This window comes from Acidovorax sp. SUPP3434, from assembly GCF_030159015.1.
In the GTDB taxonomy this organism is placed as follows: domain Bacteria; phylum Pseudomonadota; class Gammaproteobacteria; order Burkholderiales; family Burkholderiaceae_C; genus Paracidovorax.
Map to the genome: position 1 here is coordinate 1 of NZ_BQXL01000002.1, position 57,671 is coordinate 57,671.

The following is a 57,671-nucleotide window of genomic DNA, read 5'->3' on the forward strand; positions in this document are numbered from 1 at the left end:
GTGAAACGACTTTGCGCCGATGATAGTGCGGGTTCCCGTGTGAAAGTAGGTCATCGTCAGGCTCTTACAGCCCAAATCGCCCCGACATCCAACGATGTCGGGGCGATTTGCTTTGGAGAATGAAAATCTCTCCTCCAAATCTTCGCTAAACGTAGCCTGCTTGGGTGAATCAGTCTCCAGTCAGGTACGCCCCTTGGCCTCCGGCCCAAGCCTGACAACGCATTGCAGGCTTCAATGCGGCGCTATTCGTCGGCCCCAAGCATTCAACGGACCACGCGACCACGCTGCCATTCCGATCAGCTAGGCCCCGATCCAAGCCAGTTCAATCTGCTCCAAGCCCAGCGATACGCTACGATTGACGTTACGTCAACGTCAGCGAACCCCCTCCCCACCACCGCAGCCGCTGACAGGGATGGATCTCCACTCCACGAGTCTCCCCTACCTCCTATGGCCGCCACCACCTACACCATCAGCGACCTCGCCAAAGAGTTCGACCTCACCACCCGCGCTATGCGCTTCTATGAAGACATGGGCCTTCTCCAACCCCAACGCACCGGACCCGGCGCCCGTACTCGCATCTACACCGCTCGCGATCGCACTCGGTTGCGGCTCACCTTGCGGGCAAAACGCCTGGGACTTTCGCTGACCGAGGCGAAGGAAATCATCGATCTCTACGACAGTCCCAGGGACACGGGCGTGCAGCTCCGTAAATTCCTGGACGTGCTGGCGGGCCACCGCAAGCAACTGGAAGCCCAGATGGCCGATCTTCAGGCGAATCTGGACGAGGTACGGGAGCATGAAAAGGAAGCGCGGGCATTGCTCATCAAGGCAGAAAAGAAGAAATAAGCCATAATTGACGTTTACGTAAACGTAAATCATCCAAACCATGCCGATCACGCTGTCTGACCTTGCCCATCCCGACCATGTGCAACGCGTTTCCCAGAGTTTTGCGCTACAGGGCGCGATGCACACTTTGGGCGCGCATCTGGGGCGCATTGCCCCTGGCGAGGTGGACATCGAACTGGATTGGGCCCCGTCTCTGACGCAGCAGCATGGGTTTTTGCATGCGGGAATGGTGTCCGCCGCGCTGGATTCCGCCTGCGGATACGCGGCCTTCACCTTGATGCCCGACGAAGCCGCGGTGTTGACGATCGAATTCAAGATCAACCTGCTGGCGCCGGCGCGCGGGCCCCGTTTTCGCATGGAAGGCCGTGTCATCAAGCCGGGCCGGACCATCACGGTGTGCGAGGGCCGCGCCTACGGCATTGACGACAACCAGGAAAAACTCATCGCTACCATGGGCTGCACGCTCATGTCCGTCATCGGGCGCGATGGCATTGCCGGCTGAATTTCTTCTTCATTGATTCCCAAAATAGGAGACTCCATGACACTCGCCAGCCTTCCCGGCCTGAATTTCCAACTGGGCGAAGACATCGACGCGTTGCGCGATGCCGTGCGCGATTTCGCGCAAGCCGAGATCGCACCGCGTGCGGCGGAGATCGATCGCACCGACCAATTTCCCATGGACCTCTGGCGCAAGATGGGCGAGTTGGGCGTGCTCGGCATCACCGTGCCGGAGGCGTACGGCGGTGCGCACATGGGGTATCTCGCGCACATGGTGGCGATGGAGGAAATTTCCCGGGCCAGCGCATCGGTGGGCCTGTCCTATGGCGCCCACAGCAACCTGTGCGTGAACCAGATCAACCGCAACGGCTCCGAAGAGCAAAAGCGCAAATACCTGCCCGGCCTGATCAGTGGTGAGCACGTGGGCGCGCTGGCCATGAGCGAGCCGGGTGCCGGCTCCGATGTGATCAGCATGAAGCTCAAAGCCGAAGACAAAGGTGGTTACTACCTGCTCAACGGTACCAAGATGTGGATCACCAACGGCCCGGATGCCGACACGCTCGTGGTCTACGCCAAGACGGAGCCCGAACTGGGCGCGCGCGGCGTCACGGCTTTTCTGATCGAAAAGGGAATGAAGGGCTTCAGCATTGCGCAAAAGCTCGACAAGCTCGGCATGCGGGGAAGCCACACGGGCGAGTTGGTGTTCGAAAACGTCGAAGTGCCAGCGAGCCAGGTCCTGGGCACCGTCAACGGTGGTGCCAAGGTTCTCATGAGCGGGCTTGATTACGAACGCGCGGTGCTGACCGGCGGGCCGCTGGGGATCATGCAGTCGGTCATGGACAACGTGGTTCCCTACATCCACGACCGCAAGCAGTTCGGCCAGAGCATCGGCGAGTTCCAACTGATCCAGGGCAAGGTGGCCGACATGTACACCGTGCTGCAGGCCGGCCGCTCGTTTGCCTACACGGTGGCGAAGAACCTCGACATGCTGGGTACCGACCATGTGCGCCAAGTGCGCAAGGACTGCGCGTCCGTCATTCTGTGGTGCGCCGAAAAAGCCACCTGGATGGCCGGCGAGGGCGTTCAGATTTTCGGCGGAAACGGTTACATCAACGAATACCCCTTGGGCCGCCTCTGGAGAGATGCAAAACTCTACGAGATCGGCGCCGGCACCAGCGAAATTCGCCGTATGCTAATCGGCCGCGAATTGTTCGCGGAAACATGCTGATTTGTTGAACAATCTTCGAAAGAACTGACATGGCCGTTCCCGACATCGAACAACTTTTTGTCCACAACCGTTCGTGGGCAGCGCAGATGGAGCGGGAACGTCCCGGGTTTTTCACTGGCCTCATGGCGCAGCAGAAGCCCAAGTACATGTGGGTCGGCTGTTCCGACAGCCGTGTGCCGGCCAATCAGATCACCGGATTGGAGCCCGGCGAGGTGTTCGTGCACCGCAACGTGGCCAACGTGGTGGTGCCTACCGACCTGAACTGTCTCTCCACCATCCAGTACGCGGTCGACCAGCTGCGCGTCGAACACCTGATGGTGGTCGGCCATTACGGATGCGGCGGCGTACTGGCCGCGCTGCAGGATGTGCGCGTGGGCCTGGCGGACAACTGGATCCGCCACGTGAAGGATGTGCGCGACCGCCACCGCGAGCTCATCGCCGCGACGCCGCAGGCGTGGCGCCACGACGTGCTGTGCGAACTCAACGCCATCGAGCAGGTGATGAACGTCGCGCAGACCACCGTGATGCTCGACGCCTGGGCGAGCGGCCAGAACGTCACTCTGCACGCTTGGTGCTACGGCCTCAAAGACGGGTTGATCAAGAACCTGAACCTAGAGGTCTCCGGCACTGAAGGCGTCGACGCGCTCTACCAGGCAGCCGTTGCCGGCATTGCAGGCACTCGCCGCGAGTAAGCTTGCTCTCCTTCGCAGGACGCGGCCCATGTTTCCCCAGCGACTGGACTCCCCCCACGCCTACGCGATCGCCAAGGCGATGATGGATGGCTTCAACCGCCACTATCAGCTGTTCCGCACGGAGTCCGCGCGCGCCAAGCACCGTTTCGAGACGGCCGACTGGCATGGGCAGCAGCGGGCCCAGCGCGAGCGGATCGAGTTCTACGATCTGCGCGTGAAGGAATGCGTGCGGCGGCTGGACAAGGAGTTCAACGCGGGCGAGCAGCCCATGGACGTGTGGCACCAGGTCAAGCTGCACTACATCGGCCTGCTCGTGGACCACCACCAGCCCGAGCTGGCCGAGACGTTTTTCAACTCGGTCACGACGAAGATCCTGCACCGCACGCATTTCCACAACGACTTCATCTTCGTGCGGCCGGCCGTGAGCACGGAGTACATCGAAAACGAGGAGCCGGCCGCCCGGCCGACGTACCGCGCCTATTACCCGTCGCTGGACACACTGCACGAGACGTTGGTCCGCATCGTGGACAACTTCCAGCTGCAGCGGGAGTTCGAAGACCTGGACCGCGATATCCGCCATGTGCTGGCCGCCCTCCAGCAGCGCCTGGGGCCGCACACCAAGCTGCGCGCCAATTTCCAGGTGCAGGTGCTTTCGGGCCTGTTCTATCGCAACAAGGGCGCCTACCTGGTGGGCAAGGTGGTCAACGGCTTCAACGAACTGGCGTTCGCCCTGCCCATCCTGCACGGCAGCGCGGGCCGCCTGGTGATCGATGCAGCCCTGTTCGGCGAGGACGACCTGCAGATGCTGTTCAGCTTCGCGCGGGCGTATTTCATGGTGGACATGGAAATCCCGAGCGCCTATGTGCAGTTCCTGCGCAGCCTGATGCCGCGCAAGCCCCGGGCCGAGCTGTACAACGCGCTGGGCTTGGCCAAGCAGGGCAAGACGCTGTTCTACCGCGATTTCCTGCACCACCTGCGCTATTCCAGCGACCGCTTTCGCATCGCGCCGGGCATCAAGGGCATGGTGATGCTGGTATTCGACCTGCCGAGCTTTCCGTTCGTGTTCAAGCTCATCAAGGACTACTACCCGCCGCCGAAGGACACGACGCGCGAGCAGATCAAGTCCAAATACCTGCTGGTCAAGCAGCACGACCGCGTGGGCCGCATGGCCGATACGCTGGAGTACAGCGAGGTGGCCTTTCCACGCGAGCGATTCGAAGACGGGCTGATCGCCGAGATCGAGAAATTCGCCCCGAGCCAGCTGGAGATCAGCGACCGCGACGGCGACGGCCAGACCGAAGTCATCATCAAGCACCTGTACATCGAGCGGCGGATGATTCCGCTCAACATCTACCTGCAGGAGGCCTTCGATGCCGGCCTGCACGATGCGCGCGCGCGTCAGCAGATGGAGCGCAGCGTGGTCGAGTACGGCAACGCGATCAAGGACCTGGTGGCCGCCAACATCTTTCCCGGCGACATGCTGTGGAAGAATTTCGGCGTCACGCGCAACGGCAAGGTCGTGTTCTACGACTACGACGAGATCGAATACCTCACCGATTGCCAGTTCCGCCGCGTGCCCGCGGCGCGCAACGAAGAGGACGAGATGAGCGGCGAGGTCTGGTACGCCGTAGGGCCGCGCGACGTGTTCCCGGAAACCTTCGCTCCCTTTCTGCTCGGCAACGACGCGGTGCGCGATGTGTTCATGCGCCACCACGCCGATCTGCTGGACGCGGACTTCTGGCAGTCGCACAAGGAGCGCATCCAGGCGGGCCATGTGTACGACGTCTTTCCCTATGACAGCGAACGGCGGTTCTCGTCCAGGACTGCGCCGCCTTCCTGAGCGCCGCCGCCGCCGCACCCTGGCCGTTTCCCTTCGGCTTTTCCACCCCTTCCCCTCTTTTTGCAGCAGGAGCAACAGCATGAGCAGTGATTCCATCGTCATCGTCGGTGCCGCGCGCACCCCCATGGGCGCCTTCCAGGGCGATTTCTCCAGCCTGGCGGCGCACGACCTGGGCGGCGTGGCCATCCGCGCCGCCGTCGAGCGTGCGGGCATCGCCCCGGAGTCGGTCGAGGAGGTGCTGTTCGGCAATTGCCTGATGGCCGGCCAGGGCCAGGCGCCCGCGCGCCAGGCAGGCTTCAAGGGCGGGCTGCCGCAGAGCGCCGGCGCCGTGACGCTGAGCAAGATGTGCGGCTCGGGCATGAAGGCCGCGATGTTCGCGCACGACCTGCTGCTGGCCGGCACGCACGATGTGATCGTCGCCGGCGGCATGGAGAGCATGACCAACGCGCCCTACCTGCTGCAAAAGGGCCGCGGCGGCTACCGCCTGGGCCATGACCGCATCTTCGACCACATGATGCTCGACGGCCTGGAGGACGCCTACGAGCCCGGCCGCTCCATGGGCACCTTCGGCGAGGATTGCGCCGCCAAGTACCAGTTCACGCGCGAGCAGCAGGATGCCTTCGCCGTGGCCAGCGTGCAGCGCGCCAAGGCGGCCAGCGATTCCGGTGCGTTCGCCGATGAGATCGCGCCGGTCACGGTCAAGACCCGTGCGGGCGAGACCGTGGTGTCGGTGGACGAAGGCCCGGGCAAGGTCAAGCTGGACAAGATTCCCCAGCTCAAGCCCGCGTTCAAGAAGGACGGCACCATCACCGCCGCCTCCAGCTCCAGCATCAACGACGGCGCGGCCGCGCTGGTAATGATGCGCGAGTCCACTGCCCTCAAGCTCGGCCGCCAGCCCATCGCCCGCATCGTGGCCCATGCCATGCACGCGCAGGCCCCGGAATGGTTCACCACCGCCCCGGTCGGCGCCACCCAGAAAGCCCTGAACAAGGCCGGCTGGAGCGTGCTGGACGTGGACCTGTGGGAAGTCAATGAGGCCTTTGCCGTCGTGCCCATGGCGCTCATGAAAGAGCTGAACGTGTCGCACGACATCGTCAACGTGAACGGCGGCGCCTGCGCCCTGGGCCACCCCATCGGTGCCAGCGGCGCCCGCATCATGGTCACGCTGATCCATGCGCTGAAGGCGCGCGGCAAGAAGCGCGGCCTGGCCACGCTGTGCATCGGCGGGGGCGAAGGCACGGCCGTCGCGCTGGAGCTGATCTGATCGAGGCCCGTGGTGTATTGCTATTAAATGTATAGCATCACGCCCTAGAATTGATTGCGGTGGAAGCCGATTGGATACAAGGATTCAGGCAGTGACCCAGACCGTTCTCGTCATCGGCGCATCGCGCGGCATCGGGCTCGAATTCGTGCGGCAATACCGCGAGGCCGGCTGGCGCGTGATCGCCACCGTGCGCGACGACGCCGGCCGCGAGCGCGTGCAGTCCCTGGGGGCCGAGCCGATGCGCGTGGATGTGGCCGACCCGGCCAGCGTCAGCGGCCTGGCCTGGCTTTTGGACGGCGAAAAGCTCGACGTGGCGCTTTACGTGGCGGGCGTGATCCGACGGCCCTCGGCGCTCACCCCACCCACGCGCGAGGATTTCGATGCGGTCATGCGCACCAACGTGCTCGGCGCCATGCAGGCACTGCCGCAGGTCGCGCCCCATGTGGCAATGGCGGGCGGCACCCTGGCATTCCTGTCGTCCACCATGTCGCTGATCGGCAGCGTGCCGGGCAGCGATTCGTGGCTGTACCGCACGAGCAAGGCCGCGCTCAACATGGCGGTGGCCGCGGCGCAGCACGACTATCCGGGGGCCACGCTCATCACGCTCGACCCGGGCTGGGTGCAGACCGACATGGGCGGCGAGGGCGCGGCGCTCACGCCCGAGGCGAGCGTGCGCGGCATGCGCGCGGTGCTGGCGGGCGTCACCCCGGCCGACCGGGGCCGGCTGTTGCACCACGACGGCCGCCGGGCCGCGCACTGGTGAGCGCCGCAGCGCTGGACGCCCCGCGCGGGGCGGCGGTGATCGCGCCGACCGCGCATGGCGCGAACCATTTCAACCTGCTGCGCCTGGCGGCGGCGATCGCCGTGCTGCTGTCGCATGGCGAGTTCCTCTACCGCCTGAGCATGCCCGTGCCCTTCGCCGGACACAGCCTGGGCTCGCTGGCGGTGTACTGCTTTTTCTTCATCAGCGGCTACCTCGTGTGCCAGAGCTGGGAGCGCGAGCCGGACATCGGCGTGTTCTGGGCCAAGCGCGTGGCGCGGATCTTTCCCGGGCTGGTGGTGGCGACCGCGTTCGCTGTGTTCGTGCTGGGCTGGGCCATGACGCAGCTGCCCACGGCGCAGTACTGGTCCGATGCCCGCACGTGGGTCCATTTCCTCAACAACGCCGTGGGGCTGGCCGTCATGCAGGTGCTGCCGGGCGTGTTCGAGAACAACCCGTTCGCCCGGTCGGTGAACGGCTCGCTGTGGACGATCCGCTACGAGCTGCTGATGTACCTGCTGCTGTCGATGGTGGGCGTGGCGGGGTGGACGCGGCGGCGCTGGGTGTATCCCGTGGCTGCGCTGCTCATGGCGGTGTCCTGGCAGTGGGCGCGGGTGGCCGGCTGGGACGCCTGGGTCGATGCCGGGCCGCGGTGGCTCACGGCGCTCTTCCACCTGTTCCACTGGGCCGAGGTGTCCGGGTTCGGCGTGGCGTTCCTGCTCGGCTGCACCTTCGCGGCCTACCGCGTGCGCAGCGGCCCGTGGCTGCTGGTGGTGGCCGCGCTGGGCGGCGCCCTGGCGTGGTTTACGCCGCAGGCGTGGAGCGTGCAGATCGGCGTGTGGGCCCTGGTGGCGGCCGGCATCTTCTGGGCCGCGCACGTGGGCGGCGGCCGCTCGGGCGGCTGGCTGCGCGAGGACCTGTCCTATGGCGTCTACATCTACGCCTTTCCGATCCAGCAAGCCGTGACGGAAATCAGCCTCAGGCGCGGCTGGAGCCTGGCGGTGTGCATCACGGTGTCGCTCGCGCTGACGCTGGCCATGGCGGCGTTCTCGTGGTTCTGCATCGAAAAGCCCGGAGTGCGCTATGGGCGGCGCGTGGTGGAGCAGTGGTCGCGCCGCCGCAGCCTGCGCATGCACGGCACGCCGGTGTAGCCGGCGCTGGCCGGCACCGCGAGTTGATGCGCCGGGTGCGGCAAATGAATTTTCAGGCCCTCTTCAGAGCCATTCCTTTCGACGACGGAGACAAAAAGCATGCTGTTGAACCAAGACCAGGAAATGATCCGCGACGCGGTGCGCGATTTCGCCCAGCGCGAGCTGTGGCCGCACGCCGCCCGATGGGACCGCGAACACCACTTCCCCCGCGAGGCCCACCAGGGCCTGGCCGCATTGGGCGCCTACGGCATCTGCGTGCCCGAGGAAGACGGCGGCGCGGGGCTCGACTACCTGACGCTCGCGCTGGTGCTGGAGGAGATCGCGGCCGGCGACGGCGGCACCAGCACGGCCATCAGCGTGACCAACTGCCCGGTGAACGCCATCCTCATGCGCTACGGCAACGCCGCGCAGAAGAAGGCCTGGCTCGCGCCGCTGGCGCAGGGCCGGATGCTGGGCGCGTTCTGCCTGACCGAGCCGCACGTGGGCTCGGACGCATCGGCCCTGCGCACGACGGCGGTGAAGGACGGCGACGGCTACGTCATCAACGGCGTCAAGCAGTTCATCACCAGCGGCAAGAACGGTCACGTGGCCATCGTCATCGCGGTCACCGACAAGGGCGCGGGCAAGAAGGGCATGAGCGCCTTCCTGGTGCCCACCGACTCGCCGGGCTACACCGTCGCGCGGCTGGAGGACAAGCTCGGCCAGCACAGCAGCGACACGGCGCAGATCCAGTTCGACCAGTGCCGCGTGCCGGCCGAAAACCTCATCGGTGCGGAGGGCGAGGGCTACAAGATCGCGCTCGGCGCGCTGGAGGGCGGGCGCATCGGCATCGCCGCGCAGAGCGTGGGCATGGCACGCAGCGCCTTCGAGGCCGCACTGGCGTATTCGAAGGAGCGCGAGAGCTTCGGCACGCCCATCTTCAACCACCAGGCGGTGGGCTTTCGGCTGGCCGATTGCGCCACGCAGATCGAGGCGGCGCGCCAGCTCATCTGGCACGCGGCGGCGCTGCGCGATGCCGGCCGGCCGTGCCTGAAAGAGGCCGCCATGGCCAAGCTCTTCGCCAGCGAGATGGCCGAGCAGGTGTGCAGCGCGGCGATCCAGACGCTGGGCGGCTACGGCGTGGTGAACGACTTCCCCGTGGAGCGCATCTACCGTGACGTGCGCGTGTGCCAGATCTACGAAGGCACGAGCGACGTGCAGAAGATCATCATCCAGCGCGCGCTGGCCTGAGTTTGATGGCGCGTTGGTGGTGCGTTGGTGCGGCCATCCTCGCATGGGCTGACCGCGCCATCAGGCGCGGCGGTTGATGGATTTCCGGTGCTGTGAGGGGGCGAGTGGTCCGGGCGTGCTATTCCTTCAAAGTCTAGAAAGGCGGCCGGCATTTTTCGCTGGGTTACCCAGTGCTTCGCCATGATGGGTTGGCGCGCGCGCAGATATCGGATGCTCTGAGAAGCCGGCAGGTCTTGGCGGCAGAAAGAGAGCCATGTTGCCGGAGAACTCATTTCGGATAGATCGAAACCCCGGCCTGGGATCGCAGCGCATTCACACCGACGTGGAGCCATCCCGGTCAGCATCGCCCTCTCCGTCAGTGCTTAATGCACCAGCCGGACTGCGCAGCGCTGCCAGGCGCCCACCGGGCACCCAAGAGCATGGCTCTCCCGTGCGCAGCCCGTTGCCACAGTCGCTGTTAGGCAAGGCGCAGGCAAGCACCAAGGCGTCTGTCGCAGCATCGGCGTTGCCTCTGCCTGCGGTGGTACGCCATACGCCCTTCGTCCCGCCACACGCCGGCATCCGTGGCGCGTCCGATCCCCTGCAGCGCGCGGCAAGCGCCCAGCGATCCGCGCGTGTGCCCCGAACGACACTGGGGCAATTGTTGGCTCAGGAGCGCCGGGAGGAGGCCGAGCAGGCGCGATTGGCGCTGTTCAATGCAGGTGGAGCACTGAAGCGGTTGAAGGACCGCGCGGCCAGAATGCATCCGTCCACGATGGACCAGCGATGGCACGCCATCTTGAATGGAAAGCCCAAACCCATGGAGGGGAAACGCAAAGAGGCGTTCGAAGATCTGATCTGGGCGGACGTCGTGGCGCTTGGCGAGGCTGGCGATATCGAAAACTCACGCGCGATCGACGAGATGATCAACGCGTTGAAAAATGGCACCGCTGGCCCTTCCATCCTGGAGCGAGACCGGCAGATGCTGTTGGAAGTGCTTGAAGGATGGGCCGTCAACTGCCGATACGATGAACTGAACCTGAAAATCACTCCCTATACGCGGCTGACCTTTACCGACGACCAGGTTCTTGAAAAGCCCGAGAAGCTGGGGTCGGGAACGTTCAACACGGTGTTTTCGGTCAAGCTGACGGGCCCGGATGGCGTTCCGATCGACGCCATTTTCAAGCCGCTCAGCACGGTGGAGCGTGGATGGGTGGCCATGGAAACCGGTATTCCCCCTGACGATCCACAGATCGCAATGCGCAACGTGGCCACGGTGGCCTATGTGAGAAAGCTCGGCATGCGCGTGGTGGCCGATACACGCGTCGCGTTGATCGATACCGGACAAGGCCGTCAACTGGGTATGGTGATGGAGCGGGCCCGCGGCAAGTCGGCCGCCGACACTGATCCAAAACTTTTCAGGCAAGCGAACGTATGCGCGGAAGTGACCAAGCTGCAGTTACTGGATCACCTCACAGGGCAAGGCGATCGCCATGCCGGCAACTATTTCATCAACATCGAACCGGACGGGCGTGCCAAGGTGATGGGGATCGATAACGATCAATGCTTCGGACACAAGATGACGGACCCGGCCGGAATCGAAAGAATCCGGAATGACCCCTCGCGTAAAGGGTTCCGCGGGACGGGGCTGCCTCCGGTGGTGGATACCGAAATGGAGCGATCGATTGGCACGTTCACTGAAACCGACATCCGTTCGATGCTGGGAGACAAGTTGAGTGCGGCCGAGATCGACGCGGCGGTCCAGCGGCACGAAGGCGTCAAGCAGCATATTGCGCAACTGCGTTCCACCAACCGTGTGATCGATCCGGCCGAGCGGGGCGATGCGGGCGTGCAGCAACTCCTGACCAGCCAAAACAGCTACGTGGGGCGCGAGCGTGACCATGCGCTGTCGATCACCACCTGGTGAGGCATTGATCGCCAATGCATGGCGATCGAATTGCCAGTGGCTCATTGCCAATCGCTCTTCATTTTTTCGCCTTTCGGCCGTGGGCTTCGCAGTGGCGTGCAGGCCAGCGTTGTTGTCCGGCATAGTCGCGCGTGCCGAACCATTCTGGCGGCAGAAAGAAAGCCATGTTGTCGGATATCGCTTCCCGGCTTGCCCGAGGCCTTATACACAATAAGCCTCGCATCTCCGCCGAGGTACCGAAGCCTCCTGAGATGCCTTCGCCCCTCGCTTCGGAAAGTCCTGCGGGACTCCGGCATGCGCCCAAACGGCCTCAAGGATCGTTGGAGCAACTCTCACCCCTTCGCAGCCCGTTGCCCTCCCTGAACAGGCAGCCCAGCATTCGACTGCAAAGTGAGATTCAAGAGTTGTATTCTGGCGCCAATCCATCGCAAGGGCCGGATGCGGCTCCGCCATCGCAGAAGGTTGGCCGTCCGAGACTGGGCGAACTTTTGAAGCAGGAGCTTCGGCAGGAAAAAATCGAGCAAGCCGAAAAGGCCGAGCAAGACCGTCAGCAACGGCGTGCCGCGCTGGAGCAACTGGTGCATTCGGCGCTGCCCGACGGGGGACAGGCCATGAAACGGCTCAAGGAGCGCGCAGTCAGAAAGCACCCGAAGACGGCGGCTCAGATATGGCATTCGGTCCAGACCGGAATGCCCAAAACCATGAAGGACCAGCGCAGGTCGGCTTTCGAAACGTTGGTGCGCGCTGATCTGCAGGCGCTGGCATCCACTGGCCAGATCGCACCCAGGGCTGCGGTCGACCAATTGACCGAGGCGCTCGGCGAAGGCATCTTCGGCCAAGGCATCCTCAAAAGGGATCGAGCGCTTTTGCTGGAAATATTGGGTGACCTGTCCTTGGAAGGTCTCTACCGGCGGTGGAATTTGGCAATGACAGATGACACCAAGCCCGCTTTTACCGACGCAGACCTTCTGCAAGTGCCTAAACCGTTCGGCGCTGGAAAATCCAGCCACGTCTATGAGGTCAAGCTCAAGGAGACCGACGGCGCGGTGCTGAATGCCCTCTTCAAGCCGATTCCGAAGGCGGATTGGTCTTATGCCGGTTGGGCGACCGGCATTCCGAGATATGACCCGCAGACCGTGATGCGCAATCTCGCCACCGTCGATTACGCCAGGAAGCTCGGGTTTCATGTGATCCCGGATACCCGCGTGGCACTGATCGACGTCGATAAAAAACCGTTTGATCCCTCCGTGGGCCTGCTCATGGAGCTGGCCCCTGGCGAACCGGCCGAGCGCACGCCTGCGAGCGTTTTGGCCCGGGCAGATGTTCGCGCGGAAGTGACCAAGCTCCAGCTGCTCGACCACCTGACGGGGGAGGGGGACCGCCATGGTTTCAATTACTTCATCCATATCGACGCGGACGATCGGCCCACGGTCATGGGCATCGACAACGACCAGTGCTTTGGCGAGAAGTTGACCGATCCCGCCGGTGCCCGATACGCCGATGACTCGCAGCACAGGCTCTTGGAGGGAGTCGGGCTGCCTCCCGTGGTGGATACCGACATGGAGCGCGCTATTGATGCGATGACGGAGGACGACATCCATTCCATGCTCGGCAACAAATTGAACGCCGCGGAAATTGCCGCCGCGCTTCAGCGGTACCGAGGCTTGAAAGCGCACATCGTTCAGTTGCGGGAGCAGAACTTGGTCATCGATCCGAAAGATTGGGAGACGCCGCAGGTGCAGGCGCTCATGACTCCGCAGAACAGCTACCTGGCACGCGATCTTCAACGAGTGGCAGGCGCTTGAGCCACGGGGCTCTGCGGCGGAAAGTCATGACATTTCGCGTGCCGACCCCGTGCTTCGCTGCAATGGGTTCGTCCGGTGTCCTTGGCCGACACACTCATTTGCACCGTTCCCTTTGACGGCAGAGAGAGAGTCGTTTTGCTGGATCACCTGTTTCGGACCGCTCGCAGTTCCGTGCCCAATGCGCCGCGCGTCGAGTCTGGCGGCGTGCCTCCCGCGCGTACACCGCAGACTCCGGTGGCGCTGAAGGGGCCTGAAGGTCTCATGGGCGCGCCAAAGCGATTGCAGGGCGCTGCTGGTGAGCAGTCTTCCCCCGTGCGCAGTCCGTTGCCACCGTCCGCACTGAACCGCCAACCGGTCATCGACCGCTCGCAGACAGAGATCCAGCCCCATGTCTCCGACGGCCATACCTCGCCGACGCACGAGACCTCGCCTTCTCAGCCGGTACGACGCCAGACGCTGCGCCAACTGCTGGACGAGGCCCTGCGAGAAGAAAAGGCCGAGAAGGCGGAGCAGGCCCGGCAAGCCAAACAGGCTCGCCGCGCTGCGCTGGCGCAATGGGTGCACTCGGCATTGCCGGATGGCGGTCAGGCCATGAAACGATTGAAGGCGCGCGCGGCCAGGGAGCACCCGGCCACTTTGGCCGACAGGTTGCTTTTGATCCGCCATGGAACCCCCAAACCGATGGAAGGCCCCCGGAAAACGGCGTTCGAGGCGCTGGTGCGTGACGACCTGTGGGCGATGGCCATGGCTGGTGGGGTCGATCCTTTGGTGGCGGTCGACAAGATGGCCGAGGCTTTGGATGAGGGGATACTCGGCCAAGGTATTTTGAAGAGCGATCTTGAATTGCTGACGCAAGTGCTGGACGACTTGGCCATCGACCGGTTGTACACGCGGCTGAACCTGAAAATGACGGACGACACCATGCCCGCGTTCACCAACGCGCAGGTGCTGGAGGCGCCTGTGGAGTTGGAGGCGGGGAAAATCAACAAGGTTTACGCAGTCAAGCTTGAGAACACCGATGGCTCTGAACTGGATGCCGTTTTCAAGCCGCTGAACCCCGAAGTGCCCAGCGTGGAGGAGTGGAGTGCGGCTGCCAGACTGGCGGGCATATCGAGAGAAGATCCGCAGACGGCGATGCGCAACCTCGCAACCGTCGCCTACGCGAAGATGATCGGTTTTCACGTGGTCACCGACACGCGCGTGGCGTTGATCGCCATCGGAGATGACCCGTTCAACCCTGCCTTGGGGCTGATCATGGAACGCGCCCTTGGTCAGCCGGCTGAAGAGGTCGATGCTGAAGTGTTCAAGGAGGGCTCCGTGTGCGCTGAAGTGACGAAGCTCCAGTTGCTTGACCATCTGACCGGGGAGGCGGATCGCTACGACGAAAACTATTTTGTCGAGCTCGGCTCTGATGGCCGGGCCAGGGTCATGGGCATCGATAACGACACCAGCTTCGGCGCAGCACTGACTGATCCAGCCGGCGCCAAAGCGCCGCCGACCAACCCGAAAGGCGTCGTGATCGATCCGTCGCGCCTGGGGCTCCGCGGTACGGCGCTTCCCCCTGTGGTGGACACGGACAGGGAAAGCGCAGTCCTTGCCCTCACGGAAGAAGGCATTGTCTCGATCCTGGAAGACAAGCTGAACGATGCCGAGGTCGATGCCGCCATCCAGCGGTACCGAGGCGTCAGGCAGCACATTGCCGAGTTGCGCGAAGCGGGGCTCGTCATCGCGCCGAACGAATGGAGCCGTTCCGACATCCAGGAACTCCTCACCCCGGAAAACAGCTACCTGGGCCGCGATCGCGAACTTGCCTGGGTTGCCAGCCAACCATAGACATTGAACGACCCACATGAATCTCTCTGCCAACGAAGCCGAACGCGATACCGGCGCGTCCTCAGCCCTGACCCTCTTCGCTGATGAAGGACTGCCGTTTCCTCCCGTACCGACAGCGCTGGCGAGCGCATTGCAGGTCCAGGGGAGGGCATGGTTCGCCACGCGTCCCGTGGCCTCGTCTCCTTACGATTTCCATCACTTCCTGGATGAAGTCGAAACGCAACCCGACGTGGCGGATTACGCCGTGGTGGGTTTCGACGGGCATGGCACCAACAGCTGGGCGGTGCATTTCTACCTGGTCGGCCAGGGGTTGGCGCTTTTCATCAAGCTTCCCTGGGGTGGAGCCTACCTGGAGCCCGAGCCCGCCCGCGCGCATATCACTGAAATGTTCGACTGGGCCGCTGCCTTGCTATCGCACCTGCAACGTGCCGAATCGGCCGGCAAGATACCGTCGGGCATGCGGCTGCACGTGGCGGCGAGTCGTTTTGATCACGCGGGTTGGCGCTGGGTGGCCGCAGGGCAGAACGCGGCCGAGACGCCGTGGAACCCGGCCGGCGGCATGAGAGCGGCCGTGCTTCAGGAGCTTGAGGCGGTGATCGCTGGCCGGGCATTGGCTGGTGGGTCGAATCCGCAGGGGCCGATGACTTAGTCGCTGTGCGCCGCCTTCCTTCGGCTGCCGGGCTGCCGTTTCGCCACAGGCTGGATCGCGAGTGCCGTTGGCCGACACACTGCCCGATGCCGTGCGTTTTGAACGGCGGAGGGATTTGCCTTGCCAGACAGTCCGTTTCGGGTCACCCGAAGCCAAAACCCCGGCCCGTCGCGCATCGAGCCCGGCACCTTGCCAGCCAGGCCGGTTGCCTCTTCGTCCCGCGCACTGGAGGGGCCCTTGGGACCGGGCCTGGCACCTCGGCGGCATCAGGCCGCGGCAGGGCCGCTTTCGCCTGTGCGCAATTCGGCACCCCGGCCACTGACGGGCCCTTCGCCAGCAAGCACCAGACGATCGCCACCCGGCCTGCACACGCCAGACAGAGCCGGCCGAATGCGGTTGCTCGAATCGGCCCTGCCAAGCGGTGGTGGAACCCTGAAGCTTTTGAAGGAACGCGCGGCCAGGCAGCACCCGGCCACGCTGGCCGAGCGATTGAATGCACAACTCAAAGGCGCACCCGAAGCCTTGGATGTGCACAGCGATGCGGCATTCGCTGCATTGGTGCGCGCGGACGTGATGGCGATTGCCAAGGCCGGCGCGATGGAGCCCTCGTTGGCCGCCGACGCGCTGGGCGCCGCCATAGAGGAGGGCATGCTGGGCCAAGGCATCCTGCCTACGGACCGGCTGGCGCTGCTGGCCGCGCTGGACCAGTTGTCCATCCACCGCCTCTACCAAAAAATCAACCTGAAGGTCACGCCCGAGACGTCGCCCGCCTTCACCAACGTCCAGGTCCTGGAGCCACCCAAGGCTTTCAGATCAGGGAGCTTTCACACCGTTTTCGGGGTCCGTCTCGCGAAGCTGGACGGTTCGGTGTTCGATGGCATTTTCAAGCCCCTCAAGGCCACGGAGAAGAACAATCCGACGACCGCAGGCACCGGCATTCCAGAGAGCGATCCGCAGACCGCGATGCGCAACATCGCGACGCTCGCCTATGCCAGAAAACTCGGCCTGGACGTGATCGTGGACACGCAACTGGCGCTGATCGATACCCGGCAAGCCCCTTCGGTATCCAACCTCCAGTTGGGGTTGGTCATGGAGCGTGCCCCCGGCAAGCCCGCTTTGCACACCGACGTGCAGACGCTGGACCGCGCGGACGTGTGTGCGGAGGTGACCAAGCTCCAACTGCTCGATCACCTCACGGGGCAGACCGACCGTTACCATGAAAACTACTTCATCGATATCGGGCCGGACGGGCGGGCCAAGGTCACAGGGATCGACAACGACCAGTGCTTTGGCCAAAAGCTCACCGATCCCGCTGATATCCGGCCCGGGGCGGATGGCACCGCCCAAGCCCGGTTCCGGGGTGTGGGGCTGCCTCCAGTCGTGGATACCGACATGGAGCGTTCGATCCAGGCGCTCACGGAGGGCGATATCCGTTCGATGCTCGAAGACAAGTTGAACGAGGCTGAAATCAGCGCGGCGATACAGCGCCACCAGGGCGTCAAGGCGCACATTGCCCAACTGCGCGAGATTGGCCGGGTGATCGACCCCGGACATTGGGGGGAGCCCGGCGTGAAGGCGCTGCTGACCGAGCACAACAGCTACATCGGGCGCGAGCGCCAGTGGGTGCCGTTCTATGCCGCGGGCCTGCAAAGCAGCTGGTGAGAGGTGTCGTGCAGGACGTGGGCTGGCGCCGGCGTAGCGGCCCGCTTCGCCCCCAGTGCTGGGGCTTCGCAACCCGGTGGCCTTCAGCGCCGGCTCACCCGCACACTTCCGGGTGCCATCCTGTGATTTGGGGTGGCAGAGAGAGTCGCCTTGCCAGAAAGCCCGTTCCGTATCACCCGGGGTTCCAGCCCCGGCGCGCCGCGCGTCGACCTCGACGCCGTGCCTTCCACACCCGCTTCGCCTTCCCGCGGTGCGCTGCAGGGGCCTGTCGGGTTGGTGAGCGGCGCGCCTGCGCGGCCTTCGGGGCTGGCCGGGCAGCTTTCGCCCTTGCGCACTGCGTTACCCAAGGCCCCGGCTGAAAAACCGCCTTCAGCCGCTGCCTCGCCCGGCGCGGCGTCGCCTTCCGTGTCGCCTTTTGTCACGGCACCGTCCTCGCCCGCCCTCCATTCGAGGCATTCCAGCAGCGAGATCCAGCCAGAGCCAGCCACCGGCCCCGTGCCCCGTTCCACATTGGGTGCGCTGTTCGAGCAGGCGCGCCTGCAAGAGAAAGCCGAACGCAACCAACTCTTGCATTCGGCCTTGCCCCATGGCGGCGGAGCGATGAAGCGGCTGAAGGAGCGAGCGGGCCGAAAAAACCCGACCACGATGGCCGAAAAATGGCGCGCGCGCCTGAACGGATCGCCAAAACCCATGGAGGGCCAGCGCAAAGCGGCGTTCGTGGCCCTGGTGCGTGCCGATGCGATGGCGGTGGCCAGGGTCGGTCAGCTCGATGCCCGTGTGGCGGTGGACAGGATGCGCATGGCGGTCGAGGATGGCACCTTGGGCCAGAACGCGTTGAAGGAAGACCGTGAATTGCTGCTGGAAGTCCTGGGCCAATTGGCAGACCCGGCCGATCATCTCTACCGGCAGCTGAATCTGAAGATCACGCCCGACACCCTGCTGGCCTACACGGACGCTCATGTGCTGGAAAAGCCCAAGCCTCTCACGTCGGGTACCTTCGCTTCCGTCTTTGCGCTCAAGGTCGAGAACGCCGATGGCGTTGCGCAAGACAGTGTTTTCAAGCCGCTGAAGGCCGCGGAAAAAGGCTGGGTGGGCAGTGCTTCCGGCATTCCCATGGACGATCCGCAAACGGCGATCCGCAACATCGCGACCCTGTCCTGCGCGAAGAAGCTGGGCATCGATGTGATCGCGGACACGCAGTTGGCAATGATCGACACCGGGCGAGGGCCGCTGGACCCGGATCTCGGTCTGCTCATGGAGCGTGCGCCCGGCAAGCAGGCGCGCGAAGTGGATGCAGAGTGGTTGAAAAATCCGGCTGTCTTCGCGGAAATCACCAAGCTGCAATGGCTGGACCACCTGACAGGCCAGGTCGATCGCCACCACAACAATTACTTCATCGATGTTCGCCCGGACGGGGCGGTCAAGGTCACCGGCATCGACAACGATCAGTGCTTTGGCAAGGACTTGCTCAGGCCGGCCGATATTCAGCCGCACGTGGGCGTGCCGTTCTATGGCACCGCGCTACCCCCGGCGATCGACACTGCCACGGCGAGCATGATCGATGACCTGAACGACGATGACCTGCACGAACTGCTGGACAACAGACTCAGCGACGAGGAGGTCGAAGCCGCAGTCTCCCGCCTGCAGGGCCTGAGGCTTCACGTCGATCAGCTCAGGGTTCAGGGCCTGGTCATCGAGCCCGAACAATGGGCTGATCCAGCGGTGCAGGGGCTCTTCAACGCGCAAAACAGCTACATCGGCCGCGAGCGCAGCAACAGGCAGGACTTCTAGTACCTCCAGGCTCGGCGAGCAGGCGCACTCCGCGAGCGCCTGCCTCGACTCAAAGGTCAGTGGGCAGCGACCCCGCATCGAGCAGCCGGGGTGTGGCCGCGCCATGGAACAGCCGCGCGGGTACGTCACCTACCAGCATGCGCGCATCGCCCCGCACCCGCACGCCCGTGCCTTCGGGCAGGCCCAGCACCGGGATGCCGGGGTTGAGCGCACAGAACTCCTGCAGCCGCTCCTGCCGCGTCTCGCCGCGGTGGCCGGGCGGATGGGCCTCTGTGTAGTGCGCGTTGATCTGCCACGGCACCAGGCCCATCGCGTCCAGCCCGCCGGGATCGGTGATGGGCATGTCGTTGGTGGTGCGGATGGTGGGGCAGGCGATGTTGGAGCCCGCGCTCCACCCCAGGTACGACGCATCGCCCGAGCGCACCCGGGCGGCGATCGCGGGCAGCAGGCCCTGGCGGCGCAGGTGGCCGAGCAGCGCGAAGGTATTGCCGCCTCCCACCACGATGCGGCGCGCACCCTGCACGGCGGCCAGCGGATCGGCCGCCTGGTGCACCGACCGCACGTTCAGGCCCAGCGGCCGCAGGGCCTGCGCCACCAGCGCCTCGTAGTCGTCCCAGCCGCGCGTGACGCCGGCGAACGGAATGAAGAGTGCCTCGCCGGTATCCGCGCCGCCGGGGCCGGAGGGCAGCGCGGCCCAGTCGCGGACCCAGTCCAGCGCATGGGTGAGATAGCCTGCGTCGCTGCTGGAGTTGCTCAGGAGCAGAAGATTCATGGGGGTGTTCCGATGGGGGCCAGGGTGTGCGGGGTGGTGGGAAACGAAGAGGCCAGCCAGTGACCTGGGCAGGATGGTGCTATTGAATTTATAGCTATATGCCCTAGAAGATATTGTGCTGGAGGCCTATTTTGTCATGATCCCGCGCCCCGCTGGCGCAGCACCACGGTGATCTGGCCGTTGGTCTCGATGGTGGCCCGCTCCACCTCGTGCAGGTGCAGGCTGCCCCCGGCGCGCAGCGCGGCGGCGAGGTCCTCGGTGGAGATCAGTTCCTTGCGCATGAGTGCGGTGTTCACCTGGCCGCCCTGCACCAGCACCCCCGGCTTGCCGTCCACCAGGTGCGCCAGCCGCGGGAAGTGGAAGGTCAGCTGGGCCAGCAGCACATGGCAGGCGATGAGGGTCAGGGCCGAGATGAGCCCGCCCACCAGGGAGTTGTCGCCCGCGTTCATCGAGTTCTGCACCGCGTTCGACAGGACCAGCAGCAGCACCAGGTCGAACGGCGCGGTCTGCCCGGTCTGGCGCTTGCCGGTCAGGCGCAGGAAGACCAGCAGGAAGAGGTACACGATCACCCCGCGAACGATGAATTCCCACCACGGCACGCTCATTGCCAACATGGCCATTCTCCAGTTGCGCCCGACATGGGCGGGGTGCAGTGTGCCATCTGCAAGAATGCGCCCCTTGGGCCCGAGCCGGGCCGCTTTCTTGCTTTCCGTTTTTGCATCAAAGGACCGCCATGCAGCGTCGCACCTTCCACCACCGCGCAGGCGCCGGGGCCCTGGCCCTGGGGCTGCTGGCCGCCCGCGGCCAAGCGCTGGCGTTGTCGCTGGGCGACCTGTCCGGCGCCGATGCCGCCAGCGGCGTGAAAGCCGCGCTGGCGCAGGGCGCGCAGGCCGCCGTGTCCCTGCTCGGGCGGCCCGACGGCTTTCTGGGCAACCCGCAGGTGCGCATCGCGCTGCCGGGGCGCCTGGAAAAAGCCGCGGAGCTGATGCGCCGCTTCGGCCAGGGCCGGCGCATCGACGAACTGGTGACCTCCATGAACCGCGCGGCCGAGCAGGCCGTGCCCATGGGCCGCGACCTGCTGGTGGGCGCGGTGCAGACGATGACCGTGACCGATGCCAAGGGCATCCTGGCCGGTGGCGAAACCTCGGTGACCGAGTTCTTCGCGCGCAGGACCCGGGCGCCACTGGGCGAGCGCTTCCTGCCCGTGGTGAACCGCGCCATCGAGCAGGTGGGGCTCATGCAGCAGTACAACGCCTTCGCCAGCAAGGCTGCGGGGTTCGGCCTGATCCGGCAGGAAGATGCCAACCTGTCGCAGTACGTCACGGGCAAGACCCTGGACGGCCTGTACCTCATGATCGGCGAGGAGGAAAAGAAGATCCGCCAGGACCCGGTCGGCTCGGGCAGCGCCATCCTGCGCAAGGTGTTCGGGGCGTTGAGATGACGCAATCCCAGCCGGTGAGCCTGGCCACCCCACGACCGCCCGCCCCGCCCGAGGGCCTGGCCGCGTGCCCCTGCGGCCGTTCCTCCGGCCCCTCGCCGCAGCACCGACCCTTGCCCTACGCCAAGTGCTGCGGCCGCTACATCGACCACTTCGACACCACCCCCGCACCCGATGCGGAAAGCCTCATGCGCTCGCGCTACACCGCCTTCGTGCGCGAGCAGGCGCCCTACCTGCTGGCCACCTGGGAGGCCGCGCACCGGCCCGCGCAGGTGGCGTTCGATCCGGGCGTGCGTTGGCTGGGCCTGCAAGTGCGTGCGCACCGCCGCCTCGATGGCGAGCGCGCCGAGGTCGAGTTCGTCGCCCGCCAGCGCATGCCCGGCGGCCGTGCCCACCGCCTGCATGAACTGAGCCGCTTCGTGCGGCAGGAGGGGCGCTGGTTCTACGTGGACGGCGACCTCCGCTAGGCGCTGCCGCATGCCCGATCGCTCCGGCGGCGCGGTGACGCCCGCTTCCGCATCCGTGCCCGCATTCCCCGACGTGCTGGGCCCGCTGGCATCCCGGGCCGGCGGGATCGAGGGGGCCGACGGGCAGGCGCTGGACCTGGCCGTGCGCCGCCGGCTGCTGCAGTCGCTGGCCTCGCGCGGCTCCTCGGAGATCGCCGCGGTGGTCATCCCCGGCGTGCTGGTGGGGTTCTACAGCCGCTTTGCGCCGCCCGGTCCGTTGATCGCCTGGTGGGTGCTCTTCGGGGTCGTGGCCCTGGGGCTGCTGCGCCTGCGCCGCGGCCTGCAGCGCGACGCCGCGCTGCCCGATGCGGTGGCCGTGCCCAAATGGGAGCGCATCTTCCAGTGGCTGTCCCTGGGAACGGGGCTGATGTGGACGCTGCCCGTCTTTCTCACGATGTCCGCGGCCCCGCTCGAATTCCGGCTCTTCCTGTACATGGTGCTGTGCGCGGTCATCGCGTCGGCCACGACGTTCCTCGCCCCGGTGCCGGTCATCTTCTGGCGCTATTTCGCGGCCAGCTACCTGCCGCCCACGCTGGCGATCTACTGGTACTTCCCGCAGCGCTGGCACTACCTGCTGCCGCTGATGCTGCTGTACGGCGCCGTGCTGTGCCGCCATGCCTGGGGATCGCGCCGCTTCGTGGTGCAGCAGGTGGAGATGGAGCGCCAGCGCGCGCAACTGGCCGAGCAGTACCGCGCCGCCAAGGAGGCCGCCGAACGCGCGCTGGAGGAGAAGAACCGGTTCATCGCCACCGCCAGCCACGACCTGCGCCAGCCGCTGCACGCCATGGGCCTGCTACTGGAAACGGCCCTGCAGCGCAACGGCGACGTTCGCCTGAACGCCGTGCTGCAGGACGTCCAGAGCTGCGTGCGGTCGCTGAACTTCATGTTCAACGCGCTCCTGGATTTGTCGCGCATCGAGGCGGGCACCTTCACGGTGCGCGAGGAGACCGTGTCCCTGCGCGCCCTGTTCGACGACGTGGCCACCGTGTTCGCGCCGGACGCCGAGCTGCGCGGCCTGCACCTGCGCCTGCGCCTGCCGCGCCAGCGCGAGGCGGCGGTGCGCGGCGACCCGGCGCTGCTGCGCCAGATGGTGTTCAACCTGGCGCAGAACGCGCTGCGCTATACGGCCTCGGGCGGGGTGCTGCTGGGGGCGAGGGCGCGGGGCGGCCGCTGGCGCATCGAGGTGTGGGACACCGGCGCGGGCGTCGCCCCCAAGGACCGCCACCGCATCTATGCGCCGTTCTACCGCAGCGATCAGGCCCAGGTGCAGCAGGCCGAAGGGCACGGCCTGGGGCTGTCGGTGGTGGCCCGCTCGGCGGGGCTGATCGGCGCCGGGCACGGGTTCGAATCCACGCCGGGCCGGGGCTCGTGCTTCTGGCTGGAGTTGCCGGCGGCGCAGCCCGACGGTCCGCTGCCGGCCGAGCCTTTGCTGCAGCCGGCGGCGCCCTGGGCCGAACGCATGGCCTCGCTGCAGGGGCGTTGCCTGCTGGTGGAGGACGACCCGCAGATCGCCACGTCGCTGTCCCAGTTGCTGCAGTCGTGGGGGTTGCAGGTGCAATGGGCGGCCACCGGGGCGCAGGCCATGGCCCGGGTGGACGGCGGCTTCGTGCCCGATGCCGTGCTGTGCGACCACCGGCTGGGCGCGGGCGAGAGCGGCCTGGCCGTGCTGCAGGCGCTGCTGGCGCGCTGCGGCCATGCGCACGGCGCCATGGTGAGCGGCGAGCACGACGCCCCGGCGCTGGTGCAGGCCGAGGACGACGGCTACCTCGTGTTCCGCAAGCCGCTGGCGCCGCAGGCGCTGCACGCGGTGCTGTCGCGCTGGCTGGCGCGCACGGACCCAGCGTGACCGGGCAGGCGGCTCGGCCGCTGGCTCAGCGCGGGTAGTGCGCTGGCGGCACTTCCAGCCGCACGCCGCGCAGCTTGGCGATGGCCTCGACCCGGTTGCGCGCCTGCAGCTTGTGCAGGATGGCCGTCACATGCTCCTTGATGGTGTGCTCGGACACGTTCAGCGCGGCGGCGATGGGCTTGTTGGGCAGGCCCTGCAGCAGCAGGGCGAGGATCTCGCCCTGGCGCGGGGTCAGCCCCAGGTCGGACGGAGCCAGCGGCACCTCGCGCGCCAGCGGCGTGTCGGCCACGGCCGGGGGGCTGTCCGGCGCCGCGTCGAACCAGGTGCCGCCGTCCAGCACCGCGCTCACCGCGGCGGCGAACGCCTCGGGCGCTTCCTGTTTGTGAACGAAGCCATGGGCGCCGCTGGCCCGCACCTTGAGCACGATGGCCGGATGGCTGTCGCCGCTCACCATGAGCACGCGGGTGGACGGCGCGAGCGTCAGCACGTCGCGCACGAACAGGTCGGTGGCCCCGTCGGCCAGCCAGAAATCCACCAGCGCGATGGCGGGGGCGCCGCGTTGGGCGATGGTGCGCAGGGCCTCGGGCGGGCTGCCCGCGCTCACCGCATCGTCCAGTTTCTTGTGTAACCGCAGGAACGCGGCCATGCCGTGCGCGACGAGAGGGTGGTCGTCCACGACCAGCCCGTAGTGGTCGCCGCCAGGGCGCAGGGATTCAGAAAAGCTCAAGGAAACTTCCGTGCCGGTGCAGGCTGCCCGCCCTCGGAACCGGTGCACCGCGTAACAAATACCCCCCCGAAAGGGGGGAGGGCATGGGGTGCAATGTACTGAAAATCACCCGCTCCTTGTACCGAACCGGGCGGATATCGTCCGCGTTCGTTGCTTTGATGCCAGTCACCCCGACGCAGGGGCGTGCCGGCGCCTGTGTGCCGGACCACGCGCGTCCGCTGCGATCGTGGGTGTTCATCCTTTTTGGATGGGCACCCGTTTTCAGTTTCCGATGGGCGAGGCCAGCCAGACGTCGATGGTTCCCGCGCGCCCTCGGTATCCACTGGGCAGGGGCTGGATGGTAATGGGCAGGTCTATCGGCTTCCAATCGCTAAGCATCTTGATCTGTATTGCGCATCCTATGTCGCCGGGCGTGTGGTAGGTCACTGTTGTTGTCGGTTGAGGCCTTTGTATCGGCCTCCTGATCTCCGCCGCCGAGGCGACGACATATTTCGTCTGCGGCAAGACGGTTGTCCATTCGTTCCAACGTTTGGTGAGCCTTGCCGTATCGGCTTCACGGCCACTTCCATGGGTCCATAAATAGATGGTCTTTCCACGGCACAGATCAATGTCGCTCGGTGGCGATGCGCTGAGGGCTGTCTGCCTGGCACTGGAAGAAGCCTCTTCTTGCATTTTGCGCCGGACCTCTTCGCTGCTGAAGTCCGCCCCCCAATAGACGGGTACTTTGCGTGGCGGGGGGTGAAGGCACGCATTGGTGGCAGGCTTGAGCAAGGCTTCGCAGGATGGATTGGTCATGGCGTCGCTTTTTTTGCACCCCTCTATGACCGCATCGAACAACGCGATCATGGTGGGCGTGATGAATGCTAGCGGCTGGGGCGGGGTGCAGAAGCGCTGGGTGATGACCGCCATCGGAATACGCAATTGCGGAGATTCCGGTCCATGCTGCTCACTGAGCAGAACCACTCGGCCAAGCAACTCTCGCAGGCTAGAGGCTTCTATCGTGTAAGCCCGCTGCATCGCGGTCCATCCCTGGTAGGCAGCAAGCGCCAAAGCCAAGGCGCCCAACGCCCCCAGCCCTGAGCGCACGCTGGGAGCAACACGCGACGGGATCCATGATCCTCCAGGAGAGATGTGGGCTTTGGGCGTCGGAGCTTCTGGTTTCGTCGATGGAGTGTCCGGCTGGAAACTGGCGTTGTCTGGCAGGCCTTGCAGGAGCCGGGCATCCAGCGTCATTCCAAGGCATCGGCCGAGTTTGAAGTAGCTCTCCCATTGCGCTTCGCTGAAGAATTGGTCGGTGGTGGTTTCCTGGGGAAAACTGTCACAGTCGATCTTGTAATTGATGAGGTCAATGGGGAGGCCATGGTAGATGTTGGGCTTGACCAAGACGAGATGGCCGGGGTTCGCCCGGCCAGGATAGAAAACCTTGGCCACGGCGAGGCAAGCCGAGCCTTGCGGATCTTTGAGATCGCCGATAGAGCCGAAATGGTTTGATGGAGGAGCACCCACCACCCGCTGGAACTCGATCTCCACGCCCAAGTCAATGCGCGCTTTGCGCACCAGGTTTTCCACATCGTCGAAGCTATAGCGGGGGTCGGCGCCGCAGTCGGCAAGCACGATCAGGTCCACGCCTTGGCGCAGCAATGCATAGGCGCCCGTGTTCTCGAAATGCCCGCCGTCACTGAGATACCAGTAGGGTGCATTGACCCCTCCGAATTGGCCGCGTGCTTCGTCCAGCATCAGGCGGTATTTGGGCGCAAGGCGTGACCACCCTTTGAAGGGCGCATGGTCCCACCAATAGCCCAGCCGCACGCCAGCCATGAACAACAGCGCGGCCAAACCGGAAGAGGTCTGGCCGCCCAGTCCCGGCGTGAAGGCGGCGCCCGAGATGGCCATCCACTGCTGTAGTTCGCTGCGTGCGACATCGGGCGAATGTTTCCAGTCGTCCGAGCCCACGCGCCATAAGCCGCCGCCGGCGACCGAAAGCGACTGGCCCTTTCGATCCTGGTTGTACAGCCCGCCGCGCGCATCGAAAGACTGATTCACGGTGACGTTGATCAGATGGACCGGACCGCCGTTGTGGTGGGGCGCGTAGTCACCCATCCTGATGCTGTCGGCGGGATGCACCTCAAAGACAGAGGGGGCGGCTTGGTGGCTCGATTGTCCGGCTGTGGCCACCCGGTCCAGTGGGTCTTGGTTGCCGAAGCGACTGCGATTGGTGCTCCCCAGGTAGCTTCGGCACAGACGGGCGCGATAGAACATGTGCAAGGAGGACACATTAAGGAAATGCACGTTGCTGCGACTCAATGCGATGTAGATCACAGGAGCCACGCCGAATCCTGCCAGCACGTACAGAGCGTTTCCGAAGGCGAGTGGCCCCCCTTCAAGGAAAAGAGCGCCCAGTCCATGCTGGTAGACCACACTGATCCAGAATCCGAGTAGCAGACTCAATAGCGCGAGGCCCAGAGCATCTACCACCCTACGCCGCAGAGCCCTGCCGGCTGGCGGCGTGCCGGCGGGTGCGTGCACACGAGCTGCCAGAATTCTGGTGGCTAATAATGTGGCCACCACCACGGCAGGCGTCAGTGCCCAATGGTCCCAGGTCAGTTCGCCAAACGCCAGAAACCAGCCGAGCCGATCAAAGGCTCCTATCGCCAGCAGACGCAGTATCCATTTCAGCCAGTTTGCCAGCCGCGCGGTGAGTAGGTTACGTACGGTGGCATGGCCGGCATCGTAAGGTGCTTTTTGCCTGGCTTCCTTTGCCACTTGGACTGCTAATACAGGTGCGGTAGCCACGCAGACGAACGCCAAACCCACTACACCGCAGACCATGCGCAGCACGCCATCCGGTTGCTGGTTCCAGAAGTCATCCCGGCCATAAGCCATGCAGATCGCCATGATGCCCATCAAGCCATGGATCCCGTAGGAGAGCCATCGCCACGTTTGGGTCAGCCCCCCCTGCCTTCGTCCACCAGGAACCGCCCAATAGGCGGCCATGTAGGGAAGGGGCGCCAATAGGAATACCGCAGCCACCAGCCACCAAAGGGACATCCATGGCTGCAGAACCGCGCCTGCGTTCACGATCACGGTGACTGCGGAAGGTTGTTGGGAAAGCGCGTGTAAACCCCACCAGGCAAGCATGTTGGTGCCGGCCAGCAAGACACCTATCAGTATGCCCACCAAAGCCAGTTCCAAATGAATGCCCAGCAGGTTGCGAAACATGAGAGCGCCCGCGTTGAGCAAGTCCTTGGCTCCGCGCGGGGTGAGGTAGCGGCTGGTGGCCCGCAGCCACCATACGAGCCACGTGTCCTGGGCGCCTGCGAGCTGTTGCTCCCGAACAGCGGCGGAGGCACCCTTTTCGCAATACAACTTACCGAGGGCCGCGCCAATGTAGCCCCCGCCGGAGACGGTGGACAGGTAGTCAAACCGGTGGAATATCTTTTGCTGCGCCAGTCCGCTCACCAAGCCCAGGCAGAATGTGGCACTGCGGATGCCGCCGCCGGACAGGGCCAGCCCCCAGGTTTCCGACTGGACAGGGGTGCCCTCTTTGGCAAGGGCCTTCCTGCGCGTTTTCACGCACAGGTCCATGTCACTCTTTGCGCCGTAGCCAGCGTTCACTGGTGGATGTGGTTTTTTATCGGCAGGCTTCGCGACGGGTATGTCCATGTTGCTTCTCCCCCCTTTTTTTTGCGTTTTGTATTTTGGATGCAGTGTCATCGCCTGCCCCGAGAATGGAGGTGAGAGAAAACCCGCACGCGACAGGACTTGCTGGGTGCACGTGGCAAACAAGCGCTCGTCGGATAGATTCGGCGGATCGCGCAGGGGGGCGGTTCCTTCGCGCTGATCTCTTCCTGTTTTGCTGATCGTCCATGCCATCTTCCTCCTCGTTCCCTTCTTCCTACGACGCCGTGCTGTTCGACTGCGACGGCGTGCTCGTGGACAGCGAACCCATCACCCACCGCGTGCTGCGCGACCGGCTCGAAGCCTCGGGCTGGTCGCTCACGCCCGAGGAATGCTTGGCCATCTTCCTGGGCAAGGCCGTGCGCAGCGAGGCGGCGCGCATCGAGGCCGAAACCGGCCAGCCGCTGACCGACGCCTGGATGGCCGATTTCTACGCCCGCCGCAATGCCGCCCTGCAGGCCGAGCTGGGCCCCATTCCCGGCGCCCCCGATGCCGTGCGTGCCGTGCATGCGCGGCTCGGGGGGCGCATCGCCTGCGCGTCGGGTGCCGACCGCTTCAAGGTGGAGCTGCAACTGGCCAAGGTGGGCCTGACGCCGTTCTTCCAGGGCCGCGTCTTCAGCGGCCACGAAATGCCCCGCACCAAGCCCGCGCCCGATGTGTACCTGGCCGCGGCCGCCGCGCTGGGCGTGGCCCCGGTGCGCTGCCTGGTGGTGGAGGATTCGGTCACGGGCGTGCAGGCCGGCGTGGCGGCGGGCGCCACGGTGGTCGGCTACAGCCCGGCGCCCGTGGGACACGGGTCGGCCCAGGCGCTGCGCGCCGCCGGGGCGGTGCACGTGATGGTCCACATGGCCGAGTTGCCCGAACTGCTGGGTTGACGGAGAGGCGGCGGCACGGCGGCCACGGTCTGCCGGTGCCGTCGGGGCGGGTGACCGGGGCGGCCATGCCGACGCGCCTTCGCAGCGCGGGGCATGGGTTCGCTCCGCCGCGGCAGGTCCGGGGTTTTTGCTCCCACGATCCGAAGCGGTGGGATGGGACGTGGTGCGCGGCACCGCTTGCTGCCCTCCCTCAGGAGCCGCCCATGTCGATTCACATTCCCAAGAGCCCTTCTTCCCGTTTCAACAGCGCCTCCGAACGCGGTGCCAATGCCGTTCCGGAGTACCGGGAGCCCGCGCGGCAGGGCCGCTCCAAGCCCGGTGCGGGCACGGGGCCGATGCCGCAGCGCAGGGCGGCGGGCCACCCGGCCGACAGCGCCACCGCCACCGACCGCCGGGGGCCTGCGCCGCAGAAGTTCGCGGGACACGCCAGCGCCCATGCCCGGCGGCCGGGCGCGCCACCGATCGTTCCGGTGAAGCCGACGGTCGCGCAGGTGCTGTCCAGCATCCCGCTGCATGAAGTCGACCGCATGACCCCGATGCAGGTCAAGCAGTTCACGAAGCTCCTGGGCGGGCGCACCCTGGGCGTGGACCCGGCGCTGCTGGTCCGGAACTGGAAGCTGCTGCGCAGCCAGTTCAAAGGGCCCGAGCTGCAGCAGTTGCTGCTGAAGAAGACTGCCGCCGTGATGAAGTTCCTGACAACGCCGGCACTGCCGAAATCGCCTGCAGCCCAGGTGTTGGCCGTGTTCCAACTGCATGAAATCGATCGCATGGACCCACCGAGGCTGAAGGATCTCGTGGCGATCCTGGGCGGCCATGCCCCGGGCAAGGGCCCCGAGGTCCGTGCCGAGAACTGGCAGAGGCTGCGCGAGAACTTCACCGAGCCGGAGCTGAAGCAGTTGCTGTTGAACGACACCGCCGGAGTGGTGGATTTTCTGACGGCTTTGCCGCCTCCGCCGAAAGCGGGCGCCGGAGGTGCCAAGGCGGATGCCGGCCCCAAGCCAGACACCGGTCCCCAGGCCGATGCCGGTCCCCGGCCGAATGCGGGCGCCGGGCGGCAGGAGGCGCCGAAGTTCTCCGCCAAGGTGCAGCAAGCGCCGGCGGCGGTGCCCGCGGCCGCAGGAGCCAAGCCCATCGCCCTCGCCGGGATGAAGCGGGAGGCGGCGTTCCAGACGCTGAAGGACCGTGGGATGTCGCACGCGCAACTGCAGCAGATGCGGCAGGATTTTCTCGATCAGGTCAACCACGGCAGCGGCGCGTCGGGCGACGCATTGAGCGCCAAGTACCGGGCGTTCATTACCGACGACCTGTCGCAATCGGGCACCTTGCGCAGCTATGCCAAGCTGTTCGTGCGCCCCATTGCGGACGAGGCTACCTAGAGCAGGCCCCTGGCCGGATCAACCCCCGCCCGCGAGCCGGGCAGCGCGGCGGAACGCGGCGGGGGACTGCCCTGTCCAGCCCCGAAACGCGCGGATGAAGCTCTTTTCGTTGAGAAAGCCCGCGGCCTGCGCCACCTGCTTGATCGGCCGGTCGGTGCGGTGCAGCCATTCGATGGCGCGGTGCTGGCGCACCTCGTCTTTCAGCGCCTGCAGCGACGCGCCTTCTTCCTTGAGCTGGCGGTGCAGCGTGCGCGGCGACAGGTGCAGCCGCTCGGCCAGCGCGTCCGCGCCCTGCAGCGTGCCAGTGTCGGCTGCCAGCGCCTGCCGCACGCGCTGCACCAGCAGGCGGTCGCGCCGGTACTGGCGCACGGTCAGGGGCAGCGCGCGCTGCAGCATGGTGCGCAGCGCGTTCTCGTCGCGCTGCAGCGGCATCGCCAGATAGCGCGCATCGAAGCGCAGCGCGGCATGCGGCGCGCGGAAGGCGATGGGGCCGGCGAACAGCAGCGGATAGGCCGCCTGGTGCGGCGGTGGCGCGAAAGGAAAATCCGCGCCCTGCAGCGGCAGGCGCGAATCGATGAGCCAGCAGGCCAGCCCCAGCGCGTTGCGCAGCATCGAGACCAGGCAGAACTCGCGCAGCGTGCCCAGGTCGCGGTGTTCGGTGATCGCCAGCGTGGCGGTGGCGCCGTCGCTGGTCAGGTGCAGGGCGATGTCGTCGGTCAGCAGGCCGTGGTGGCGGCACCAGCGCTGCAGGGCCAGGCCCAGGTGCGGCGCGCTGATCGAGGCCCGCGCCAGCATGCCGTAGCTGCCCCAGGGCAGGCGCCGGCCAAACCAGCCCAGGGCCTCGTCGTCCAGTTCGCGCATGGCGCCGTCGGAGAGCTGCTCCATCTGCAGCGCCGTGATGCGCCCGTGCGGATGCGCGATGTCCGATGGCGTGATTTGTGCCTGCCGCAGCACGGCCGAGGCGTCCATGCCGCGCTGGGTGTAGGCCTGCACGATGGCCCGTACGAAGGCCATGGGCGTGGCGGCGGTGGGCGCGTGGGGGGCGGTGCGGGGCAGGGCGGTGGCGGGTTCGGGCATGGGGGGAGTTTGCCTTGTGTGGCGCATATTGCAACCTTTGTGACCCCATCTGTCATGCGGTCCGGGCCCGGGCGGGCGTATGCTGCGGCCCATCGCCGTTCCCGGCCGGGCCGGGGGCGTGCCACACGAGGAGACATTGCCATGGACCCAGTGAGCCCGACCGCCCCGTTGACTTCCGCCTTTGCACGCGGCAGCACGGCGGTGCCCCTGATCGAGCAGACGATCGGCGCCTTCTTCAGCGACATGGCGCAGCGCCAGCCGGACCGCGAGGCGCTGGTGAGCGTGCACCAGGGCCTGCGCTACACCTACGGCCAACTGCACACCGAGGTGCGCCGCCTGGCCAGCGCGCTGCTGGGGCTGGACCTGAACCCGGGCGACCGGGTGGGCATCTGGTCGCACAACAACGCCGAATGGGTGCTCATGCAGCTGGCCACCGCGCAGGTGGGTCTGGTGCTGGTCAACATCAACCCCGCCTACCGCACGTCGGAGGTGGAATACGCGCTCAACAAGGTCGGCTGCAAGGCGCTGGTGACCATGGCGCGCTTCAAGACCAGCGACTACCTGGGCATGCTGCGCGAACTGGCGCCGCAGTGGGCCGCCGGCACGCCTGGCGCACTGCAGTCCGACCGGCTGCCGCAGCTGCGCACGGTGGTGTGGATCGACGGCGCGCCGGGAGACGCGGCGGGCGGCGACGACTCGCCCGGCCTGCTGCGGTTTTCCGAACTGATGGCGCGCGGCGACGCGCAGGATGCGCGCATCGATGCCGTGGCCGCCACGCTGGACGCCAACGACCCCATCAACATCCAGTTCACGAGCGGCACCACGGGCTTTCCGAAGGGCGCCACGCTCACGCACCGCAACATCCTGAACAACGGGTTCTTCATCGGCGAGTGCATGCGGCTCACCCCCGAGGACCGGCTGTGCATTCCCGTGCCGCTGTACCACTGCTTCGGCATGGTGCTGGGCAACCTGGCCTGCCTCACGCACGGCGCGGCCATCGTGTACCCGAGCGACGGCTTCGATCCGCTCAAGGTGCTGGAGACGGTGCAGGCCGAGCGCTGCACTGGCCTGCACGGCGTGCCCACGATGTTCATCGCCGAGCTGGACCACCCGCGCTTCGCCGAGTTCGACCTGTCCACGCTGCGCACCGGCATCATGGCCGGCTCGCCGTGTCCCATCGAGGTGATGAAGCGCGTGGTGAGCGACATGCACCTGTCGGAGATCACCATCGCCTACGGCATGACCGAAACCAGCCCGGTCAGCTGCCAGAGCAGCACCGAGACGCCGCTGGACAAGCGCGTGTCCACCGTGGGCCAGGTGCAGCCGCACCTGGAGATCCAGATCATCGACCCCGAATCCGGCGCCGTGGTGCCCGTGGGCGAGCGCGGCGAGCTGTGCACGCGCGGCTACTCGGTCATGCACGGCTACTGGGACGACCCGGCCAGGACCCGCGAGGCCATCGACGACGCCGGCTGGATGCACACCGGCGACCTGGCCACCATGGACGCCGAGGGTTATGTGAACATCGTCGGCCGCATCAAGGACATGGTGATCCGCGGCGGCGAGAACGTGTACCCGCGCGAGATCGAGGAGTTTCTCTACCGCCACCCGCAGGTGCAGGACGTGCAGGTGGTGGGCGTGCCCGATGCCCGGTACGGCGAAGAGCTGTGCGCCTGGATCATTCCCAAGCCCGGCACGGCCGCGCCCACCGAGGACGACATCCGCGCGTTCTGCAAGGGTCAGATCGCGCACTACAAGGTGCCGCGTTACATCCGATTCGTCGCCGAGTTTCCGATGACGGTGACCGGCAAGATCCAGAAATTCAAGATCCGCGACGCCATGAAAGAACAGCTCGGCCTGCAGGAAAGCACCACCGCATGATCCTCGAATCCCAACTCAATGCCCGCTCGGCCGACTTCCTGGCCAATGCCGCCGCCATGCGCGCCCTGGTCGATGACCTGCGCGCCCGCACCGCCCAGGTGGCCCAGGGCGGCGGCGAAGCCGCCCGCGCCAAGCACACGGCCCGCGGCAAGCTGCTGCCGCGCGAGCGTGTGCAGATGCTGCTGGACCCCGGCACGCCGTTCCTCGAACTGGCGCCCCTGGCCGCGCTCAACATGTACAACAACGACGCGCCCGGCGCCGGGCTGATCGCCGGCATCGGCCGCGTGAGCGGCGTGGACTGCATGGTGGTGTGCAACGACGCCACGGTGAAGGGCGGCACCTACTACCCCATGACGGTGAAGAAGCACCTGCGCGCGCAGGAGGTGGCCGCGCAGAACCACCTGCCGTGCATCTACCTGGTGGATTCCGGCGGCGCCAACCTGCCCAACCAGGACGAAGTGTTTCCCGACCGCGACCACTTCGGCCGCATCTTCTACAACCAGGCGCACATGAGCGCGCAGGGCATCGCGCAGATCGCCGTGGTGATGGGCTCGTGCACGGCTGGCGGCGCCTACGTGCCGGCCATGAGCGACGAATCCATCATCGTCAAGAACCAGGGCACCATCTTCCTGGGCGGCCCGCCGCTGGTGAAGGCGGCCACGGGCGAGGTCGTGACGGCCGAGGACTTAGGGGGCGGCGACGTGCACACGCGCCTGTCCGGCGTGGCCGACCACCTGGCGCAAAACGACCTGCACGCGCTGCAGCTGGCCCGCAACGCGGTGCGCAATTTGAATAGAAACAAGGCCCATGCCGGGGAATTGCATGCCTCTGTTGCTCCTAAATTCATAGCGGATGAACTGTACGGCGTGATTCCGGTAGACACGCGCAAGCCCTTCGATGTGCGCGAGATCATCGCCCGCATCGTCGACGGCAGCGAGTTCGACGAGTTCAAGGCGCGCTACGGCACCACGCTGGTCACGGGCTTCGCGCGCATCGAGGGCATGCCCGTGGGCATCATCGCCAACAACGGCATCCTGTTCAGCGAGTCCGCCCTCAAGGGCGCGCACTTCATCGAGCTGTGCTGCCAGCGCAAGATCCCGCTGGTGTTCCTGCAGAACATCACCGGCTTCATGGTGGGCCGCAAGTACGAGAACGAGGGCATCGCGCGCAACGGTGCCAAGATGGTCACCGCCGTGGCCACCGCCGCCGTGCCCAAGTTCACCATCGTCATCGGCGGCTCGTTCGGCGCGGGCAACTACGGCATGTGCGGGCGGGCGTATTCGCCGCGCTTCCTGTGGATGTGGCCCAACGCGCGCATCTCCGTCATGGGCGGCGACCAGGCCGCGAGCGTGCTCGCCACCGTCAAGCGCGACGGCATCGAGGGCAAGGGCGGCCAGTGGAGTGCCGAGGAAGAAGAGGCCTTCAAGGCTCCCATCCGCCAGCAGTACGAGAGCCAGGGCCACCCCTACTACGCCACCGCGCGGCTGTGGGACGACGGCGTGATCGACCCCGCCGACACGCGCCGCGTGCTGGCGCTGGGCCTGTCGGCCACGCGCAATGCGCCCATCGAAGACACGAAGTTCGGCCTGTTCCGCATGTGACCGCCAGCCTGCCGAAGACTCCGACGCAGATCCCGCCATGACCCTTCGCCGACACGCCCTGGCCTGGCTGCTGCGCTGCGCGCTGCTGCTGGGCGCCTTGCCCGCCCTGGCGCAGCTGGCGCCGTCCACACCGCCCACGCTGGATGCCACGCTGCGCGAGCAGATCGTGATGGTGCCCAAGGGCGAAGGGCTGCTGGCCACCGAGCTGGAAACCACCGTGTACCGCCCGGCGGGCACGGGCCCGTTTCCCGTCGTCGTGATCAACCACGGCAAGGCCAACGGCAATCCGCGCCTGCAGGAGCGTGCGCGCTACTTGGCGGCCGCCCGCGTGTTCGTGGAGCGCGGCTACCTCGTGGTGATCCCGATGCGCCAGGGCTTCTCGCGGTCCACGGGCGCCTACCTGGGCAGCGGCTGCAACGTGGAAGGCAATGGCCGCAACCAGGCCGAGGACGTGCAGGCCGCGCTGGCCTACGTGCGCCGCCTGCCCGATGCGGACAGCCAGCGCATCGTGGTCGTCGGCCAGTCGCACGGCGGCCTGACCACCCTGGCGCTGGGCACGCTGAGCCCGCCCGGCGTGCGCGGGCTCATCAATTTCGCCGGCGGGCTGCGGCAGGAGCAATGCCCTGGCTGGGAAAACAACCTGGCCAGCGCCTTCGGTGCCTACGGCCAGGGCACGCGCCTGCCGTCGCTGTGGTTCTACGGCGACAACGATTCGTACTGGCCCACCTCGCTGTACCGCGACATGTACGCGCGCTACGTGGCCGCCGGTGGGCGGGCGCAGCTGGTGGCGTATGGCCGGTTCGGAACCGATTCGCACCGGCTGTTCGCCTCGCAAAGCGGCGTGCCGATCTGGCTGCCGGAGGTGGAGCGCTTCCTGGCCGGCCTGGGCCTGCCGTCCCGGCCGGTGACGCACATTCCGATGATGCCGCACGACAGCGCCGTGCCCCGGGCCACCGACGCCTACCCCGTCGCCGATGCGTCGGCCATCCCCTACGTGCGCGATGCGGCGCGCGAGGGCTACCGCAAGTTTCTCGCGGCGCCGTGGCCCCGGGCCTACGCCATCGCGCCCAGCGGCGCCTGGGCCTACTACTACGGCCGGGCCGATGCCATGGCCGCGGCGGTGGCCCGCTGCAACGAAAACGCCAAGGCAGCCACCTGCCACCTGTATGCCGTGGACGACCACGTTGTCTGGGACGCACCATGAGGCCCGCACATTCGCCCGCCGCACGCATCCGGCCGCATTCGCGTCCGGCTTTTTCTCCAGAGCACCGAGGACCCAACCCATGAATTCCGTCCAGACGGCCTATGACGGCGCCGTGGCGCGCATCACGCTGGCGCAGCCCGATCTGCGCAACGCCTTCAATGACGAAACCATTGCCGCGCTCACCGACGCCTTCGCGCAGGCAGGCAGCCGCGAGGGCGTGCGAGCCGTGGTCCTGGCCGCGCAGGGCACGGCCTTTTGTGCCGGCGCCGACCTGAACTGGATGCGCCGCATGGCCGACTACACGCGCGAGGAAAACGTGGCCGACGCCGGCGCGCTGGCCGAGATGCTGCGCACGATCTACGAATGCCCCAAGCCCACCATCGCCCGCGTGCAGGGCGACGTGTATGCCGGCGGCATGGGCCTGGTGGCGGCCTGCGACATGGCGGTGGCCGTCGATACGGCGGGCTTTTGCCTGTCGGAGGTGAAGCTGGGGCTCATCCCGGCGACCATCAGCCCCTATGTGATCCGCGCCATGGGCGCGCGCGCCGCCCACCGCTATTTCCTGACCGCCGAGCGCTTCGGCGCGGCCGAGGCGCTGCACCTGGGCTTCGTGCATGCGGTGGTGGAGTTCGAGCAGCTCGACGACACGGTGGATGCCTGGCTCAAGGCGCTCACCAGCGCCAGCCCGGCCGCGGTGCGCGCCTGCAAGCGGCTGGTGCAGGACGTGGCGGGCCGCGACATCGATGCCGCGCTCATCGCCGCCACGGTGCAGGGCATTGCCGACATCCGCGCCAGCGACGAGGGCCGCGAGGGCGTGCAGGCCTTCCTGCAAAAGCGCAAGCCCTCGTGGCTGGAATCATGAGATATCCCCCCTGTGTCGCCTTCGGCGCCTTCCCCCCCGGGGGACGCCGCCAGTGGCCTGGCAAAGCCAGTTCCACGGCGTCTGCTGGCGCGGCCTGCTCCGCGGCCATCGGGCAGGTGACGCCGTGCCAGGTCCCCGCGCTGCGGGTGGTCCATCATCTGCGGGTGCGCTGAGATGGAAGCGCTCTGGCTGCACATCGTTCAGTGGCTCCACACCATTGGGCTGCACGTGGACCCCGGCACCGCCCGCGACGTAGCGGCCGGCGCGGCCCAGGCCACTTCGGCGATGGACCTGCCGGGCCTGCTGGCGCTGGCCGCTGCGCTCGGCTGGGCCAGCGGCTTCCGGCTCTATGCGGTGGTCTTCATCGTGGGGCTCATGGGTGCGGGCGGCTGGCTGCCGTTGCCTGCCGGGCTGCACGTGCTGCAGCACCCGGCCGTCCTCACCGTGAGCGGGCTGCTGCTGTGCGTGGAGTTCTTCGCCGACAAGGTGCCCTGGCTGGACAGCGCCTGGGATGCGGTGCACACCGTCATCCGCATTCCCGGCGGCGCGCTGCTGGCCGCGGGCGTGTTCGGCGCCGACAACGCCACCATGGGCCTCGTCGCGGGGCTGCTGGGCGGCTCGCTCTCGGCCACGGCCCTGGCCACCAAGATGACCACGCGCGCCGCGGCCAACACCTCGCCCGAGCCGTTCTCCAACTGGCTGCTGTCGTTCTTCGAGGACGGCCTGGTGGTGGCCGTCGTTTGGATGGCCACGCAGCACCCGGTGCTGTTCGGCATTGCGCTGGTCGTGATGCTGGTGCTGTCAGCGCTGCTGCTGATCGTGCTTTTCAAATTCCTGCGTGCCGTGCTGCGGCGCGTGTCGTCCCTTTTTTCCGGTCCTGCGAAGGTGGTTTGAATGTTCTCCAAAATCCTGATTGCCAACCGCGGTGAAATCGCCTGCCGTGTGGCCGCGACCGCCCGCCGGCTCGGCGTGAAGACCGTGGCCGTGTACTCCGATGCCGACGCCGGCGCCAAGCACGTCGCCGCATGCGACGAGGCCGTGCACATCGGCGGCAGCTCGCCCAAGGAAAGCTACCTGCAGTGGCAGCGCATCATCGACGCGGCCCGGGCCACGGGCGCGCAGGCCGTGCACCCCGGCTACGGCTTCCTGTCGGAGAACGAGGAGTTCGCCCAGGCCTGTGCGGATGCCGGGTTGGTGTTCATCGGCCCACCCCCGTCTGCCATCCAGGCCATGGGCCTGAAGGCCGAGTCCAAGCAGCTCATGGAAAAGGCCGGCGTGCCCCTGGTGCCGGGCTACCACGGGGCCGACCAGGACCCCGCGCTGCTGCAGCGCGAGGCCGACCGCATCGGCTACCCCGTGCTCATCAAGGCCAGCGCGGGCGGCGGCGGCAAGGGCATGCGCGCGGTGGACCGGTCGGAAGACTTCGCCGCCGCCCTGGCGTCGTGCCAGCGCGAGGCCATCAACAGCTTCGGCGACGACGCGGTGCTCATCGAAAAATACGTGCAGCGCCCGCGCCACATCGAAATCCAGGTGTTCGGCGACACCCTGGGCAACTGCGTGTACCTGTTCGAGCGCGACTGCTCGGTGCAGCGGCGCCACCAGAAGGTGCTGGAAGAGGCCCCAGCCCCCGGCATGACCCCGGCCATGCGCGCCGAGATGGGCAACGCCGCCGTGGCCGCCGCCCGCGCGGTGAACTACGTGGGCGCGGGCACGGTGGAATTCATCGTGGAGCAGCGGGCCGATGGGTCCATGGACTTCTTCTTCATGGAGATGAACACCCGCCTGCAGGTGGAGCACCCGGTGACCGAGGCCATCACCGGCCAGGACCTGGTGGAGTGGCAACTGCGCGTGGCCTTTGGTGAGCCGTTGCCGCTGGCGCAGGACCAGTTGCGCATCGGCGGCCATGCCATCGAGGCGCGCATCTGCGCCGAGAACCCCGACAACCAGTTCCTGCCTGCCACCGGCACGCTGCAGGTGTACCGCAAGCCCGCGGCCACCAGCTTCGAGCGCGCGCCCCTGGGCAGCGGCGGTGTGCGCATCGATGACGGCGTGCGCGAGGGCGATGCCATCAGCCCCTTCTACGACTCGATGATCGCCAAGCTCATCGTGCACGGCGACACGCGTGAGCAGGCCCTGGCCCGGCTCGACGAGGCGCTGGCGCAGACCCGCATCGTGGGCCTGTCCACCAACGTGCAGTTCCTGCGCCGCGTGGCCCGCACCGATTCGTTCGTGCAGGCCAACCTGGACACGGCCCTGATCCCGCGCGAGCAGGCGGTGCTGTTCCACCAGGAGCCGGTGGGCCTGCCGCTGGCCGCGGCGGCAGCGGTGGCCCGGACGCTGCAGCGCGAGCGCGCCACCGAGGGGGCCGACCCCTTCAGCCGCCGCGACGGCTGGCAATCGCACGGCGTGACGCGCCGCCGGTTCGCGTTCGAGTTCGGCGGCCAGCCTGCCAACGCCTGGCTCACCTACGCCGCGGGCGGCGCGATGGAGCTGGCGGTGGGCGAGGGCGAGGCGGCCGTGGCCGGGCCGCTGGCCTTCACCGCCGATGGCGAGGGCCTGGACCTGCACTTCGCCGGCCAGCGCACGCGCGCCGTGGTGCATTCCCAGGGCGAGACCGACCACGTCTTCACGCCGCGCGGCGCCACGCAGATCGTCGCCATCGACCTGCTTGCCCATGCGGGCGAGGCGCAGTCCGAAGGCGGACGCCTGACCGCGCCCATGCCCGGCAAGGTGGTGTCGTTCGCCGTGAAAGCGGGCGATGCCGTGACCAAGGGCCAGGCCCTGGCCGTGATGGAGGCCATGAAGATGGAGCACACCATCGCCGCGCCCGTGGACGGGACGGTGCAGGAGCTGCTCTATGCGCCCGGCGACCAGGTGACCGAAGGCGCCGAGCTGCTCAAGCTCTCGCCCGCGTGACAGCGCGCAATCCGCAGCCGCGATACGCTCCTGGGCCATGAACATCACCTTTTGCTGTACGCACACCAAGGCCGAGCCCTGGCTGCAGGGCCTGCAGGCCGCGCTGCCCGGGGCGCACATCACCGTCTGGCAACCCGGCGCGCCCCCGGCCGATTTCGCCGTGGTCTGGGCACCGCCCCAGCAGTTCATGGACGAGCAGGCCGGCATCCAGGCGCTCTTCAACATCGGCGCAGGCGTGGATGCGCTGCTGGCCCTGCGCCTGCCGCCCGGCGCGCAGGTGGTGCGGCTGGACGATGCCGGCATGGCAGTGCAGATGGCCGAATACGTGTGCCACGCGGTGGTGCGCCATTTCCGCGAGTTCGAGGCCTATGAGGCCGACATGCGCGCCGGGGGCTGGGCCTACCGCCGGCCGCGCCTGCGCAGCCACTTCTCCGTCGGCGTCATGGGCCTGGGGGTGCTGGGCGAGCGCGTGGCGAAGGCGCTGGCGCATTTCGAGTTCCCGGTGAACGGCTGGAGCCGCTCGCCCAAGGCCGTGGAGGGCGTGCGGACCTTTCATGGCGCGGAAGGTTTCGACAGCTTCCTGGCTGCCAGCCGCGTGCTGGTGAACCTGCTGCCGCTCACGCCCGACACGCAGGACATCATGAACCGCGACACGCTCTCGCGCCTGCAGCCGGGCGGCTATGTCGTCAATGTGGCGCGCGGCGCGCACCTGGTCGAAGACGACCTGATCGCCCTCATCGACGCCGGCCATCTGGCCGGGGCCACGCTCGACGTGTTCCGCACCGAGCCGCTGCCCGCCGACCACCCGCTGCGCACGCACCCCCGCATCACGACCACGCCCCATACCTCCGCCCGCACGCTGCGCGAAGAAAGCATCGCCCAGATCGCGCGCAAAATCGCCGCCATGCAGCGCGGCGAGCCGGTGGCCGGCATCGTGGATCCCCGGCGCGGCTACTAGGCCTCGGGCACCGCCCCGCATTCATCACCGCAGGATTTCCCCATGAGCAGCAGCATTCCTTCCCGCGTCAAACTCGTCGATGTCGGCCCGCGCGACGGCCTTCAGAACGAAAAGTCTCCCGTGCCCGCCGAGGTCAAGATCGGTCTCGTGCACCGCCTGCAGGCGGCCGGCCTGACGGAGATCGAGGTCACCAGCTTCGTCTCGCCCAAGTGGGTGCCCCAGATGGCGGACAACGTGGAGGTGATGGCGGGCATCGAGCGCCAGCCCGGCGTGCGCTATTCGGTGCTCACCCCCAACCTCAAGGGCTACGAGGCCGCGGTGCCCACGCGGCCCGACGAGATCGTCGTCTTCGGTTCGGCCAGCGAGGCCTTCAGCCAGAAGAACATCAACTGCAGCATCGCCGAGAGCATCGAGCGCTTCGCGCCGGTGGTCGAGGCGGCGCGCGCGGCGGGCATTGCCGTGCGGGGCGCCATGAGCTGCACCGTGGGCTGCCCCTACGAGGGCGAGGTGGCGCCCGAGCGCGTGGCGTACCTGGCGGGCCTGATGAAGCAGATCGGCGTGCAGCACGTCGGCGTGGCCGACACCATCGGCGTGGGCACGCCGCGCAAGGTGCAGCGCGCCATGGAGGCCACCTTGCAGCACTACGGCGTCGACGCGGTGTCGGGCCACTTCCACGACACCTACGGCCAGGCGCTGGCCAACACGCTGGCCTCGCTGGAGATGGGCGTGTGGCAGTACGACACGTCGGTGGCCGGCCTGGGCGGGTGCCCCTACGCCAAGGGCGCCACGGGCAACGTGGCGACCGAAGACGTGGTCTACATGCTGCACGGCATGGGCATCGACACGGGCATCGATCTGGACGCGCTCATCGATGCGGGCGCGTACATCAGCGACTTCCTGGGCCGGCCGTCCAACTCGCGCGCCGCCAAGGCGTTGCTGACCAAGCGCCTGGGCTGAGGCCGCGCGTGGCCTGAGCGCTGGGTGCGGTCAGCCGCCGGGCGGCGCGGCCACGCTCTGCAACTGCTCCTTGAGGTGCGCGAGAAACGATTGCGCCGCGCGTGACAGCGTGCGGCCCATCAGCGTCTGCACCTCGATGTTGCGCAGGTCCAGCCCACGGTCGCGCAGGCGCACGCAGGCCATCTCCTCGCGCTCGATCTGGTAGCGCATGGTGATCTCGCCCGAGATGGACACGCCCTCGGGCTCGTGCTTGACGAACCCAAACAGGCTGGCGATGTAGTTGCTGGTGAGCACGGGGTCGATCTGCACCTTCTGGCGGCTGCACGCGATGTCGAACAGCTGCCGCACGGTGGTGTCCATTTCGGGCAGCGCCACGGGATAGTTCTGCAGCTGCGACAGGCTGACCTGCTGAAAGCGCGTCAGCGGATGGCCGCGCTGCACCACGGCCAGCACGGGCGAAGGCTGCAGCAGTTCGATGCGGATGTCCTTTTCGGCACTGCGGCTCATGGTGATGCCGATGTCCGCATCGCCCAGCAGCACGCGCCGCGTGCTTTCGGCCGGCGGAAACACCCCCAGGTGGAACTGGATGCCCGGGTGCCGCCGCCGGAAATCGCTGATGAGCCGGGGCAGGAATTCCAGCGCAAAACCCTCCGACGAGGCCAGGCGCACCCGCCCGCGCTCCATGCCCTGCAGCGCCTGCATTTCATGCACCACGCGCTCCGCGTCGTGCGCGGACTTCTGCGCATGCACCGCTAGCAGCTCGCCCGCCGCGCTGGGCACCATGCCGCGCGCGTGGCGGTCGAACAGCGTCGCGCCCAGGAGGTCTTCCAGGTGCGCGATGTGGCGGCTGATGGCCGAGCCCGCCACGTTCAGCCGCTGCGAGGCCTCGCTGATCGAGCCGCAGCGCACCACCTCCAGGAAGTAGCGCAGGGCCGTGTCCTGCAACTGGCGGGCGACGATCTGCGAGCGTTTCATGGCGGTGGGCGACGGGGCGTGGTGCACTGCGGCAATCCCTCGAGCATAGGCGCAATGCGGCGGGAGCATTGCCTTTTTGAGATCGCTCGCCGCGATATTCGGTAATGGCGGAAACGCCTCCGAGGTCCCATTCTTGCTCCCGTTCACTGTGTTTCCTGTTTCATCACGATGAAGGAGTTCGCAATGGGGCATTTATTCACCCACTGGGTGCGCCGGGGCTGTCTGGCACTGGGCATGATGGTTTTCGGGGCCGGCGCGCACGCCGGCAAGGCCAACGACACGCTGACCTATGCGTCGGACAACGAGGTCGAGAACGTGAGCCCGTACCACAACAACATGCGCGAGGGCGTCGTGCTCGCGGCCATGGCGTGGGACACGCTGCTCTACCGCGACACGAAGACGGGCGAGCTCAAGCCGCAGCTCGCCACCGCCTGGAAGTGGGAGTCGCCCACCGCGCTGCTGGTCACGCTGCGCCAGGGCGTCACCTTCCACAACGGCGACAAGTTCACCGCTGACGATGTGGCCTACACCTTCAACGTGGTGACCGGCCCCGACGCCAAGATCGCCACGCGCCAGAACACCGATTGGATCAAGGGCGTGGACAAGGTGAGCGACTACGAGGTGCGCATCCACCTCAAGACGCCGTTCCCCGCGGCGCTGGAATACCTGGCCGGCCCCACGCCCATCTACCCCGCAGCCTATTTCACCAAGGTGGGGCTGGAAGGGTTCAGCAAGGCGCCGGTGGGCAGCGGCCCCTACAAGATCACCAGCGTGGTGCCGGGGCAGGGCGTGACGATGGTGAAGAACACCGCCTACTTCAAGGACAGCCCTGCGGGCCAGCCCAAGATCGGCACCGTGAAGTTCACCGTGATCCGCGACCCTGAAGCCCGCATGGCCCAGTTGATGACCGGCGCGGTGGACTGGATCTGGCGCGTGCCGGCCGACCAGGCCGATTCGCTGAAGGCGGCGCCCAACCTCTCGGTGCTGAGCGGCGAGACCATGCGCGTGGGCTTCATCTCCATCAACAACAACGGCACCACCCCCGAGGCCGCGCCCTTCAAGGACCCCCGCGTGCGCCAGGCGCTCAACTACGCCATCAACCGCAAGGGGCTGGCCGACAGTCTGGTGCGCGGCGGCAGCCAGCCGGTGTATGCGCCGTGCTTTCGCACGCAGTTCGGCTGCGACACCAGCAAGGTGCAGCAGTACGAATACAACCCGGCCAAGGCCAAGGCGCTGCTGGCCGAGGCAGGCTACCCGAACGGTTTCGACACCGCGCTGTGGGCCTACCGCGAGCGCGAGTACGCCGAGGCGATGATCGGCGACCTGCGCAAGGTCGGCATCCGCGCGCGGCTGCACTTCGTGCAGTACCCGGCGCTGCGCACCGAGCTGCGCGCCGGCCGTGCGCCGCTCACGTTCCAGGCCTGGGGATCGTTCTCGATCAACGACGCTTCGGCCTTCGTGGGCAACTTCTTCAAGGGCGGCCCCGACGACACCGCCAAGGACCCGCAGGTCATCGCGCTGATGCAGACGGCCGACGCCACGGTGGACAAGGCCGAGCGCAAGGCCAAGTACGCCCAGGCGCTGCAGCGCATCTCCACCCAGGCCATGTGGGCGCCGCTGTTTTCGTACTCGACCAACTACGCGTTCACCTCGGACCTGAAGTTCGAGGCCCAGCCCGACGAGCTGCCGCGCTTCTTCCAGGCCAGCTGGAAGTGACGGCCCCGGCGTTCGTGTCCCTCCCACACCCTCGCGGGCCCCTGCCATGCTGATCTACATCTTTCGCCGCCTGCTGGTGGCGCTGAGCGTCATGCTGACCGTGGCGGTCGTCAGCTTCATGCTGCTGCACCTGTCGGGCGACCTGGCCACCGCGATCGCGGGCCCGGAATCGAGCGCTGCCGACGTGGAGAAGATCCGCGTGCAGTACGGGCTGGACCGCCCCATCGTGGAGCAGTTCTTCGACTGGCTGGGTGCGGCGGCGCGGCTGGATTTCGGGCGGTCGTTCTATTTCCAGAACACCGTCATGGAGCTGGTCGGCGAGCGCCTGCCCATCACGCTCAAGCTCGGTGGCGTGGCGCTGCTGCTGGCCGTGGCCGTGGCCATTCCATTGGGCGTGCTGGCCGCGCTCTACCGCGACACGTGGATCGACCGCCTGGCCTTGATGGTGGCGGTGGTGGGCCAGGCCATGCCGACCTTCTGGTTTGCGCTCACGCTGGTGCTGCTGTTCGCCGTGGGCCTGAAGTGGCTGCCCGTGGCGGGCAACACGAGCTGGCAGCATTTCGTGCTGCCGGCGGTGGCGCTCGGCTACTACGCCATGCCGGCCATGATGCGGCTCACGCGGGCCGGCATGCTGGACGTGCTGGGCGCGGACTACATCCGCACCGCGCGCGCCAAGGGCCTGAGCCGCTCGCGCGTGGTGTTCAAGCACGCGCTGCGCAACGCCATCATTCCGGTGGTGGCGCTGGCCGCGGTGGAGCTGGGCTTCATGCTCGGCGGCTCGGTGGTGATCGAGTCGGTGTATTCCATGCAGGGGCTGGGGCAGCTCGCGTGGGACTCCATCGCGCGCAACGACTACCCCGTGGTGCAGGCCGTGGTGCTGATCATCGCGGTGTTCTACATCGCGCTCACCTTCCTGGCCGACGTGCTCAACGCCGCGCTCGACCCGCGCATGCGCACCCGCTGACGCCACCGCACCGGAGACTGCCATGAACGCTTCCACCACCCTTTCCTCCCCCGGCGCGGCGGCCACCCTGGCCCTGCCGTCGCCACCGGCCTGGCGCCGCTGGCTGCGCCGCGTGCTGGGCCAGCGCGGCCTGGTGCTCGGCGCCATCGTGCTCGTGCTGGCCCTGGTGGCCGCGCTGCTCGCCCCCTGGATCAGCCCGCACGACCCCTATGCGCAGGATGTGACCCAGCGCCTCATTCCGCCCGTCTGGCATGCCAAGGGCAGCTGGGAGCACGTGCTGGGCACCGACAAGCTCGGCCGCGACTACCTGAGCCGCCTCATCTACGGCGCCCGCGTGTCGCTGCTGATCGGTGTGGTCACGGCGCTCATCGCCGGGGCCATCGGTACCACGCTGGGCGTGCTGGCCGGCTACTTCGGCGGCCGGGTGGATGCGGTCATCAGCTACATCATCACCACGCGCCTGGCCATGCCGGTGGTGCTGGTGGCGCTGGCCATGGCCTCGCTCGTGGGCGGCTCGCTGCAGGTGGTGATCGTGCTGCTGGGCCTTTTGCTGTGGGACCGCTTCGCCATCGTGACCCGCTCTGCCACGCAGCAGCTGCGCGATGCCGAGTTCATCGCGGCGGCCAAGGCGCTGGGCGCATCCACGCCGTACATCCTGGTGCGCGAGCTGCTGCCCAACCTGATGAGCGCTCTCACCGTGGTCGCCACACTGGAGATGGCACACGCCATCCTGCTCGAATCGACCCTGTCGTTCCTGGGCCTGGGCGTGCAGCCGCCCACGCCGTCGTGGGGCCTGATGGTGGCCGAGGGCAAGGCCTACATGTTCTTCCAGCCCTGGGTGATCCTGATCCCCGGCGTGGTGCTGGCCGTGCTGGTGCTGGCCATCAACCTGGTGGGCGACGGCATCCGCGATCTCACGGCCCCCGATGGCCGGAACTGAAAGGCAAAGACCCATGACCACCCCTTTGCTGGACGTGAATAACCTGCGCGTGGACCTGCCCACCGAGCGCGGCATGCTGCACGCGGTGCGCGGCATCGATTTCCACGTGAACCGCGGCGAACTGCTCTGCCTGGTGGGCGAATCGGGCTGCGGCAAGTCGATGACCTCGCTCGCGCTCATGGGCCTGCTGCCGCGCAAGGCGGTGCGCACGGCCGACCACATGCGCTTCGACGGTGCCGAGCTGCAGGGCCTGCCCGAGCGCGGCATGGCGGCGCTGCGCGGCGCCCGCATGGCGATGATCTTCCAGGAGCCGATGACCTCGCTCAACCCGTCGTACACGCTGGGCGACCAGCTGTGCGAGGCGCTGCGCGCGCACCGCAAGGTGAGCATGGCCCAGGCGCGCGAGCGGGCCGTGTACCTGCTGGAGCGGGCGGGCGTGCCGCAGGCGCCCGAGCGCCTGCGCCAGTACCCGCACCAGCTCTCGGGCGGCCTGCGCCAGCGCGTGATGATCGCCATGGCGCTGATGTGCGAGCCCGACCTCATCATTGCCGACGAGCCCACGACCGCGCTGGACGTGACCATCCAGGCGCAGATCCTGCGGCTGCTGCGCGAGCTGCAGCAGGAGTTCGGCACGGCCGTGGTCTTCATCACCCACGATCTGGGCGTGGTGGCGCGCATCGCCGACCGCGTGGCGGTGATGTATGCGGGCGAGGTGATCGAGACCGCGCCGGTGGGCGAGTTGTTCGCGCGGCCCACGCACCCCTACACGCAGGGCCTGCTCAACTGCATTCCCGTGCGCGGCAAGACGCTGCCGGGCAGCCGGCTGCAGGCCATTCCCGGCGTGGTGCCCAGCCTGGTCGGCACCGTCCAGGGCTGCGCTTTTTCCAACCGCTGCGCGCACGCGCAACCGGCCTGCGCGCATACGCCGCCCTATGTGGCGGTGGATGCCCACCACGCGGTCCGCTGCGTGCAGGCCCATCCCCTGGCGGAGGCCGCATGACCCCCAAGCCCCTACCCCCGGCACCCGGTAGCGACATCGCCCTGGAGCTGTGCGCGCTGCACCGCAGCTTCCGCCTCAAGCGCGGACTGTTCCGCGCGCCCGGCGAGATCCACGCGGTGAACGACGTCTCGCTGCGCGTTCGCAAGGGCGAAACGCTGGGCCTGGTCGGCGAATCCGGCTGCGGCAAGAGCACGCTCGCCAAGATGCTGCTGGGCCTGCTGCCGCCCAGCTCGGGCAGCGTGCTGGTCGATGGCAAGGAGATCGATCCGCGCCAGCGCCGCGCGCTGGCGCGGCGCATCCAGCCCATCTTCCAGGACCCGTACTCATCGCTCAACCCGCGCCGCACCGTGGCCGACATCGTCGGCGTGCCGCTGCGCCTGCACCAGGTGGGCACGGCCGTGGAGCAGCGCCGGCGCGTGCGCGAGATGCTCGATCTGGTCGGCATGCCCGAGCGCACCCATGCGCAGTACCCCAACCAGCTGTCGGGCGGGCAGCGCCAGCGCGTGGCCATCGCGCGGGCGCTGGTGCTGCGGCCCGACATCCTGATCTGCGACGAGCCGACCTCGGCGCTCGACGTGTCGGTGCAGGCGCAGATCCTGAACCTGCTGCTCGACCTCAAGGCCGAGTTCGGCCTGACCTACCTGTTCATCAGCCACGACCTGGGCGTGGTCGAGCACCTGGTGGACCGCGTGGCCGTGATGTACCGCGGCGCCATCGTGGAACTGGGCACGCGCGAGCAGATCTTCGCCCGGCCCGAACACGCCTACACCCGCCGGCTGCTGGCCTCCGCGCTCACGCCCGAGCCGGGCCTGGGCATTCCCGACATCGAGCGTGCGGCCGTGGCCTGAGCGGCCATACGCACCTTCCATTCACTCCACCCACCCCACCCGAGGACCTTTCCCATGAGCCGTGACCAAGCCATTGCCCAGACGCTGGCCTGCTTCGATGACGGGCGCTTTCAGCAGACGCTGGCGCGCCGGGTCGCCTTCCGCACCGAAAGCCAGGACGCCGCCAGCGGCCCCATCCTGCACGCCTACCTGACCGAGGAGATGGTGCCGCAGCTGCAGGCGCTGGGCTTTGCATGCCGTGTGGTGGACAACCCGGTGCCGGGCAAGAGCCCCTTCCTGCTGGCCGAGCGCGCCGAGGAGGGCGCGGCCTTCACGCTGCTGACCTACGGCCACGGTGACGTGGTGCGCGGCTACGACGCGCAATGGCGCGCGGGCCTCCAGCCCTGGGAAATCGTGGTGGAGGGCAACCGCTGGTATGGCCGCGGCACAGCCGACAACAAGGGGCAGCACACCATCAACCTCACCGCGCTGGAGCAGGTGCTGGCGGTGCGGGGCGGTCGCCTGGGCTACAACGTCAAGATCATCCTGGAGATGGGCGAGGAGGACGGCTCGCCGGGCCTGAACGCGGTGTGCGCGAACGAGCGCGATGCGCTCGCGGCCGACCTCTTCATCGCCTCCGACGGGCCCCGGGTGTCCGCCTCGCGCGCCACCCTGTTCCTGGGGTCGCGCGGCGTCTTCAATTTCGACCTGCACGTGAAGCTGCGCGACGGTGGCCACCACTCGGGCAACTGGGGTGGCCTGCTGCGCAACCCGGGCATCCGGCTGGCGCATGCCATCGCCAGCCTGGTGGACGAGCGCGGCCGCATCCAGGTGCCGGGCCTGCGCCCCACCGAGTTGCCCGCCAGCGTGCGCGAGGCGCTGCGCGACATCGACGTGGGCGGTGGCCCGGACGACCCCGAGATCGACCCGGACTGGGGCGAGCCCGGCCTGACCCCGTCCGAGCGCGTGATCGGCTGGAACAGCCTGGAGGTGCTGGCCTTCATCACCGGCAACCCGGCCATGCCGGTGCATGCCATTCCCGCCGAGGCGCGCGCGCACTGCCACATGCGCTACGTGGTGGGCTCCGACCCCACGGCGTTCCTGGACCACATCCGTGAGCACCTGCGGGCCCGCGGCTTCACCGACGTGGAAGTGCGAGGCACCGACGTGCACATGGCCGCCACCCGGCTGGACCCGGACGACGCCTGGGTGCGCTGGGGCCTGGCCTCCATCGAGCGCTCCACCGGCCGGCGCCCGGCGCTGCTCCCCAACCTGGGCGGCTCGCTGCCCAACGATGTGTTCTCCGAGACCCTGGGCCTGCCCACGCTGTGGGTGCCGCACTCGTATCCGGCGTGCTCGCAGCACGCGCCCAACGAGCACATCCTGGCGGACGTCACGCGCGAATCGCTGCAGATCATGGCCGGCCTGTTCTGGGATCTGGCGGAGCAGGGGCCCGGGGTGCACCAGGAGCGCGCGGCGGCTTGAACGCCGAAGGGCTGCGCGCGCCGGCGGCCATCGCTAAGATTCACGGCTTTGGACCACCGGCCTTCCGGCCTTGAGACACCCATGTGCGCAGCCGAACTCATTCCCCTTCCCGAAGGCGTCCAGCGCGTCGCCGCCACGCTGCAGTCGCTGGGCCATCCGCACATGCCGCGCATGCTCGACGACGCGGCGCGCACCGCCCAACAGGCGGCCGACGGCCTGGGCATCCTGGTCGGCCAGGTGGCTAAGAGCATCATCTTCCGGCGCAAGAGCGACGATGCGGCCGTGCTGGTCGTCACCTCGGGCGACCGGCGCGTGGATGAGAAGAAGGTCGAGGCCCACGTCGGCAAGATCGGCCGGGCCGATGCCGAGTTCGTCAAGGCGCGCACGGGCTTCTCGATCGGCGGGGTGTCCCCCGTGGGCCACGCCACGCCGCCGGTCACGCTGATCGACCGCGAGCTGTTCCGCTTCGAGGAGATCTGGGCCGCGGCCGGCCACCCGCACAGCGTGTTCGCGCTGCGCCCGCAGGATCTGGAAAAGCTCACCAGCGCGCCGGTGGTCGATGTGGTGCAAGCGCCGACCGAATCATGAGTGATATTGAATCAATAGCTAACCGCGCAATGCTGTTGAGCGCGGGAGGCTATTTCGACGAGGCCAGCACGGACGGCGTGCCCTCGCCGTGCATCTCGGTGTGCCGCCTGTCCGCCGATGGCACCTCCTGCGACGGCTGCTTTCGCACGCTGGACGAGATCCGCGCATGGTCGGGCGCGGATGATGCTGAACGCCGCGCGATCTGGGCCCGCCTCGCGCAGCGCGCGGGTTTCGAGTTTCCCCCGCCATCCCCTTTCCCGGACCTGCCGTGAAGCACATCACCTTCTACCTGGACTTCGTCTCGCCTTATGCCTGGCTGGCGTTCGAGCAGTTGCCGAAGGCCCTGGAAGGACTGACCTACAGCGTCGAGTACCGGCCCGTGCTGCTGGGCGCGCTGCTGCAGCGCCACGGCAACCCCGGCCCGGCGGGCATTCCGGCCAAGCGGCTGTGGACCTACCGCCATGCCGAATGGCTGGGCCATTCGCTCGGCACGGGCCTGGCCATGCCGGCCCAGCACCCGTTCAACCCATTGCCGCTGCTGCGCCAGTCGCTGGCCTGCAGCGAGGACGGCGCCATCAACCGTTTCGTGGCCGGCACGGTGCTGCGCCATGTGTGGCTGGGCGGGCACGATGCCAACGACCCCGCGCGGCTGCAGGCGCTGGCCGAGGCACTCACGCAGCAGGTGCGCCCGGATCCCGCAGGCGCCACCGCCAAGGCCCTGCTGCGCGCCAACACCGACGCGGCGGCGCAGCGTGGCGTGTTCGGCGTGCCGGCGTTCGAGGTGGAAGGCCGCCTGTTCTGGGGGCTGGACAGCCTGCCCATGCTGCGGGCCTGCCTGAGCGGCGATCCCTGGTTCGACGGCCCCGCGTGGGGCCGTGCCGAGGCGCTGCCCTCCAGCTTGCCGCCCGCCGCCGCCTGATCCCGCCGAACCCGGCGGCAGGCACCGAGTCGGCCCGCTTGATCGCGCTGATGCGGCCGATTCCTCCGAGGTCTCCGCCCTTTCAGGGTTAGTCCCTGGCAGGGTTTTCCCGCGGCGCGGCGGTGCGGCGTTGGTGCCTCCGTGGCCCGTTCGGTGGGCTGTACCGCGTTTTCACCCCCGATTTACCGCATCGAGAAATGCGGGTGCAGGGTTGGCCCGGGGTTTGTCAGGTGGCTGTCAGTCCGGGGCGCCGTGGGGCGCCTGGCGCTTGTCAGTGTTTGGTCAGATGCACGTCCGATATTGCGGTCCAGGCTGCGACGAGTGCCCGGAAACCCCATCGCACCGTGCATTTCCGCATCCATCCGACCACCAATGGAGACAAGCACCATGGCTACCAATGTTGCATCCCGGCCCATGTCGCCGGAAGAAAGAAAAGTCATCTTCGCCTCGTCGCTGGGCACCGTGTTCGAGTGGTATGACTTCTACCTGTACGGCTCGCTCGCGGCCATCATCGCCAAGCAGTTCTTCAGCGGGCTGGATGCGGGCTCGGCCTTCATCTTCGCGCTGTTGGCCTTCGCGGCCGGGTTCATCGTGCGGCCCTTCGGCGCGCTGGTGTTCGGGCGCCTGGGCGACATGATCGGGCGCAAGTACACCTTCCTCGTCACCATCCTGATCATGGGCCTGTCCACGTTCATCGTGGGCATCTTGCCGACCTACGCCAGCATCGGCGTGGCCGCGCCGGTGATCCTGATCGCGCTGCGCATGCTGCAGGGCCTGGCCCTCGGCGGCGAGTACGGCGGGGCCGCCACCTATGTGGCCGAGCATGCGCCGCAAGGCAAGCGCGGCGCCTACACCTCGTGGATCCAGACCACCGCCACGCTGGGCCTGTTTCTGTCGCTGCTGGTCATTCTGGGCACCCGCACCGTGATGGGCGAGCAGCAGTTCGGTGATTGGGGCTGGCGCATTCCGTTCCTGGTGTCCATCCTGCTGCTGGGCATTTCGGTGTGGATCCGGTTGTCGCTGTCGGAATCGCCCGCCTTCCAGAAGATGAAGGCCGAAGGCAAGACCTCCAAGGCGCCTTTGTCGGAGTCGTTCGGCGAGTGGAAGAACCTCAAGATCGTGATCCTCGCGCTGATCGGCCTGACCGCCGGCCAGGCCGTGGTCTGGTACACGGGGCAGTTCTATGCGCTGTTCTTCCTCACGCAGCAGCTGAAGGTGGACGCCGTCACGGCCAACCTGATGATCGCTGCCGCGCTGCTGATCGGCACACCGTTTTTCATCGTGTTCGGTTCGCTGTCGGACAAGATCGGCCGCAAGCCCATCATCATGCTGGGCTGCGTGCTCGCCGTGCTGACGTACTTCCCGGTGTTCAAAGCCCTGACCGAAGCGGCCAATCCCGATCTCGCCGCCGCGCAGGCCAAGAACAAGGTGGTGATCGTTGCCGATCCTGCCGAGTGCTCGTTCCAGTTCAACCCCACGGGCACGTCCAAGTTCACGAGTTCGTGCGACATCGCCAAACAGGTGCTGGCCGCCGGTTCGGTGAGTTATGACAATGAAGTCGCGCCAGCCGGCACGCCTGCCGTGATCAAGATCGGCGCCACCACCATCGCGAGCTACAGCGCCAAGGGCCTGCCCGCCGACCAGGTCAAGGCCAAGGATGCGGAGTTCAAGAAAACGGTGGCCGACACGCTCAAGGCCGATGGCTACCCCACGAAGGCCGACCCCGCCAAGATGAACAAGGGGATGATGGTCGCCCTGCTGACCTACCTCGTGCTGCTGGTGACCATGGTGTACGGCCCCATCGCCGCCATGCTGGTGGAAATGTTCCCCACCCGCATCCGCTACACGTCGATGAGCCTGCCCTACCACATCGGCAATGGCTGGTTCGGTGGCCTGCTGCCCACCACCTCGTTCGCCATCGTGGCGCAGACCGGCAACATGTACAACGGCCTGTGGTACCCCATCATCATCGCGGGCGCCACGGCGGTGATCGGCACGCTGTTCATCCGCGAAACCAAGGACGTGGACATCTACGCCAACGACTGATGGAACCGCGCGGGCGCCCGGGAATCCGGGGCCCGCAGAATGGAAAAGGGCTGCATGTGTTGGCAAAAAACGCCAAAGTGTGGTGGCGATGCATCAAGGCTGTTATGAAAATGACTTTTGGGGGTGGTATTGAGGCGCCACCCCCTAGAATTTCGTAAGTAGTTGCACCAACGCCCGGCGGCCACCCGCTCTGCAGTGCCTACCACACCATCTGACGGATAAAAGCATTCAAGGAAATCACATGCAAAAGACGAATCGTTTGGCACTGGCTGTGCTGGCTCTCCTGGGTAGCACCGCTGCCTTCGCCCAAAGCAGCGTCACGCTGTATGGCCGTGTGAACACCACGGTGGAACGCCAAGAAGTGGGCGACACCAAGACCACCGGTCTGTTCAACAACGCTTCGCGTTTCGGCTTCAAGGGCGTGGAAGACCTCGGCGGTGGCCTGAAGGCTGGCTTCCAACTGGAAAGCGGCTTCGCTTCCGACACCGGTTCTTCCGATGCACGTGGCTTCTTCGCCCGTCAAAGCGAAGTGAACCTGTCGGGTGGTTTCGGCGCCCTGCGCCTGGGCCGCTTCACGGCTGAGTCCTACTACGCTACGGCCGACTACGTCAGCCTGCACAACCACGACACCGGTTCGTCGTCCGATGCGTTCTACGCCTACGTGATGCCCGATGCCAACAAGATTTCCTACCGCACGCCCGATTTCGGCGGCCTGACCGTCGAAGGCGCCGTGGCGCTGCACGAGCAAGCTGTCGGCGTGAAGAACGCCTATGACCTGGCTGCCAACTACAACCTGGGCGCTCTGGCCCTGGGCGCTGGCTACAGCAAGCAAGGCGACGTGAACCAGTTCGCACTGCGCGGCCTGTACACGATGGGTTCGTTCATGTTCGGCGGTTACTACCAACGTGACGAAGACGCATACGTCCTGAATGGCGGCAAGCGCAACACGTTCCGTCTGTCGGGTGCCTACCTGATGGGCGCTTCGGAATTCCACGTGAACGTGGGCCGTGCCGGCAAGTACAAGAACGTGGCTGACAGCGCCGCTACGCAATACACGCTGGGCTACAACTACAACCTGAGCAAGCGCACCAAGGTGTACGGCTACTACACGAAGGTGAACAACAGCCGCAATGCCGCTTACATGACGGGCATCGCCGGCGCTGACTTCAGCTCCGTGGCCGTGGGCGTTCGCCACGCATTCTGATGGTTGACGCGGGTCGGCGGCCCCGGCTGCCAACCCGTGTTCCAGACGATCCGAGCCTCACATCCCGAAAGGGGTGTGGGGCTTTTTTTCAGCCGTTCGTTTCACTAAAAAGGAGATAGGTATGTGGAAAATTGTCGTGGGCTTCGTTCTGTTCGCAGCGCTGTCGCTCTTCGTCATCATGAAAGCCGGAGACAAAGTGGACATGAGCGGTGAAAAGCACGGGGCCGATGCCGTGCATGTGCCTGAAACGGCGGCCCCTGCGGCCAGCAGCCCCGCATCGGCGCCCGCGGTGCCCGCCTCGGGGGCCAGCAGCGCTTCCTGAAAACGGGCGGCTGCCCGATGCAGACGTGAAGAAGCCCGCTGATGCGGGCTTTTTTGCCGAGCGCAGACGGTCGGGCGGGCGAAAGCGAGGTTTTCAGCCCCTCAGCGGCGGAATTTCCCGTCCGCGCCGAGGATGGACAGTTCGGCAAAGTCCAGCCCGGTGTGGTCGTCGGGGCCGTAGCTCACCTCCAGGCCGCCCAGATCGACTTTCTGCAAGCCTTCCAGCGCGGCATGGATCCGCTCCCGGGTGGGCTTGGGGCCGGCGCGGCGCAGGCCTTCGACCAGCACCTTGGCGGCCGCGAAACCTTCCAGCATGGCGGGGCTGACTTCCTTGCCCCGGCTCTTGGCGAGGCCCTGCGCTTCGCTCACCAGCGGCACGTTCACGGCGCGCTCATTGGGGAACACCTGGGTGACGATCACACCGCGGGCGTTGGCTCCCAGGCTTTTGGCGAAACCCGCGGAGGCATTGTTGGACAGCGTGGCCACCTGCGCCGTCGATCCTGCGGCGCGCAGGGCCGCGTAGCCTTCGGCCACGGCGGTGCTGGAGGCGATCATCAGCACGGCCTGGGCCTGCGACTGCGCGATCTTGGGCACGAGGGCTCTGAAATCGGGCTTGGTGCGGTCGATTTTCTCCAGCAGCACGGCTTTGAGCTTGGCGGTGTCCAGCCCCTTTTGCGCGCCGACCAGGCCGTCCGCGCCGAAGCTGTCGTCCGCATGGACCACGGCGATCTTGGTGATGCCGGTGGATGCCAGGTGCGCGATGGCCTTCTCGGCTTCGCGCTGGTAGGGCGCCCGCACGTTGAAGACGTTCCGGCGCACGGGCCGGTGCAGCACCATGGCTCCGGTGGAGGGGCCGACCAGCGCCACGCCGTATTTGTCCAGCAGCGGGATGACGGCCTCGGTGGGCGGCGTGCCGCGCGTGAGAAAGAGAGCGGAGACGTTCTGCTCTTCGATCAGCTTGCGGGCATTGGCCGCGGCCAGTTGGGGGTCGAGCTTATCGTCCAGCGAGATGAGCTGGATTTTCTGCCCGTGGATCCCACCCCGCGCATTGATGGCGTCCAGGTACAGCTTGGCGCCGTCGGTGGTTTCCTGCACCCCTGCGGCCACCGTGCCGGAAAAACCGGCAGTCTGTCCGATGAGGATCTGCGCCTGCGCGGCCGACAGCAGCGCCGTCAAGGCCACGCCCGCGCTGATTTTCTGGAGGGTTCTCATAGCTCTCTGGTCAAAGGATGGAGGGGCGTGCCGGACTCGCTCCGGCCCCGGCATGTCCGGCGATGGCGCTTCTCAGGAAGGGACGTAACCGAAAGGTACGGCGATTGTGCCGAGGCGATGGCCGCGGCTTTCCTCATATCCCCCGGATGGGCTGGGCCATTGCGGCCGCTCGGGCACGCTGCCCGGGCCTTCAGCGGCGGAACTTTCCGTCGGTTCCGATGATAGACAGGTCGGCGAAGTCCAGGCCGGTGTGGTCCTCGGGGCTGTAGCTGACTTCCAGCCCGCCCAGGTCGAACTTCTGCAGCCCTTCCAGGGCCGCCTGGATGCGGTCGCGGGAGGGCTTGGGGCCGGCGCGGCGCAGGCCTTCGACCAGGACCTTCGCGGCGGCATAGCCTTCCAGCATGGCAGGGCTGATTTCCTTGCCCTGGGCCTTGGCGAGGTCCTGCGCCTCGCGCACCAGGGGGAAGTTCATGGCCCGTTCGTTGGGGAACACCTGGGTGACGATCACCCCGCGGGCGTTGGCGCCCAGGCTTTTGGCAAAACCGGCGGAGGCGTTGTTGGACAGCGTGACCATCTGCGCGCCCGAGCCGGCGGCGCGAAATGCCGCATAGCCTTCGGCCACGGCGGTGCCCGAGGCGATCATGAGCACGGCCTGGGCCTGCGACTGCACGATCTTGGGCGCGATGGGGGCAAAGTCCGGCTTGGAGCGGTCGAACTTCTCCTGCAGCACGGCCTTGAGCTTGGCGGCTTCCAGCCCCTTTTGCGCGCCGACCATGCCGTCGGCCCCGAAGCTGTCGTCCGCCTGCACCACGGCGATCCGGGTGATGCCCATGGAGACCAGGTGGGAGATCGCCTTTTCGGCTTCGCGCTGGTAGGTCGCGCGCACGTTGAAGACGTTCTTGCGCACCGGCTTGTGCAGCACCATGGCGCCCGTGGAGGGGCCGACCAGGGCTACGCCGTGCTTGTCCAGCAGCGGAATGATGGCCTCGGTGTGGGGCGTGCCGCGCGTGAGGAAGAGGGCGGAGACGTTCTGCTCCTCGATCAGCTTGCGGGCATTGGCGACGGACAGTTGCGGATCGAACTTGTCGTCCAGCGAGACCAGCTCCACCTTCTGCCCGTGGACCCCGCCCCGGCCGTTGATGGCGTCCAGATACAGCTTGGCGCCCTCGGTCGTCTCCTGCACGCCCGAGGCCACTGCCCCCGAGAATCCGGCGGTCTGGCCGATGAGAATCTGTGCCTGGGCCGCCGACAGCAAGGCGGCCAGGACCAGTGCGGCGCCGGTGTTGCGCATGAATGCCATGGTGTGTCTCCAATCCGTGAGGGGTTGCCGAGGAAAGCCCTCTGCCTGGGCGCCACCTTGCCGAAGTTGACGATTCGTGACAATAGGTAACACCCTGGGTCGAAGGCCTTTTCCATGCCGCGGGCGGTTGCCAACGGCGGCCTCGCCCCGATATGGGAAAACGCCCTACCTTCCGCGCGCGGAAGCCGTCCCTAGAATGCTCCGCCTCCCCTACCCGAAAGACCCCCGATGACCCAGGGATTGATCCGCATCCACGGTGCACGCCAGCACAACCTCAAAAACCTCGATCTGGACATCCGCACGGGTGAGTTGACGGTGGTGACGGGCCCCAGCGGTTCGGGCAAA

Annotated in this window: 49 protein-coding genes (1 of these 49 running past the window's edge); 41 read left to right on the forward strand and 8 right to left on the reverse strand. The window is 67.0% G+C overall.

Annotated features, from left to right (window positions below; translation table 11 throughout):
* Nucleotides 1-447: 447 nt before the first annotated feature.
* From AVKW3434_RS03890 to AVKW3434_RS03960, 15 genes are all read left to right on the forward strand, one after another.
* Nucleotides 448-846: a MerR family transcriptional regulator gene (locus AVKW3434_RS03890; RefSeq protein WP_284404643.1), complete on the forward strand. Its 399-nt coding sequence runs from the start codon at nucleotides 448-450 to the stop codon at nucleotides 844-846.
* Nucleotides 847-886: 40 nt separating this feature from the next.
* Nucleotides 887-1,348, forward strand: a complete 462-nt coding sequence (locus AVKW3434_RS03895) for a PaaI family thioesterase (protein ID WP_284404645.1) — start codon at nucleotides 887-889, stop codon at nucleotides 1,346-1,348.
* Between the two features lie 36 nt (nucleotides 1,349-1,384).
* On the forward strand, nucleotides 1,385-2,572 hold the full coding sequence (locus tag AVKW3434_RS03900; RefSeq protein ID WP_284404648.1) for an isovaleryl-CoA dehydrogenase: 1,188 nt from the start codon (nucleotides 1,385-1,387) through the stop codon (nucleotides 2,570-2,572).
* A 29-nt stretch (nucleotides 2,573-2,601) separates the two neighbouring features.
* Nucleotides 2,602-3,264 carry a carbonate dehydratase gene (gene can, locus AVKW3434_RS03905; protein ID WP_284404650.1) on the forward strand — a complete coding sequence of 221 codons (663 nt, stop codon included), beginning with the start codon at nucleotides 2,602-2,604 and terminating at the stop codon, nucleotides 3,262-3,264.
* Nucleotides 3,265-3,292: 28 nt separating this feature from the next.
* Nucleotides 3,293-5,104, forward strand: a complete 1,812-nt coding sequence (gene aceK / locus AVKW3434_RS03910) for a bifunctional isocitrate dehydrogenase kinase/phosphatase (RefSeq protein WP_284404652.1) — start codon at nucleotides 3,293-3,295, stop codon at nucleotides 5,102-5,104.
* A gap of 79 nt (nucleotides 5,105-5,183) precedes the next feature.
* Nucleotides 5,184-6,368 carry an acetyl-CoA C-acyltransferase gene (locus AVKW3434_RS03915; protein WP_284397705.1) on the forward strand — a complete coding sequence of 395 codons (1,185 nt, stop codon included), beginning with the start codon at nucleotides 5,184-5,186 and terminating at the stop codon, nucleotides 6,366-6,368.
* Nucleotides 6,369-6,459: 91 nt separating this feature from the next.
* A complete protein-coding gene (locus AVKW3434_RS03920; protein WP_284404655.1) occupies nucleotides 6,460-7,131 on the forward strand; it encodes an SDR family oxidoreductase in 672 nt (223 codons plus the stop codon).
* Complete coding sequence (locus AVKW3434_RS03925) at nucleotides 7,128-8,279, forward strand: acyltransferase family protein (protein ID WP_284404656.1); 1,152 nt, start codon at nucleotides 7,128-7,130, stop codon at nucleotides 8,277-8,279. The genes AVKW3434_RS03920 and AVKW3434_RS03925 overlap by 4 nt, the downstream gene beginning before the upstream one ends.
* 99 nt (nucleotides 8,280-8,378) lie before the next feature.
* A complete protein-coding gene (locus tag AVKW3434_RS03930; RefSeq protein WP_284404658.1) occupies nucleotides 8,379-9,509 on the forward strand; it encodes an acyl-CoA dehydrogenase family protein in 1,131 nt (376 codons plus the stop codon).
* Nucleotides 9,510-9,939: 430 nt separating this feature from the next.
* Entirely contained in the window at nucleotides 9,940-11,415 is a 1,476-nt protein-coding gene (locus AVKW3434_RS03935; RefSeq protein ID WP_284404659.1) for a protein kinase family protein, read from the forward strand.
* 350 nt (nucleotides 11,416-11,765) lie between these two features.
* On the forward strand, nucleotides 11,766-13,220 hold the full coding sequence (locus tag AVKW3434_RS03940) for a hypothetical protein (RefSeq protein WP_284404661.1): 1,455 nt from the start codon (nucleotides 11,766-11,768) through the stop codon (nucleotides 13,218-13,220).
* 135 nt (nucleotides 13,221-13,355) lie between these two features.
* Nucleotides 13,356-15,053: a hypothetical protein gene (locus tag AVKW3434_RS03945; protein WP_284404665.1), complete on the forward strand. Its 1,698-nt coding sequence runs from the start codon at nucleotides 13,356-13,358 to the stop codon at nucleotides 15,051-15,053.
* 16 nt (nucleotides 15,054-15,069) lie between these two features.
* Nucleotides 15,070-15,702: a hypothetical protein gene (locus tag AVKW3434_RS03950; RefSeq protein WP_284404666.1), complete on the forward strand. Its 633-nt coding sequence runs from the start codon at nucleotides 15,070-15,072 to the stop codon at nucleotides 15,700-15,702.
* Nucleotides 15,703-15,822: 120 nt separating this feature from the next.
* A complete protein-coding gene (locus tag AVKW3434_RS03955) occupies nucleotides 15,823-17,364 on the forward strand; it encodes a hypothetical protein (RefSeq protein WP_284404668.1) in 1,542 nt (513 codons plus the stop codon).
* 150 nt (nucleotides 17,365-17,514) lie between these two features.
* The gene (locus AVKW3434_RS03960) at nucleotides 17,515-19,155 is read left to right on the forward strand and encodes a hypothetical protein (RefSeq protein WP_284404669.1); all 1,641 of its coding nucleotides are present in this window, start codon (nucleotides 17,515-17,517) and stop codon (nucleotides 19,153-19,155) included.
* A 49-nt stretch (nucleotides 19,156-19,204) separates the two neighbouring features.
* On the opposite strand, the gene pepE is transcribed toward AVKW3434_RS03960, so the two are convergent.
* Complete coding sequence (gene pepE / locus AVKW3434_RS03965; RefSeq protein ID WP_284404672.1) at nucleotides 19,205-19,927, reverse strand: dipeptidase PepE; 723 nt, start codon at nucleotides 19,925-19,927, stop codon at nucleotides 19,205-19,207.
* Between the two features lie 134 nt (nucleotides 19,928-20,061).
* Nucleotides 20,062-20,541, reverse strand: coding sequence for a DUF421 domain-containing protein (locus AVKW3434_RS03970; protein WP_284404674.1), 480 nt, complete (start codon nucleotides 20,539-20,541; stop codon nucleotides 20,062-20,064).
* Nucleotides 20,542-20,660: 119 nt separating this feature from the next.
* On the opposite strand from AVKW3434_RS03970, the gene AVKW3434_RS03975 reads away from it, so the two are divergent.
* The 3 genes from AVKW3434_RS03975 to AVKW3434_RS03985 are packed head-to-tail and all read left to right on the forward strand — an operon-like array spanning nucleotide 20,661 to nucleotide 23,717.
* Complete coding sequence (locus AVKW3434_RS03975; protein ID WP_284404676.1) at nucleotides 20,661-21,368, forward strand: DUF4197 domain-containing protein; 708 nt, start codon at nucleotides 20,661-20,663, stop codon at nucleotides 21,366-21,368.
* The gene (locus tag AVKW3434_RS03980) at nucleotides 21,365-21,832 is read left to right on the forward strand and encodes a YchJ family protein (RefSeq protein WP_284404678.1); all 468 of its coding nucleotides are present in this window, start codon (nucleotides 21,365-21,367) and stop codon (nucleotides 21,830-21,832) included. Before AVKW3434_RS03975 ends, AVKW3434_RS03980 begins: the two co-directional genes overlap by 4 nt.
* 10 nt (nucleotides 21,833-21,842) lie before the next feature.
* A complete protein-coding gene (locus tag AVKW3434_RS03985; RefSeq protein WP_284404681.1) occupies nucleotides 21,843-23,717 on the forward strand; it encodes an ATP-binding response regulator in 1,875 nt (624 codons plus the stop codon).
* Nucleotides 23,718-23,742: 25 nt separating this feature from the next.
* Here AVKW3434_RS03985 and AVKW3434_RS03990 read toward each other — a convergent pair whose 3' ends face one another.
* Both AVKW3434_RS03990 and AVKW3434_RS03995 read right to left on the reverse strand, forming a co-directional pair.
* Nucleotides 23,743-24,444 (reverse strand): LuxR C-terminal-related transcriptional regulator, encoded by a 702-nt coding sequence (locus AVKW3434_RS03990; RefSeq protein ID WP_284404683.1) that lies wholly within the window; start codon nucleotides 24,442-24,444, stop codon nucleotides 23,743-23,745.
* 261 nt (nucleotides 24,445-24,705) lie between these two features.
* Nucleotides 24,706-28,317, reverse strand: coding sequence for a patatin-like phospholipase domain-containing protein (locus tag AVKW3434_RS03995; RefSeq protein ID WP_284404684.1), 3,612 nt, complete (start codon nucleotides 28,315-28,317; stop codon nucleotides 24,706-24,708).
* Here AVKW3434_RS03995 and AVKW3434_RS04000 point away from each other — a divergent pair.
* Both AVKW3434_RS04000 and AVKW3434_RS04005 read left to right on the forward strand, forming a co-directional pair.
* The gene (locus AVKW3434_RS04000) at nucleotides 28,311-28,997 is read left to right on the forward strand and encodes an HAD family hydrolase (protein ID WP_284404685.1); all 687 of its coding nucleotides are present in this window, start codon (nucleotides 28,311-28,313) and stop codon (nucleotides 28,995-28,997) included. The two genes, AVKW3434_RS03995 and AVKW3434_RS04000, sit on opposite strands and share 7 nt — an antisense overlap.
* Nucleotides 28,998-29,200: 203 nt before the next feature.
* Entirely contained in the window at nucleotides 29,201-30,373 is a 1,173-nt protein-coding gene (locus AVKW3434_RS04005; protein ID WP_284404686.1) for a hypothetical protein, read from the forward strand.
* Between the two features lie 18 nt (nucleotides 30,374-30,391).
* Here AVKW3434_RS04005 and AVKW3434_RS04010 read toward each other — a convergent pair whose 3' ends face one another.
* Nucleotides 30,392-31,450 carry an AraC family transcriptional regulator gene (locus AVKW3434_RS04010; RefSeq protein ID WP_284404687.1) on the reverse strand — a complete coding sequence of 353 codons (1,059 nt, stop codon included), beginning with the start codon at nucleotides 31,448-31,450 and terminating at the stop codon, nucleotides 30,392-30,394.
* A 141-nt stretch (nucleotides 31,451-31,591) separates the two neighbouring features.
* On the opposite strand from AVKW3434_RS04010, the gene AVKW3434_RS04015 reads away from it, so the two are divergent.
* From AVKW3434_RS04015 to AVKW3434_RS04050, 8 genes are all read left to right on the forward strand, one after another.
* Nucleotides 31,592-33,331: an AMP-binding protein gene (locus AVKW3434_RS04015; RefSeq protein WP_284404689.1), complete on the forward strand. Its 1,740-nt coding sequence runs from the start codon at nucleotides 31,592-31,594 to the stop codon at nucleotides 33,329-33,331.
* Nucleotides 33,328-34,932 carry a carboxyl transferase domain-containing protein gene (locus AVKW3434_RS04020; protein WP_272565326.1) on the forward strand — a complete coding sequence of 535 codons (1,605 nt, stop codon included), beginning with the start codon at nucleotides 33,328-33,330 and terminating at the stop codon, nucleotides 34,930-34,932. Before AVKW3434_RS04015 ends, AVKW3434_RS04020 begins: the two co-directional genes overlap by 4 nt.
* 37 nt (nucleotides 34,933-34,969) lie before the next feature.
* On the forward strand, nucleotides 34,970-36,136 hold the full coding sequence (locus AVKW3434_RS04025) for a dienelactone hydrolase family protein (protein WP_284404692.1): 1,167 nt from the start codon (nucleotides 34,970-34,972) through the stop codon (nucleotides 36,134-36,136).
* A 79-nt stretch (nucleotides 36,137-36,215) separates the two neighbouring features.
* On the forward strand, nucleotides 36,216-36,998 hold the full coding sequence (locus AVKW3434_RS04030) for an enoyl-CoA hydratase/isomerase family protein (RefSeq protein ID WP_284404694.1): 783 nt from the start codon (nucleotides 36,216-36,218) through the stop codon (nucleotides 36,996-36,998).
* 174 nt (nucleotides 36,999-37,172) lie between these two features.
* Nucleotides 37,173-37,892, forward strand: coding sequence for a DUF4126 domain-containing protein (locus tag AVKW3434_RS04035; protein WP_284404696.1), 720 nt, complete (start codon nucleotides 37,173-37,175; stop codon nucleotides 37,890-37,892).
* Nucleotides 37,893-39,914: an acetyl-CoA carboxylase biotin carboxylase subunit gene (locus AVKW3434_RS04040; RefSeq protein WP_284404698.1), complete on the forward strand. Its 2,022-nt coding sequence runs from the start codon at nucleotides 37,893-37,895 to the stop codon at nucleotides 39,912-39,914.
* Between the two features lie 37 nt (nucleotides 39,915-39,951).
* Entirely contained in the window at nucleotides 39,952-40,872 is a 921-nt protein-coding gene (locus AVKW3434_RS04045) for a 2-hydroxyacid dehydrogenase (protein WP_284404700.1), read from the forward strand.
* Nucleotides 40,873-40,914: 42 nt separating this feature from the next.
* A complete protein-coding gene (locus AVKW3434_RS04050; protein WP_284404702.1) occupies nucleotides 40,915-41,829 on the forward strand; it encodes a hydroxymethylglutaryl-CoA lyase in 915 nt (304 codons plus the stop codon).
* Nucleotides 41,830-41,859: 30 nt separating this feature from the next.
* Here the strand turns inward: AVKW3434_RS04050 and AVKW3434_RS04055 are convergent, their stop codons facing one another.
* A complete protein-coding gene (locus tag AVKW3434_RS04055) occupies nucleotides 41,860-42,804 on the reverse strand; it encodes a LysR family transcriptional regulator (RefSeq protein ID WP_349816826.1) in 945 nt (314 codons plus the stop codon).
* A 234-nt stretch (nucleotides 42,805-43,038) separates the two neighbouring features.
* Here AVKW3434_RS04055 and AVKW3434_RS04060 point away from each other — a divergent pair, with 234 nt between their 5' ends.
* The 12 genes from AVKW3434_RS04060 (at nucleotide 43,039) to AVKW3434_RS04115 (ending at nucleotide 54,815) form a co-directional block, all read left to right on the forward strand.
* On the forward strand, nucleotides 43,039-44,520 hold the full coding sequence (locus AVKW3434_RS04060) for an ABC transporter substrate-binding protein (RefSeq protein WP_272569814.1): 1,482 nt from the start codon (nucleotides 43,039-43,041) through the stop codon (nucleotides 44,518-44,520).
* A gap of 46 nt (nucleotides 44,521-44,566) precedes the next feature.
* Nucleotides 44,567-45,484: an ABC transporter permease gene (locus AVKW3434_RS04065; RefSeq protein WP_272550879.1), complete on the forward strand. Its 918-nt coding sequence runs from the start codon at nucleotides 44,567-44,569 to the stop codon at nucleotides 45,482-45,484.
* Nucleotides 45,485-45,506: 22 nt separating this feature from the next.
* Nucleotides 45,507-46,424, forward strand: coding sequence for an ABC transporter permease (locus AVKW3434_RS04070; protein WP_272565313.1), 918 nt, complete (start codon nucleotides 45,507-45,509; stop codon nucleotides 46,422-46,424).
* Between the two features lie 13 nt (nucleotides 46,425-46,437).
* Nucleotides 46,438-47,424, forward strand: coding sequence for an ABC transporter ATP-binding protein (locus AVKW3434_RS04075; protein ID WP_284404704.1), 987 nt, complete (start codon nucleotides 46,438-46,440; stop codon nucleotides 47,422-47,424).
* The gene (locus AVKW3434_RS04080) at nucleotides 47,421-48,272 is read left to right on the forward strand and encodes an ATP-binding cassette domain-containing protein (protein ID WP_284404706.1); all 852 of its coding nucleotides are present in this window, start codon (nucleotides 47,421-47,423) and stop codon (nucleotides 48,270-48,272) included. Before AVKW3434_RS04075 ends, AVKW3434_RS04080 begins: the two co-directional genes overlap by 4 nt.
* A gap of 54 nt (nucleotides 48,273-48,326) precedes the next feature.
* Nucleotides 48,327-49,736: a M20 family metallopeptidase gene (locus AVKW3434_RS04085; RefSeq protein ID WP_284404708.1), complete on the forward strand. Its 1,410-nt coding sequence runs from the start codon at nucleotides 48,327-48,329 to the stop codon at nucleotides 49,734-49,736.
* Nucleotides 49,737-49,817: 81 nt separating this feature from the next.
* Nucleotides 49,818-50,324 (forward strand): YbaK/EbsC family protein, encoded by a 507-nt coding sequence (locus AVKW3434_RS04090; RefSeq protein WP_284404710.1) that lies wholly within the window; start codon nucleotides 49,818-49,820, stop codon nucleotides 50,322-50,324.
* A complete protein-coding gene (locus AVKW3434_RS04095) occupies nucleotides 50,321-50,596 on the forward strand; it encodes a DUF1289 domain-containing protein (protein ID WP_284404712.1) in 276 nt (91 codons plus the stop codon). The genes AVKW3434_RS04090 and AVKW3434_RS04095 overlap by 4 nt, the downstream gene beginning before the upstream one ends.
* Nucleotides 50,593-51,243: a 2-hydroxychromene-2-carboxylate isomerase gene (locus AVKW3434_RS04100; protein WP_284404714.1), complete on the forward strand. Its 651-nt coding sequence runs from the start codon at nucleotides 50,593-50,595 to the stop codon at nucleotides 51,241-51,243. Before AVKW3434_RS04095 ends, AVKW3434_RS04100 begins: the two co-directional genes overlap by 4 nt.
* A 387-nt stretch (nucleotides 51,244-51,630) precedes the next feature.
* Nucleotides 51,631-53,289 (forward strand): MFS transporter, encoded by a 1,659-nt coding sequence (locus AVKW3434_RS04105; RefSeq protein WP_284404716.1) that lies wholly within the window; start codon nucleotides 51,631-51,633, stop codon nucleotides 53,287-53,289.
* Between the two features lie 241 nt (nucleotides 53,290-53,530).
* Nucleotides 53,531-54,493 carry a porin gene (locus AVKW3434_RS04110; protein ID WP_272565303.1) on the forward strand — a complete coding sequence of 321 codons (963 nt, stop codon included), beginning with the start codon at nucleotides 53,531-53,533 and terminating at the stop codon, nucleotides 54,491-54,493.
* Nucleotides 54,494-54,614: 121 nt separating this feature from the next.
* The gene (locus tag AVKW3434_RS04115; protein ID WP_284404718.1) at nucleotides 54,615-54,815 is read left to right on the forward strand and encodes a hypothetical protein; all 201 of its coding nucleotides are present in this window, start codon (nucleotides 54,615-54,617) and stop codon (nucleotides 54,813-54,815) included.
* A gap of 101 nt (nucleotides 54,816-54,916) precedes the next feature.
* On the opposite strand, the gene AVKW3434_RS04120 is transcribed toward AVKW3434_RS04115, so the two are convergent.
* Both AVKW3434_RS04120 and AVKW3434_RS04125 read right to left on the reverse strand, forming a co-directional pair.
* On the reverse strand, nucleotides 54,917-56,026 hold the full coding sequence (locus tag AVKW3434_RS04120) for an ABC transporter substrate-binding protein (protein WP_284404720.1): 1,110 nt from the start codon (nucleotides 56,024-56,026) through the stop codon (nucleotides 54,917-54,919).
* Between the two features lie 190 nt (nucleotides 56,027-56,216).
* Nucleotides 56,217-57,317, reverse strand: coding sequence for an ABC transporter substrate-binding protein (locus AVKW3434_RS04125; RefSeq protein WP_284405188.1), 1,101 nt, complete (start codon nucleotides 57,315-57,317; stop codon nucleotides 56,217-56,219).
* A 237-nt stretch (nucleotides 57,318-57,554) separates the two neighbouring features.
* On the opposite strand from AVKW3434_RS04125, the gene uvrA reads away from it, so the two are divergent.
* On the forward strand, nucleotides 57,555-57,671 hold the start of the coding sequence (uvrA, locus tag AVKW3434_RS04130) for an excinuclease ABC subunit UvrA (protein WP_284404722.1). It continues 5,733 nt past the right edge of the window; 117 of the gene's 5,850 nt are visible here — the first part of the coding sequence; it begins with the start codon at nucleotides 57,555-57,557; its stop codon lies beyond the right edge, outside the window.

Coding starts and splice junctions, on each gene's coding strand:
- AVKW3434_RS04005 (WP_284404686.1), top strand. CDS start 29,201: ATGTCGATTCACATTCCCAAGAGCCCTTCTTCCCGTTTCAACAGCGCC.
- AVKW3434_RS04020 (WP_272565326.1), top strand. CDS start 33,328: ATGATCCTCGAATCCCAACTCAATGCCCGCTCGGCCGACTTCCTGGCC.
- AVKW3434_RS03970 (WP_284404674.1), bottom strand. CDS start 20,541: ATGTTGGCAATGAGCGTGCCGTGGTGGGAATTCATCGTTCGCGGGGTG.
- AVKW3434_RS04085 (WP_284404708.1), top strand. CDS start 48,327: ATGAGCCGTGACCAAGCCATTGCCCAGACGCTGGCCTGCTTCGATGAC.
- AVKW3434_RS04105 (WP_284404716.1), top strand. CDS start 51,631: ATGGCTACCAATGTTGCATCCCGGCCCATGTCGCCGGAAGAAAGAAAA.
- AVKW3434_RS04035 (WP_284404696.1), top strand. CDS start 37,173: ATGGAAGCGCTCTGGCTGCACATCGTTCAGTGGCTCCACACCATTGGG.
- AVKW3434_RS04080 (WP_284404706.1), top strand. CDS start 47,421: ATGACCCCCAAGCCCCTACCCCCGGCACCCGGTAGCGACATCGCCCTG.
- AVKW3434_RS04075 (WP_284404704.1), top strand. CDS start 46,438: ATGACCACCCCTTTGCTGGACGTGAATAACCTGCGCGTGGACCTGCCC.
- AVKW3434_RS04115 (WP_284404718.1), top strand. CDS start 54,615: ATGTGGAAAATTGTCGTGGGCTTCGTTCTGTTCGCAGCGCTGTCGCTC.
- AVKW3434_RS04015 (WP_284404689.1), top strand. CDS start 31,592: ATGGACCCAGTGAGCCCGACCGCCCCGTTGACTTCCGCCTTTGCACGC.
- AVKW3434_RS04110 (WP_272565303.1), top strand. CDS start 53,531: ATGCAAAAGACGAATCGTTTGGCACTGGCTGTGCTGGCTCTCCTGGGT.
- pepE (WP_284404672.1), bottom strand. CDS start 19,927: ATGAATCTTCTGCTCCTGAGCAACTCCAGCAGCGACGCAGGCTATCTC.
- AVKW3434_RS04000 (WP_284404685.1), top strand. CDS start 28,311: ATGCCATCTTCCTCCTCGTTCCCTTCTTCCTACGACGCCGTGCTGTTC.
- AVKW3434_RS04040 (WP_284404698.1), top strand. CDS start 37,893: ATGTTCTCCAAAATCCTGATTGCCAACCGCGGTGAAATCGCCTGCCGT.
- AVKW3434_RS03995 (WP_284404684.1), bottom strand. CDS start 28,317: ATGGCATGGACGATCAGCAAAACAGGAAGAGATCAGCGCGAAGGAACC.
- AVKW3434_RS04120 (WP_284404720.1), bottom strand. CDS start 56,026: ATGAGAACCCTCCAGAAAATCAGCGCGGGCGTGGCCTTGACGGCGCTG.
- AVKW3434_RS04125 (WP_284405188.1), bottom strand. CDS start 57,317: ATGCGCAACACCGGCGCCGCACTGGTCCTGGCCGCCTTGCTGTCGGCG.
- AVKW3434_RS04070 (WP_272565313.1), top strand. CDS start 45,507: ATGAACGCTTCCACCACCCTTTCCTCCCCCGGCGCGGCGGCCACCCTG.
- AVKW3434_RS04050 (WP_284404702.1), top strand. CDS start 40,915: ATGAGCAGCAGCATTCCTTCCCGCGTCAAACTCGTCGATGTCGGCCCG.
- aceK (WP_284404652.1), top strand. CDS start 3,293: ATGTTTCCCCAGCGACTGGACTCCCCCCACGCCTACGCGATCGCCAAG.
- AVKW3434_RS04025 (WP_284404692.1), top strand. CDS start 34,970: ATGACCCTTCGCCGACACGCCCTGGCCTGGCTGCTGCGCTGCGCGCTG.
- AVKW3434_RS03930 (WP_284404658.1), top strand. CDS start 8,379: ATGCTGTTGAACCAAGACCAGGAAATGATCCGCGACGCGGTGCGCGAT.
- AVKW3434_RS04055 (WP_349816826.1), bottom strand. CDS start 42,804: ATGAAACGCTCGCAGATCGTCGCCCGCCAGTTGCAGGACACGGCCCTG.
- AVKW3434_RS03950 (WP_284404666.1), top strand. CDS start 15,070: ATGAATCTCTCTGCCAACGAAGCCGAACGCGATACCGGCGCGTCCTCA.
- AVKW3434_RS03975 (WP_284404676.1), top strand. CDS start 20,661: ATGCAGCGTCGCACCTTCCACCACCGCGCAGGCGCCGGGGCCCTGGCC.
- AVKW3434_RS04095 (WP_284404712.1), top strand. CDS start 50,321: ATGAGTGATATTGAATCAATAGCTAACCGCGCAATGCTGTTGAGCGCG.
- AVKW3434_RS04090 (WP_284404710.1), top strand. CDS start 49,818: ATGTGCGCAGCCGAACTCATTCCCCTTCCCGAAGGCGTCCAGCGCGTC.
- AVKW3434_RS04065 (WP_272550879.1), top strand. CDS start 44,567: ATGCTGATCTACATCTTTCGCCGCCTGCTGGTGGCGCTGAGCGTCATG.
- AVKW3434_RS04030 (WP_284404694.1), top strand. CDS start 36,216: ATGAATTCCGTCCAGACGGCCTATGACGGCGCCGTGGCGCGCATCACG.
- can (WP_284404650.1), top strand. CDS start 2,602: ATGGCCGTTCCCGACATCGAACAACTTTTTGTCCACAACCGTTCGTGG.
- AVKW3434_RS03915 (WP_284397705.1), top strand. CDS start 5,184: ATGAGCAGTGATTCCATCGTCATCGTCGGTGCCGCGCGCACCCCCATG.
- AVKW3434_RS03900 (WP_284404648.1), top strand. CDS start 1,385: ATGACACTCGCCAGCCTTCCCGGCCTGAATTTCCAACTGGGCGAAGAC.
- AVKW3434_RS03895 (WP_284404645.1), top strand. CDS start 887: ATGCCGATCACGCTGTCTGACCTTGCCCATCCCGACCATGTGCAACGC.
- AVKW3434_RS03890 (WP_284404643.1), top strand. CDS start 448: ATGGCCGCCACCACCTACACCATCAGCGACCTCGCCAAAGAGTTCGAC.
- AVKW3434_RS03980 (WP_284404678.1), top strand. CDS start 21,365: ATGACGCAATCCCAGCCGGTGAGCCTGGCCACCCCACGACCGCCCGCC.
- AVKW3434_RS04045 (WP_284404700.1), top strand. CDS start 39,952: ATGAACATCACCTTTTGCTGTACGCACACCAAGGCCGAGCCCTGGCTG.
- AVKW3434_RS04060 (WP_272569814.1), top strand. CDS start 43,039: ATGATGGTTTTCGGGGCCGGCGCGCACGCCGGCAAGGCCAACGACACG.
- AVKW3434_RS03985 (WP_284404681.1), top strand. CDS start 21,843: ATGCCCGATCGCTCCGGCGGCGCGGTGACGCCCGCTTCCGCATCCGTG.
- AVKW3434_RS04010 (WP_284404687.1), bottom strand. CDS start 31,450: ATGCCCGAACCCGCCACCGCCCTGCCCCGCACCGCCCCCCACGCGCCC.